Raw genomic sequence first — 49,093 nt, 5'->3', positions numbered from 1 at the left:
TCGTAGGCATTCTGGATTTCCTGGCTGCGCTCCTTGGCCAATTCGACCATGGAATCCGGCAGGCCCTTGGCGATCAGCTTGTCCGGGTGATGCTCGCTCATCAGCTTGCGATAGGCGCGCTTGACCTCGGCATCGCTCGCCGTACGCGTCACGCCCAGCGCCTGGTAGGCATTCTCCAGTGCCGCGGCGGTGGTCGGCGCACCCGGCCCGCGCTGGTAATGCCCCGCCAGCAGGGCCTCCAGACGGGCAAAGTCAACATCCGACACGCCCAGGGCGTGGGCGATGCGCAGCAAGGCCTCGCGCTCGGCCGGGGCGATCTGACCGTCGGCGAACGCCGCCTGGATCTGTATCTCCAGGAACACGCGCAGCAGCGTCGGCTGTCTGCCGCAGACGCGCACGAACCGCCGGATGCTCTCGTCCGGGTCGAAGTCGCGTGCCTTGCCGCGACTGAACGCCTCGATCGCCTTCTTCCGGCGCGCCTTGGTCAGGCGCATCTGCGTCATGATCTGTTCGGTGGCGCGGATCTCCGCCTTCGTCACCTGCCCGTCGGCCTTGCAGACATACCCCAACACGGTGAAGGTCGTGTCGAAGAAGGTCTGCTGCACCTGGAGCAACTGCCCGCCGACCCGTTTCAGCCGACCGAAAAAACGATCCACGAAGTGCCCGAGCAACAACCCGACCCCCGCCCCGATCCAGCCGAAGATCCAGTAGCCGACCCCGGCTCCCAGCCCTTTTCCTATCCAGGACATGCAAGTATCCGTCAATGAACCCGGGGTGCAGTTTGCCAAATTCCACCGCCGGCGGGGGCATGTCAGCGACCCGGTCGCGTCAACCGCATCGCGAACAGCCAGCCGAACACCACCAGGAGCCACACGGCGAACCAGGCATTCAGCCCGCCGACGACCAGCCCCATGCCCAGGGTTCCGGCGGCGAGCACGTAGTACCCGAGCGGATTGAGCGCCCGCCGGATCAGGTCGCCCTCTCTCCCGACCAGCCCCACCGTCGCCGAGGCGGCAACGACGTTATGGACGCAGACCATGTTCCCGGCCGCGCCACCCACCACCTGCAGTGCAACCACCCACGCCGCACCGTCGGCACCGAGTCCGATCGACTCGGCCGACGCAAACTGGAACAAGGAGAACATCATGTTGCTGATGGTGGCCGAGCCGGCCATGAACGAGCCAGTGGCACCGATCAGCGGAGCGAACACCGGCCAGAACGGGCCGGCCAGCCACGAAACGCCCTCGGCCAGGACCAGCGGCATGCTCGGATGGGGTGAAGCCTGCCCCGAGTGAATGAACACCTGCACCATGGGAACGGCAAAGGCCAGCGCCAGGCTCGCGGAGAACAGCACCCGTCCGGACTGCCTCCATGCCCGAAGATACGCGCCGGGCCGGCGGTGCATGCGGTGGAGGAAGAAAGTCAGCAGAGATACCAGAAGCAACACGAAACCCGGCAGGTAGAACGGCTGTGCCGAGGTATCGACCTCCGTGCCGAAGATCCCCGACCACTGCAGGGTGAGGGCCGGGGATTGCAACCAGTCACGCAAGGGCGTGACCGACCGGCTGAGCACCAGCAGGAGGACCACCAGGACGTAGGGAAGCCAGGCCAGCCAGAGCGACATCCGCCGCCCCGTCGGGACGGATTGAAGCTCGTCCTGAATCGAACTGATCCAGCTCGGCTCCCACCGCTCACGCGGCTCGAACTCGAATACCTGCCGGGGCACGAAAAGGCCGCGCCGCGCGGCCGTCACCACCACCAACAGCCCGACCATCCCACCCACCAGTGACGGGAATTCGGGCCCCAGCCAGACCGCGACGGCAAGGTGCGGGAGTGTGAAGGCCAGCCCGGCAAACAGCGCGAATCGCCACGCGGCCAATCCCTCGCGGAACGAGCGCGCGGCACCGAAGTAGCGGGTCAGCACTGCCACCATGATCAGCGGCATCATCACGCCAACCAGCGTGTTGATCACCGCGGCATACAGCGTGACCTGATCGAGGAAATCGGGGAACAGGGGCGATTCGAGCACCGCCTCCACCGACGGATGCCCGGCGAGCCCCGCGTTCACCCCGACGAGGACCGGCGTACCCACCGCCCCGAATGACACGGGCGTGGACTGGACGATCAGCGCCGCGAGCACCGCGGCCATGGCGGGGAAGCCAATCGCCACCAGCAAGGGGGCCGCGATCGCAGCCGGGGTACCAAATCCGGCGGCCCCCTCCAGGAGGCCACCGAACAACCAAGCCACGATGATCGCCTGAACACGTCGATCGGGCGAAATGGTCGTGAATCCCGCACGGATCGACTCGATCGCGCCCGACTCGCGCAAGGTATAGAGCAACAGGATGGCACCGAAGACGATGGTCAGGATATTCAATGCCGTCACTACGCCATGCACGCTGGCTGCGGCAGCGACGACCGGTTCCGTGCCCCAGACGACAAGCGAAAGAATCACCGTCACCAACCACGCCACCGGCATCGCCTGCCAGGCCGGCCAGCGACGCACCACGAGGAGCCCGAAGATCGTCACCAGCGGCAACAGGGCCAATACGAACAACGCACCCAACGGCATCCTGGCGTTCCCTCCCGGTCATCCCTCTCATCCCGACGGTGTCTTCGCCCAGAGGGTGTGGTGTATAGCAGCCCGGCGACGCTCTCCGCCAGCGGTCGGCGACCAATGCGACACCCGCAAGACCCACTGGGCGAGCCTGGCAAGGTACACTTCGCCCACGCCCACCCACGTCCTGGCCATGCGGCCCGCGACGACATGTCGCATTCAGCAGGGAGAAGCCACCATGGGAACCGAAACCTGGATCGTGATCGCGCTGGTCGTGATCGCCATCGTCTACGTGATCTACGTCTACAACAAGTTGACGTCCTTCCAGACGCAGTACGAGAACGGCTTCGCGCAGATCGAAACCCAACTCAAGCGTCGCCACGACCTGATCCCCAACCTGGTCAACACCGCCAAGGGTTACCTGGACCACGAGGCCTCGGTCCTCAAGGAGGTCACCGAGGCGCGCGCCGCGGCAGAAAAGGCGGTCGACGCCGCGCACGACCGCCCGGGCAACCCGGAGACCATGGACCTGCTCTCGCGCGCCGAATCGGCTCTCACCAGCGGACTGGGTCGGCTCAACGCCACCTTCGAGGCCTACCCGGACCTCAAGGCGGACGCCAACATGCGCCAGCTCGCCGAGGAACTGGCCACCACCGAGAACCGGGTCGCCTACGCCCGCCAGGCCTACAACGACCTCGTCCAGAAGTACAACGAGTACCGCCGCTCCTTCCCGCCGGTGGTCGTCGGCAAGTTCGTCGGCCACGGCGAGGACGCCCAGCTGCTCGAGTTCGAGGACAGCGAGGCCATCCAGAAAGCGCCTGACGTCAGCTTCTGAGCCGATCGGTCATGGATTTTCGCGAACAGCAGGATCTGGCGCGACGCCAGACGCGGGTGCTGGTGGTCCTCTACGTGCTGCTTCTGATCGCCGCCGCGGCCGCCGTGGGCGGACTGATCTGGCTCGCGTTGACGCTCGGTGAGCAGGCCCAGGCGAACCAGGGGGTCGGCACGTCCACGATGCCGGCCGAGGCCACCTGGCAGTCCTTCGCCTGGGCGGCGGGTCTGACCGGCGGCGGCATTCTCCTGGTCACCCTGTTCCGCTGGTTCACCCGCTCGGACGGCGCCAAGGTCGCCCAGTCGCTGGGTGGGCGCGAGCTGACCGGCGCGGGAGAGACCAACCTCACCCCGGCCGAACGCCAGTACCTCAACATCGTCGACGAGATGGCGATCGCCTCGGCCCTGCCCCGACCGCGGGTGTTCGTGCTCGACCGGGAGGCCGGCATCAACGCCTTTGCCGCCGGCACCAGGCCGGAGAACGCCGCGGTGGCCGTGACCCAGGGGGCACTGGACAACCTCAGCCGCGACGAGCTGGCCGGCGTGGTGGCCCACGAGTTCGGCCACATCGCCAACAGCGACATCAAGCTGTCGGTGCGCGTGGCGGCGATGGTGTTCGGCTTTACCTTCCTGTTCTTCGTCGCCCGCTGGTGGTTCCACGTCGGCGTGGGGCCGGGCCGGAAGGACGCTCGCCTGCGCATCGCCATGCTGGTCGGTGCGGCGGCCATCGCCCTGGTGGGTCTGCTGACCGTGTTCTTCGGCCGCATCCTGCAGGCGGCGGTCAGCCGCCAGCGCGAGTTCCTCGCCGATGCCTCCGCCGTGCAGTTCACCCGCTACCCCGACGGCCTGAAGAGCGCCTTCGAGAAGCTCAAGGACGGCGCCTCCTCGCGGGTGGAATCAGACGCCGCCGCGGAGATGAACCACGCCTTCCTGTTCCGAGCCGGCGGCGCCCGCCTGTTCGACACCCACCCGCCGCTAGAGGAACGCATCCGCCGGCTGGAAGGCCAGCCATCACCGCAGGAGCGGCCTTAGCCGCGAAACGCAGGGGCGGCAACACCTGTCGACCGTGTCTCCAGGCGATTCTGCGGGGTACAGCCGCCAAGCGATCGGAGAGTGGAATGCGGCGAACTCGTCAGACAAACCCGGCCGTCAGTCGCCAGGATCGTCGAGACGGCAACGAGTCACCCGCGCACCAACACCGCCCCGTCGGGCACATCCCGCTCGATATCGCTACAGTTGTCCGGCTCGGGCTGGTCGTCGGGCTCGCGATCCGGGTACCAGAGGCGGCATTCGCCGGCTGGCGGCATTTCACTGGCCGGCACGGTCACCGGGTCGAGTGAAGTGTCCCCGCCCGGGTGAATGATCACCATGCGCTGGTCGCCCTCCGGGGACGTGGTGGCACAACCGCCCAGAACGAGCAGGCCGGAAGCGACCGTGGGCAGCAAAAGCCTGCGTATTTTCCCGACTGGATTCATCGTGTCGTCTCCCGGTTTTCGGCGCGGGCGAAATACTCGCGCGTGATCGCGAACACGGTACCGGACAAGGCAATCAGCGCAATCAGGTTCGGGATGGCCATCAGGGCGTTGAGGATGTCGGCCACCAGCCAGATCAGTTCGAGGTTGGCGATCGCGCCGATGAACAGCGCGCCCACCCAGACGTAGCGATACGGCTTGATCACCTTCACGCCGAACAGATATTCGGCGCTGCGCTCGCCGTAATAGCTCCAGGCCACGATGGTACTGAAGGCGAACAGCACCATCCCGGCGGTGACCACCCAGTTGCCGCCGCCGAGGCTCTCGGCAAAGGCCGCCGAGGTCAGCGCCGCGCCGCTCTCGCCGGTGGTCCAGACGCCGGAGAGCACGATCACCAGCGCGGTCATGGTGCAGATGATGATGGTGTCGATGAAGGTGCCGAGCATGGCGATGGTGCCCTGGCGGACCGGGTCGTTGGTCTGGGCCGCGGCGTGGGCGATCGGCGCGGAACCGAGACCGGCCTCGTTGGAGAAGATGCCGCGGGCCACGCCGAAGCGGATGGCTGCCCAGACCGCCGCCCCGGCGAAGCCGCCGGTGGCCGCTGTGCCGGTGAAGGCGTCACTGACGATCTGCGCGAGTGCCGCCGGCACGTCCGCGATGTTCAGCAGGATGATCACCAGCGCGAAACCGACGTAGAGGATCGCCATCGACGGCACCAGGTATTCGGCCAGATGCGCGATGCGGCGGATGCCGCCGATGATCACCACGAACACAAGAGCGGCCAGCACCAGCCCGGTGGCCCAGTGGGGGATGGCGAGGTTGGAGTCGAGCACGTCGGCCACGGAATTGGCCTGCACGGTGTTGCCGATGCCGAAGGCGGCGATCATGGCGAACAGGGCGAAGGCCGCACCCAGCCACTTCCACTTCGCGCCCATGCCGTTCTTGATGTAGTACATCGGCCCGCCCACAAAGCGACCGCGTTCGTCGACCTCGCGGTAGCGCACCGCCAGGACGGCCTCCGAGTACTTGGTCGCCATGCCCACCAGCGCGGTCAGCCACATCCAGAAGATCGCGCCGGGCCCGCCCAGGGCGATCGCCGTGGCCACCCCGGCGATGTTGCCGGTGCCGATGGTTGCCGAGAGCGCCGTGGCCAGCGCCTGGAAGGGCGTGATGTCACCGCGATCGTCCTTGCCCACGTGTCGCCCACGGAACAGCTGGCGAAAGCCGTAACCGATCCGCCGGATCGGCATGCCGCGCAGCCCGGCGGTCAGGTACATCCCGGTGCCGAGCAACAGGGCCAGCATCACCGGCCCCCAGACGAATCCACTGATGCTGCCAAGAAACTCGGTCACTGCGTCCATCGTGTCTGCTCACTCCCTTTGGTGATTCGCGTAGGTGGTTCGCGCGCAACAGTTGCAAACACTAACCGGTTTTCCCGCCGACATGCCAGCGCGGCAGGCGTCGATCCGCGGGTTTCCCGGTCACGGTCGCGTGCTAGTCTCGGTGTCATCGTCACACGGACTCGAGAGACACTCATGGCCGACGCGCCTACCCGGCTGGATGCCGACCAGCTATATCGCCCCTGCCACCCGGGCTCGTTGCCGTTCGAGACCACCGCCGAGCTCGAACCACCATCCGCCCCGCCGGGACAGGAACGGGCGCTGGAGGCGCTTTCGTTCGGCACCGAGATCGGTGACGGAGGCTTCAATCTCTACGCACTGGGCGCGACCGGCAGCGGCAAGTACGCGGTGGTGCGCGACTTCCTCGAAGGGCGCGCCCGACGCGACGCGCCGCCGCCCAGCTGGGCCTACGTCTACAACTTCGACGACCCGGACAAGCCACGCCTGCTGAAACTGCCCGCCCGAGCCGGCCGCGACCTGCAGGCGGATCTGGAGCACCTGGTCGACGAGTTCCGTACCGCCATCCCGGCGGTCTTCGAGAGCGACGAGTACCACAACCGCATCCAGGAACTGCGCGAGACCTACAAGCGCCGCCAGCACGAGGCGATCGCCGCGATCAGCAAGGAGGCCGAGGAGCGCCACGTGGCGATGGTGAGTACGCCCAACGGCTTCACCCTCGGCCCGTACCGCGACGGCAAGATCCTCGACCCGGAGGCATTCGGCAAGTTGCCCGAGGAAGAGCAGAAGGCCTGGCAGGCAGCCATCGACGAGCTCGAGGCCAAGCTCAAGCAGGTGCTCCAGCAGATCCCGAAATGGCAGAAGGAGGCGGGCGAACGACTGCAGGCGCTCAACGAGGAGATGATGCGCGTGGCCGTGGGCCAGCAGCTGCAGGCGCTCGAGGATCGCTGGGCGCACCTGCTCGACGTGACCCGGTTTCTCGGCGCCATCCGCGACGACCTCATCTCGCACGTCAATGACCTCGAGGACGACAGCAGCACGGTCCCCGAGGAAATCCTCAACCAGTACCAGATCAACCTGATCGTCGACAACGCCGAGCTTCACGGCGCGCCGGTGATCTACGAGGACCTGCCGACGCACGCACGCCTGATCGGGCGCATCGAGCACTACTTCCGGGAAGGTGCCCTGCTCACCGACTTCCGCCTGATCCGCGCCGGTGCCCTGCACCGGGCCAACGGCGGCTACCTGATCCTGCATGCCCGCCAGATCCTGATGCAGCCTTTCGCCTGGGAAACCCTCAAGCGGGCGATCTACGGCAAGCAGGTGCGCATCGAATCACTCGAACAGCTCTACGCGGTGTTCACCACGATCACGCTCGAACCCGACCCGATCCCGCTGGACGTCAAGGTGGTCCTGATCGGCGACCGCCTGCTCTACTACCTGCTGGCCGAGTACGACCCCGACTTCGCCAAGCTGTTCAAGGTGCAGGCGGACTTCGAGGACACGCTGCCACGCCAGGCGGAAAACGAACTCGACTACGCCCGCACGCTGGCCGCGATCGCCCGGCGTGACCGCCTGCGGCCACTGGACCGAGGCGCGGTCGCCCGCAGCATCGAGCACGCCAGCCGCCTGGCCGACGATCGCGACAAGCTCGCCGCCGGGACCCGTCCGTTGGCCGACCTGCTCGCCGAGGCCAACTACCTTGCCGGCGCCAGTCATGCCGAGCATATCGGCGCCCACCACGTCGAGGCGGCCATCCGCGCCCAGGAACGACGCGCCGAGCGACTGCGCGAACGGGCGGTCGAGGCGATCCTGCGCGGCACCCTGAACGTACCGACGCAGGGCGAACGCATCGGCGCGATCAACGGCCTGGCGGTAAGCGAGCTGGGTGGCTTTCGCTTCGGCCTGCCCACGCGCATCACGGCCACCGCCCGGCCGGGGCGCGGCCAGGTGGTCGACATCGAGCGCGAGGCAAAGCTCGGCGGGAACATCCACGCCAAGGCGGTGATGATCCTTTCGCGCTATCTTGGCAGCCGCTACGCCCCCGACGGTGAGCTTTCCCTGTCGGCCAGCCTCGCCTTCGAACAGATGTACGGTTCGGTCGATGGCGATTCGGCGTCGGTGGCCGAGGTGGCCGCGCTGGTCTCGGCGATCGCCCGGGCACCCATCCGCCAGTCGCTGGCCGTGACCGGCTCGATCAACCAGCTCGGCGAGGTGCAGGCCATCGGCGGCGTCAACGAGAAGATCGAGGGCTTCTTTCGCATCTGCCGCGACCGGGGCCTGGACGGCTCGCACGGGGTGATCATCCCGGCGAGCAACCGGCCGCACCTGATGCTCGACCAGGCGGTGCGCAGCGCGGTCGGCGCCGGCCGATTCGCCATCCACGCGGTCGACCGGGTCGATCAGGCGCTTGCCCTGCTCACCGGGCTCGAGTCCGGCGAGGCCGATGCCAATGGCGCGTTCCCCGCCGACAGCCTGAATCGTCGGGTGACCGACCGCCTGGCGCGCTTCGCCCGTGCCACCCGGCATGACCGTGATCACGAACACCGGGATCCCGACGGGGCCGGTCCGGGATGACCGCGCCGCATGTCCTGGTGCTGATCGACGCCTCGCCGGCCAGTCGCATGGCCTTGGCCAGCGCGGCCCGGCTGGCCCGGCAGCAGCACGGCGAACTGATCGCGCTGTTCGTCGAGGACCAGGACCTGCACGCCTCCGCCGGCCACCCCTTCACCCGCGAGATCAGCAGGCTGTCGGGTGAATCGCGCCCCTTCGACCGCGAAACGCTGCTCACGCGTCTCGCCCAGCAACGTCACCAGATCGAGGCGATGCTGAGCGAACTCGACCGCGACACCCCGCTGCGCTGGCACCTGGAGGTCGTCGCCGGCCCCGTGTTCGAAAGCGTCCGTGCCGCGGCCGAGACGGCCGACTGGGTCGTGCTGGGCAAGGCGGGCTGGTCGGCCGGCCACGGGGCCCGACTGGGCTCGGTGGCCCGTCGGCTGCTCGAAAGCGGCGGCAATCGTCTGTTCCTGTGGCAGGCCATTGACCACGAATCCCATCGGTGGCGCGGATCGGAACAGCGCCTGTCCCGGCTACGCGGGCCGTCACGGCCCACCGCTCCGCCATCCGCCGACCAACAGGCCGCGGTCGTTGGCCTGCTGCTCTCGCAGCGGACCGCGGAAGCCGTCGTCCAGACGGCCGAGATCATCGCCACAGTGACCGATCGCCCCTGCCACCTGTTCCTGCTCACCGGCATCGACCCGGCCACCCTGCCCTCGCTGACCGCCTGGCGGCAGGCGGGCGATCCGCCGCTGATCGTCGAATTGATCGAGGCCGCTCCCGAGCGGCACGACTCATCCGTCGATCCGGCCCTGTTCCGCAATCTGCAACAGACCGCGGCCTCGGTGGTGGTGCTGTCCGATGACGCCGGCGCCGTGCTCGGCCGTCCTCTGACCGACCTGATCGCCGACATCCCCGCGCCCGTGATCCGGGTCCCGTCGCCACCGGCATGATCGGGCACTGACCCGACGGGCATCGTGGTAGGATTCCGGGTCGTCGAGATACCTTTTCCGACCACTCGACGCGTTGTCCCCACCCTTGGAGCTCCCATGACGTCCAACCCCTCTCTCGCCCGCTTCCTGGTCCTGCTCGCCGTCAGTGCGTTGCTCGCCGTGATGCTCAGCTCGCCGGCCGAGGCCAAGCGCCTCGGCGGCGGCAAGAGCTTCGGCTTTCAGGGGCAGAAAAGCTCCCAGACCACCAGCCAGCGGCAGGCCAACACCGACCAGAAAGCGGCCACCCGCAGCACCGGTGCCGGCCTGGGTGGCATGCTCGCCGGGCTGGCCGCCGGGGGCCTGCTGGCATGGATGTTCATGGGCGGGGCCTTCGAGGGACTCCAGCCAATGGACTTCCTCGTCATCCTGCTGCTGGCCGTCGGCGCGTTCTTCCTGATCCGTCACCTGCGTGGCGGGGCCGGCGGGATGGCGCGTGGCCGGCCGGCCTATGCCGGGACGAATGACACTGCCCCCTCGGCGGGCGAACCGTTTGGCCAGGCCCGGCAGGGCCGCGAGGAAGACGCGCGGCCGAGTATCGGTAGCCAGACCCCCCGCCCGGGCTCGCTAATGGACGAGTTCGGTTTCGGTGGCGGACAGGCAGGCCAGCCGGCCTACCAGCCGCCGAGCTGGTTCGACGAGACGCGTTTCCTCGGTGCCGCGCGTACGCACTTCACCAACCTGCAGCTCGCCTGGGACGGCAACCGCATGGAAGAGATCCGCGAGTTCGTCACCCCCGAGCTGTTCCGTGAACTGGTTCGCGAGCGGGCGGCAATTGGTGATGCCGAGAACGTCACCGAGGTGCTCGAGCTGGACGCCACGCTCGAGGAGCTTGGCGAGGACGGTCGCGATCTGGTCGCCGCCGTGCGTTTCACCGGCCTTGTACGCGAGGCACGCGACACCACGGCCACGCCGCTGGACGAGACCTGGCTGGTCATCCGCAACCTCGACGACGAGAACGCCAACTGGCTGATCGCGGGGATTCGCCAGAACGGCTGACCGAACGCAACGGTCGAGACAGGCGATCGAAAAAACGAACCCCGCGGATCTCCTGATCCGCGGGGTTCTTTCTTGTCGGTGCGGCGAGCTCCGCTCAGGTAAAGAACGATTCCTTGGCCAGCGCCCTCATGACATCGGTGACGTTAGCCTCGTCGTTCCTGACAACGGCGACCATGCTGTTTACACCGCAGACAGTGCGCTGCTCGCCGTGGACGATCCAGCCGTTGGCCGGCGTCCACCCGGGATCGTTGATGAACAGGGCCAACAGGTCGGCGTGCGCGTGGGTCAGCCGCTTGAAGTCCAGGGCCAGTCGGGTCATCCGTCGGGCCTCCTCTCCCTCGAGCGCACCGTGAACCTGCCACGGCTCACCGGTCTCCTCGCGGAAGTGAGCCACCGTCTCGACACCATCGAGGTTCAGCAATTCCTTAAGCATGGCATCATCCTCACTCTCCCAAGGCCTTGAAGGCGGCGTCGTAGTCGGCATGCTTGTTCTCCAGCACGACCGCCTGTCGGTCACGCGCCACGGCGGACCAGTCGAGTCCCACGAACGTGAAGCCGTTGACGGGGTAGAAACCGGTCAGGTCGCTCATGCCTTCCCAACCACGCGCCTGCATGGCGGCGATGGCCATGTTGGCGATGCACAGGTGACCGAGGAGGTCGAGCGTATCCTGATCGATGGCGGTTTCCTTCGAGATCACGGAGTCCACCAACTGGCCATCGTCGCCAAATCGGAAGGCCGCGATTGCGCCGGGCATCGAACTGAGGGTGTTGAGATCAGCCATGGTCTTTCCTCCAGGTTTCGGCAGGCCTGCACGCCGCAGGTCTCACATCAGGATGAGGTCGTCGGACGCGTCGGCAAGCCGTTCTCGCATCAACCCGAGAATCTGTGTCAGCGAGGCACGGTCGTTGTCGTAAATGCAGTAGACATGGGACATGACGCAGACGCTGCGCCCTTCCCCGTGAACCACCCAGCCCTTGGCACGCTCGAATCCGCAGCGTCCGGCTCCGGGTTGGCACACCTTGGAGAAGAGCGCGAGCATGTCCCCCTCCATTCTCACAGCGGCCATGTTCGACCTTGCCAGGGCGGTGACCAGACGGGTTTCATCGCTTGAGAGGTCGCCCTTGTGGGCGTAGTACTGGTCACCCCGGTAAGCAAAATCCCCTGCCGCCAGAACGCCCGGGAGTTCCATCAGATCCGTTACAAGACTCATGATCCCTGCTCCCCGAATTGGATACCTTTCACTTCTTTATTTAGCAGCGAGTATCCATCGGCGCGATAGCGTTTTCATTCCTTGCATAACGCCTATTTATTGACCCGGACGCGCGTCACAGGAGATTCCGCGGTATCCGTCGATTCCAGTTTCGGGAGAATATCCGCACGTCACCTTCCCAGGCATCCAGTTCGGCCCGAAGCAGGAACTCGGTCGGCGTGGATGTCAGGTGCGTGTATGTCCGAACGGTGACCCGCCAGTCGCCCCGCCGGAACTCCTTCCGGGTCGCCGTCTCCCCGGAGACCGATCCGAAGTCGGCCCCCTGGCTTCGATACCACTCGTTGATCACCGAGCGAATGGTCAGGCCGAGGTCCTCGACCAACCAGCGGCCATCGTCCTTGATGACCTCCAGTTCGGAGCTGTCCGCCGCGAGATCCCGGTGCACCAGCCAGTTGTGATGTTCCGGCTCGATCATTGTCCTGTGCATGGCCGGCGCGCCCTCGGGCATGCCGAAGTCGCACAGGCGCTCGTCGTCGAGCGTGTCCTGCCGACTGGGGAGGAAGAGCGTGCTCTCCACCGGCTCCACGGCAATCTCGACGGGCTCCGGCGGCGGCCAGGCCAGCGGCCAGTACGAGGTGCTGATGGCCAGACGGATGCGATGGCCGGCGGGAAACGATTGCGCCACGTGGTTCATGCGAACCCGCACGACATATCGTTTCCCAGGCTCCAGCGCCTCAGGTACCTCGTCGCTGTTCCGGTGCGTCAGGTTCAGCAGCCCGTAGGCAACTCGCGTGGCGCTGCCGTCCGGCAGCACATCCTCCAGACGCACGCAGACCTGGGCGACGGGCCGATCCGCCGACAGCGCCAGCTCCACCTCGGGGGCACCGAGGATGTTCAGCGGTTCGGACAGAGGATCGGAGGTGTACAGCAGCGCACCGCCATCCTCTTCACGCTGGTCATGGGGCAGGTCGGGTGCGGCGGCGTAGGAACACCACTTCCCGGCGAACAGGCCGAGCGTCAGAGGCGACTGCATGCGGTCGATCGTCGGCTCGATCCCTGCCGGGTTCTCCCCGGGCATCAGGAGGCGATGCCGGGCCATCCGGAGCGGAAGGTCGCGGACGTTGGAAGAGGGCCATTCCTTTTCCACCACCCAGCGCCCCGGGCGGAGCTTGTACTGGGTGGAAGGCGGCACGCTGTCCTGCATCCAGGCGCGGAGCATGGGCTCCCGATCGACCCCGTTGTCCCGTCCCTTGAGCCAGTGGTCGAACCAGCGGACCATCTCCTGGAGAAAGCCGATCGCCGGTCCGGGTTCGCCCATGTGCGGGTACTTGTGTCCCCAGGGACCGACCAGACCCTGCCGGGGGACGTCGAGATGCTCGAGCAGGCGGAAAACGGCATTGGTATAGCCGTCGGTCCAGCCGCTGACCGCCAGGACCGGGCAGCGGATCGCCGCGTAATCCTCGCAGACGGAGGCCCGTTTCCAGAAGTCGTCGCGGCGCTGGTGCCGCAACCATATATCCAGCCAGACCCCGCTCTCGGACAGGCGATCCAGCCACATGTCCCGCCAGCACTCCCCCACGATCGCCGGGTCCGGCGGCAGACTGGTGTGTCCGAACATGGTGGTCGATTCGGAGAGATTGTCCGCCAGCAGGCAACCGCCCATGTAGTGCATGTTGTCGGCGTAGAGATCATCGGTGGCACAGGCGGCCATGATGGCCTTAAGGGCCGGCGGCTGGCGCGCGGCGATCTGCAGGGCATTGAAGCCGCCCCATGAGATGCCGAACATTCCCACATTGCCATCGCACCAGGTCTGTGCCGCCGCCCAGGCGATGGCCACCACGCCGTCGTCCTGCTCCTGGTCGAGATACTGATCGCGCAGCACGCCGTCCGAATCCCCGCTGCCCCGCAGGTCCACTCGCAGGCAGGCATAACCGTGACCGGCAAGATAGGGATGGTTGATCTCGTCTCGGTCGCGCGTGATGTCGCGCTTGCGGTAGGGAATGTACTCGATCAGCGCCGGTACCGGGGCGTCCTCTGCCTCCGCGGGCAGCCAGAGGCGGGCCGCCAGGCGCCCACCGTCCGGAAGGGGGATCCAGACGTTTTCGATGTGGCGGACCGGACAAGGCAACTGATCGGGGTCGACATGGTGCAATGCGGTCTGCGTGGTCACTTCTTCTCTTCCTCGCCATCCGGATGAGATCGATCGGACGTGATCGGCTCGAAGCCAAACGGCAGCAGCCGTTTGGCCTCCTCGAACTTGGCGTTCAGGTCGGAGACGTCGTCGCCACCGATGATGAGCTCGGCCAGTACCCAGCTGTAGGCATCCTGGTCGACCGTCTCGTCGAGCCGAGTGCCCTTTTCGACCTTGATCGAGACCCGCGTGTCTGGCTGAGATTTCCGCAGACGTTCGAGATCCGCCTTGCCCGGCGAGGACACGCAGACGGCGTCACCGGGATCGAAGCGGCGATAGAGAAACTTGGCGGCCATGTCGTAGGGCCCGCCGCCGTGCTCGAATGCCGGCTTGTCGCCGAGAGCCACGTGAATGGCCACCTCGTGATTCGACATCCCGTCGACCATCGCCATCATGCCGCTGTGGGACTGGGAGATACGCGGGTTGAACTCGATCAGGTGAAGCTCGTCGGTGTCCTGGTTCCAGAAGAACTCCACGTTGAAGCAGCCGTTGTCGTAGCCGATGGCTCGGACGAATCGTTCGACGGCTTCTCCCGCCCGTTCCTGCACCCGGAGCGGATGGATGGACGGGTAGCGATAGTCCTTGAAGCTCTTGTGATTCGGGGCGCGAACCATGTCGATCACGCCATGGATGGAGAAATTGCCGTTGCGTATGGATCCCTCCGGCGCCAGTTCCACGCCTTGCAGCATCGCCTCGGCGAGCATGTGATTGCCCCCGACACCACCCAGCCCCGACGTGTCGACGCGATCGAGCACGCGGTTGAACGGCTCGCCGAAGCGGCGGATCTCCCGGCGCGCGATCTCGATCGCCCGGTCGAAATCCTGTTCATTGTTGATGCGAAAGCCGAGAGTCGAGGAATAGCCGCAGACGGGCTTGAGCCAGAAGGGAAAATCGATGTCGACATCGGAGAACGGATCGTCGGAGAAGGGATCCACCGCGCAGAATGGTGGGGTATGCTCGGGCAGGCTGCGCTGCTGTTCCAGGCGCCCCCAGTACTTGTGTGCGCAGCGAAGCACGGCCTCCAATGAGGGCGACGGCAGCTCGAAGGTCTTGCACAGGATCGAGGCGACCGCCGTGACCGGAAAGTCCCAATGACCGATGATCGCATCGACGGGACCATCGAATGCTCGCAGGGCCGCCTCTGCCTTCTCGATCATGCGGTCGACGTCACGCTCGACCCGGACTTCCTCGCGTTCGAGCAGCCCGTGGAAGCGAAATCGATCCCGGTCCGGAATGGTCTCCAGGTCACGACGGTGCTCGTCGTCCAGGCCGATGACAAAGACATTACGACGGCGCGCGGTATTCCCTTTCATGAAAACGACCCCGCCATGCCCCACCCGGAAAAGACCTGCATAGCCGAACCCTCGCTTCAGGTAGCTCTCGATCGAGCTTAGATCCGGGATGGCGAGGGTTCAAACCCGACACGGCCAGCGTCGTTCGACGACGGGGGCATGAACTCCCTCCCCGGAATCCTCATCGCCCCGCCAGGCACTCGACCAACCGCTGCGCATCCCCGGGGGCCTGGGCCTCGGCGTCGTTGTCGAAGTAGCAATGCACGTCCCGGCCTTCGCTCTCCCGGGACCGGATCATCCGCGCCCATTCCTGCAAGGAATCGTCGTCGTAGCTGCCCTGGTAGGGGCCGTCCGGGCCGTGCAGGCGCAGGTAGACGAAATCCGCAGTGGTCCACCGGGGCCCGGTCTGCCCATCGAGATCGAATTCGCAGCAGGCCGCCCCATGGGCCGCCAGCAGGTCGTGGATGGCCGGCGTCCACCAACTCGGATCGCGAAACTCGAAGGCATAGCGATAGCCTCTGGGCAATGACTCCAGAAAGGTGCCCAGCCGATCGACGTTTACCCGCCACCGTGGCGGCAACTGGAACAGGATGGGCCCGAGTCGGTCACCGAGGCGGTCGATGCGCTCGAAGAACCTGACGGTGCTCGATGCCGGGTCCTTGAGCTTTTTCAGGTGGGTGATGTAGCGGCTCGCCTTGACCGCAAAGCGAAATCCTGGCGGCACCGAGTCGCGCCATGATTCGACCGTCTCGATACGGGGCAGACGGTAGAAGGTCGCGTTGATCTCCACGGTAGAGAACCGTCGCGCGTAGAACGACAACCACTCGGCCGCGGGAAGCCCGGACGGGTAGAAGCGCTCCCGCCAGTGTCGGTAGTTCCACCCTGAGGTACCGATGTGCCACGTCATGCCTTGACTCCCGTCGACGACGCGCTGACCAACGCGTTACGCCATCAAGCCTAGACGCCCGCCTTGGCACCTACCTTGAATGCTCATCCCCAGATCCCCAGTGATCGATTCAGGCGGGTCGCTTCCATTGCGGCCAGGCGCCCGATCTCGAGTCAGTGATCGCACGAGGGAGGTGGCATGACACGCATTCATCAGCGCCACACACGGCACATCTCGGACCTGAGACGCTACTGGAAGGTCATGACGCTATCGGAGCGGTTCGAGCAGATCATTGCCGCCATACTCGGGGTAATCGTGGCAGTGGTTATCCTGCTGGCGCTCGGGGAGTTGCTGCGGCTGGTGATCGAGACGCTGGTGCTGCAGCATCAGAACGTGCTCGACCACAGCGTGTTCCAGAAGCTGTTCGGCGCCATCCTGACCTTGCTGATCGCGATGGAATTCCAGCATTCCATCATCAAGGTAATCGAGCGGCGCGAACATATTATCCAGACCAAGATCGTCGTGTTGATCGGCCTGCTCGCACTTGCCCGCAAGTTCATTATTCTCGACACCTCGAGCACCACGCCGATGATGCTGCTGGCACTGTCGTTCGGGGTGCTGGCGCTGGGAGCGGTCTACTGGCTGATCGAGCAACGCGATGTGATCCGGATCGACAAGGAAGGCACGCCGCCGGTAACCGCATCGACCGAAGGGCCCCACCAGGGCAAGACATCTCACCCTCGAGGCGGGGAAGAGGCGTCGCCATGAGGGAAGAAAGCCGTAACCAAGAACGGGGGCTAGCTGGCGAGCGCCTCTCCGGCCCCTTGAGCGATCACCCGGTCACGACCGGCCGACTTGGCGGCATACAGGCGTGAATCCGCCAGTTTCATCAACGGCTCGGCACTGGTCAGCCGATCGTCGGCGGTGCAGGCGACCCCGAGGCTGGCCGTGACCGAGACGGTGTGCCCCGCGATCTCGACCCGGCTCTGCGCCAGCGCGAAGCGGATACGCTCGGCGACCTCCTGGCCATCCTCGATGTCCGAGCCTGGCAGGATGGCGATGAATTCCTCGCCACCGTATCGCATGACCACATCACCCTTGCGCAGCATGTCGCGAATGACGGCCGCCGCGCGAACAAGCACCTTGTCGCCGGCCAGGTGACCGTAGGTATCGTTGAGCCGCTTGAAGTGATCCAGGTCGACGATGATCAGCGACAGCGGCGTCATGTTGCGCTGAATGCGGGCAAGCTCTTCCTCGAGCCGCTTCATGCCGAAGCGACGGTTGTAAAGACCGGTAAGCGGGTCCAGTGCCGCGACCCGCTGGAGATCGTCGTGCAACAGGGCGTTGTTCAGGGCAAGCCCCAGCCCCTGGATCATCAGCGGCAGCAGGCGCGTGGTCTTGTCGCTGAACGGCGAAGCGGCGGCCAGCACCACCCAGCCGAGCAACAGGCCGTGGTGCTTGATCGGCAACAGCAGCACGTCGCTGGGCGTAAAGTGCGAGAGCACCGCATCGACCTTCACCTCGTCCGGCAGATCGTAGCGGCGCACCTCGGCCTGCTCGTGGGCGGCCTGCAACGCCGGGCTCTTGAGGATCGCCTCGGCATCGATCAGTCCCGAGGAGGCCGGGATGGTCCACTCGCCCTGCTTCTCCAGGATGATGGCACCACCGTCGGCCTCGGAATGCTCGATCAGCAGCGACAAGGCCTGCTCGCTGAGATCGTGCAGGTCGAGCTGACTCGAGAGCGTGTTATTGAAGTTCTGGATGCGCTCCTCGACGCGGTGGGCCGCGTGGAGTGCCTGCAGGAGGGCGTTGTAGCTATCGGCCACGTCGCCGAGCTCGTCCTCGGCCTGCTCCTGGAGTTGGCAGACGGACGGGTCGCATTCCGACCAGTCACCCGAGTAGGTAGCCTGATCCATCGCCGATCGCACCTGGCGCATGCGGCCGGTCAGGCGGCGCAACCGGGGTCGGACGATGCGGCTGGCGAGCGCGAAGTTGAGCCCGCCCACGATCAGGCCCGCGGCCAACGTCGTCCCGACAAAGGTCGGCGACAGGGCCAATTCGGCCGACACTCCCAGCTCGACGGCCACCAACGGGAAAATTGCGCCGGTTAGAACCCCAAAGGCCACCATGCCCCAGGCCAGCGCGCGAAAGACATGCTTGGATCGATAGAAACTCATCCCTGTTCCCTGTTTTTGTCGTTCCTTTGACGGCGGACATTAGCATGCCGTGATGGATAAATAACCCCTTGTTTCGCGCGGGAACAAGTCGCTCCGAGGCGGTGAGGCACGCCCTCTTCGGGCCCAACGATCGACCGAGTGGTCTACGCTTCCCGGCATGCCGCACCAACCGCCGGTCGACGGGAAGCCGAGGTCGACCGGCTCCACACCCGCAATCGAGGTATTCGCATGAGCAAGGTTCTCGTTCTCTATTACTCCATGTACGGACACATCGAGACAATGGCGCAGGCCGTCGCCAACGGTGCCTGCGAGGTCGACGGCACCGACGTCACCATCAAGCGCGTGCCGGAACTGATGGACGAGGAGACGGCGAAGAAGGCCGGCGCCAAGCTGGACCAGTTCGCACCATTGGCCGACCCCAAGGAACTGGGCGACTACGACGCGGTGATCATCGGCACGCCCACCCGCTTCGGCAACATGGCCGCCCAGATGCGCAACTTCCTCGACCAGACGGGCAGCCTCTGGATGGAGGGCAAGCTGATCGGCAAGGTCGGCAGCGTGTTCACCTCCACTGGCACCGGCGCGGGCAACGAGACCACGATCACCTCCACCTGGAACACCCTCGCCCACCTGGGAATGGTGATCGTCGGCACGCCTTACGGCACTCCCGAGCTGTTCGACATCTCCGAGCCGCGTGGCGGCGGCCCCTATGGTGCGGGCTGTCTCGCTGGTGCGGACAACAGTCGCCAGCCCAGCGAGAAGGAGCTCGCCATCGCCCGTTATCAGGGCCGGCATGTCGCGGAGATCACGGCGAAACTTTCTGGCTGATTCGTCACCGTTCCGTCCGATATGCGGACAAACGGCCTGAGGTGAAAGCTTCAGAGTCTTACCGCTTTCCGACGACATCCGGGCGACGCTATCGCAGTACGAGCCCGATGACAGGTGCATCCGTTGCGGGTGCACCTTTCTTTTTGATGACGGATCATCGACAACACCTCCCAGCTCACCTGCCGCTGGGAGAAGTGCGCGACTGTTCAATCCGACTCGCGCTCGACCCCGCAACAGGGCGTGGCCGTGTCCACTTCCTTCAACACGGCTCCGGTGACGGGATTGGGTCGGTAGGTGGTGCAGCCCTTCAGCCCGAGTTCGAAGGCGCGCTGGTAGATGGCCGCGAAGTCGGTGAACGGCATCGATTCGGGCACGTTGATGGTCTTGGAGATCGCGCTGTCCACAAACGGTTGCAGGGCGGCCTGCATCGCCAGATGCGCCTCGGGCGGCAGAGCCTCGGCCTCGACGAAGGCATCCGGTGGCGGTCCGTGGCGGTGGAGCTCGCGCCACCGGCGCCAGGCGTGATCCTCGAGGCGAAACGATTCGGAATGCCCCTGACCGGTGACCACGCTGCGGTACAACTCGCGACGGAAGATCGGCTCGATGCCGGAAGAGACGTTGCCGGCCAGCAGGCTGATGGTGCCCGTCGGGGCGATCGCCGTCAGGTGACTGTTGCGGATACCGTCGCGCGCGATCCCGGCACGGATGTCGCCGGGCAGGGCCCGCACGAACGGTCGGTCAAGAAAGCGGGCGGCCTCGAAGAACGGAAACGGTCGCTTCTCGCGTGCCAGATCGATCGAGGCGCGGTAGGCGGCATGCGTGATCGCCTGCATCATCTCCCCGGCCTGCTCGCGTGCCTCGGGGCTGTCGTAGTGCAGACCCAGCATCACCAGGGTGTCGGCCAGCCCGGTGATGCCCAGGCCGATCCGCCGACTGCCCCGTGCCTGCTCGGCCTGGGCGGACAGCGGGAACGACGAGGCGTCGATCACGTTGTCGAGAAAGCGCACCGCCAGCCGGACGGTCGCTTCCAGACCGTCATGGTCCACCGTCGCCCGCGACGTGAAGGGATTGCTCACGAAACGCGTCAGGTTGATCGAACCGAGGTCACAGGCACCAAAGGGCGGCAGCGGGATTTCCCCGCAGGGATTGGTGGCGGTGATGCGCTCGCGGTCGGCGAGGTTGTTCCACTGGTTGATGCGATCGACGAACAGCACGCCCGGCTCGGCGTGGTCGTAGGTGGCCCGCATGATGTGTTCCCAGAGCTCGCGGGCGCGGACCCGTCGGACCACCCGGCAGATCACGGGCTCCTCGAAACCGGGCCATTCCCGGCGCACCGTCTCCCCCGCTGGGCCGCTCATGGCCAACTCGGGGAAGACCAGCGCCCAGTCGGCGTCGGCGTGGACGGCGGCCATGAAGGCATCGGACACCAGTACCGAGCAGTTGAAATGCGTGAGCTCGCCGGAGCGATGCTTGGCGTCGACGAAGGCCTCGATGTCGGGGTGGTCGACACGCAGGGTCGCCATCATCGCCCCACGACGGGCCCCGGTGGACAGGATCGTCGCGCACATGCTGTCCCAGATGCGCATGAACGACACCGGCCCCGAGGCGATCGTGCCGGCATGACGGGCCGCCGTGCCGGCCGGGCGCAGGGTGGAGAAGTCGTAGCCCACGCCCCCACCTTGCTGCATGGTGATCGCGCCTTCCTTGAGCGCCTCGAAGATCCCGTCCAGGGAATCCTCGATCGTGCCCATGACAAAGCAGTTGAACAAGGTCACCTGACGGTCGGTGCCGGCCCCGGCGAGGATGCGCCCACCCGGCAGAAAGGAGAAGCCGGTCAGCAGCTCGACAAAGCGTCGTTCCCAGACGGCGGGCTCGGCCTCGACCGTCGCCAGCGCGCGGGCGACCCGCCACCAGGTCGCCTCGATGCCCGGCTCCTCGCCATAGCGGTACCGTCGGGCCCAGACGTCCCGGGCAATGGGTGTATCGAGGAAGTCGGATGCCATGCGATGCCTCGAGCGCACTCAGGTCCTGACCAGCCAGCGGCTAAACCACTCGGCTGCCAGCCGGGCGGCCTGGAACAAGGTGCCCGGCTCTTCGAACAGGTGGGTGGCGCCGGGAACGATGGCAAGCTCGGTGCTCGCCTGCATGCGCTCCCTCGCCCAGCGATTGAGCTCGATCACCTGCGTGTCCGCCCCGCCGACGATCAGCAGCGTGGGGGCCGACACCCGCGGCAAGGCCTCGCCGGCCAGATCCGGGCGCCCGCCCCGCGAGACCACCGCTCGAATCGTCTCGGGCAGCTGGGCGGCCGCCCTCAACGCCGCCGCGGCCCCGGTACTGGCCCCGAAATAACCCTGCGGCAAATCGGCCAGCTCGGGTTGTCCGGTCACCCAGTCGGAGGCCTGCACCAGGCGCTCGGCCAACCGTTCGATGTCGAAGCGATTCTCGTAGACCTCGTCCTCCGTCTCGCTCAGCAGGTCGAACAGCAGGGTTGCCAGCCCCGCCTCCTGTAGTTGCCGCGCGACGAAACGGTTGCGCGAACTCAATCGACTGCTGCCACTGCCATGGGCGAAGACGACCAGCCCCCGCGGCTCGACCGGCAGCCCGAGGATGCCCTCGTGGATCGCGCCGCCCAGGCGCATCTCGACGTTCCGTTCCGCGTCAGTGCCCATGGCCAGCCTCCCCGCCCGCGGCCTCCTCGAGCATGCGGATGACCTCCTGATCGGCCACCTGCGGAAAATGGTCGTAGTAGGCACCCACGGCGCCAAGGTACTGATCGGTGATCTCGAGGGCGACCAGCTCGTCGGCCTCCCTTTCCAGTGTCGCCGCGGTCGAGGCCGGCACCACCGGGATGGCGACGATCACCTCGGCGGGATCGCGGGCATCGGCATCGCGAATCGCCGCGCGCATCGTCAGGCCGGTGGCGATGCCGTCGTCGACGATGATGGCGAGCTTGCCGGCCACGGAGGGGGCATCGGCACGCCCGTACAACGCCCGTCGCCGGGAGGCCTCGATCCGTTCGCGCGATTCCGCGTCCGCTAGCCAGCCCGGATCGACGGCGGCCTCCTCGCGGGGGTTACAGACACGCTCGCCCTGTTCGGGCACCGCGCAGATGGCGTATTCCGGCTGCATCGGATGGCCGATCTTGCGCGGGATCAGCACGTCCAGCGGCATGTCGAGGTGACGCGCCACCTCCACGCCGAGCGGCACCCCGCCACGAGGCAGCGCGTAGACCACGCCGGGCCGCCCCCGGAATCGCTCCAGTTCCCGGGCCAACAAGCGCCCGGCCTCGCCTCGATCGACAAACCGCATGACTCCCTCCCTGGGCGACACGACCCTGACACGATAGGTTCGAAGGACACCGATCCGGCCGATCCCGGAACGTTGCGTCGCACTTTCAGGAACTATAGTCACTCGTCTGCGATTTTCCGTGACGCAACAGGAACAATCGCCTTCCAGACAGCCGGTTGCGGGCCGAAGCAGGATAACCGACCGCACCTGGCTTTCGCGGTAAAAGCGGCGAGCATGGCGACCGGAACCACGGGACAGAACGTCGATGCTCGGACGAGGCGGTCCGACAGCGTGCGAGGCGATCAAGCGAAAATCGCGCCCCGGTCGGCGAATGAAAACGGGACTGCCCGAGGAGTGGATCCCGATCCGGCGGCGCCTGCGCGAGCTCCTCGACCGGGACGGGTTGCGCTTTCCGATTCCAGAGAAACAAAGAGGCCGCCCTTCGTCACCGGGCGGCCTCCCGCTGTTCTGATCGACAAGGCGATGGTTACAGCATTCGTTTGAGCACGTCGTCCCGCCGGATGAAATGATGATAGAACGCGATTGCGATGTGCCCGGCGATCAATGCGGTCAGTATCCAGGCCAACGGCGAATGCAGGCTGCCGACGGCCTTGGCCCAGGCGACCTCGTCCCCCTCGGCGAGCAGTTCGAAACCGAACGCCGTCAGCCCATGCCCGCCACCCAGCATCACGAAGATGCCGGTAATCGGCATGAGCAGCATGCCCAGATAGAGCAGGCCATGACCGGCCTTGACCAGCTTGACCGTCCTCGGATCCTGCGCCGGGCGATGCCGGCGCTGCCCGATCGCCCAAAGCAGGCTCAGCACGATCAGGACCAGCAGCAGGGTCCCGATCGATACGTGCCAGGAGACGAGGGTCTCGCCGACCCAGTGCTCGCCGTCGTCGATGCGGTCGAAGAACTTGAGCAACTGCCAGCCGGTCAGGACCGCTATCACCCAGTGAAAGGCCTTGCTGACGCTACCGTAGCGTTCCGGTGAATCGTTGAGCATGACAATCTTCCCTGACGAGTCTGTCTGGTTCTGGTTAGCATGCCAATCAATCGAGCTCGAATTGTCTCGACTGCTGGCGATCGATCAGGCGTCCGTTGTCGATCCTGCCGTTCCCCGAGGCATCAGCCCGACCACGCCACCGGGAAAAGCGTCCCAGCGTGCCTAGAAACCGTGGCCGAGCAGGCCCAGGATGCCCAGGACGATCAGGTATATGGCCACGATGTAGTTGAGCAGCTTGGGCACGATCAGGATCGCGATGCCCGCGACCAGGGAGAGAAGCGGGACGATTTCGATGTGGAAGGTCATGTAGGCTCCTTGTGGCAACGCCCGGATGGCGCGGTTGGCTTAAGATTGATCCTGCCGCCCCCGAACGCGCTTGTCCACCGCACCAGCAGGAAAAGCTCGAACTCGCTGCCTTCGGTCACTTGCCCATCACAGGGCGCCCTCCTCGCGCAGGACCTCGGCGAGTCGCTCGGCCATCACCCGGTAGCCCTCGGCGTTCAGGTGGACCGCATCGGACTTGTATCCCGGCCGGCGCAACAGCCCGGCGACGAGATCGTCGACCAGAAGCACGCCGTGTTCCTCGGCCAGCTCCTCGTAGAGGGGCGCGGATTGCGAGAACAGCGATTTTTCCGGCACGCCGACGAGCACGACCGCCACGTCGTTGGTCTGCGCCTGCTCGATCATTTGATCCAGATTACGCTTGGCCTCGGCCAGGTCCTGGTTGCGCAACACGTCGTTGCCCCCCATCAGGAGGATGATCAGGTCCGGCGCATGCGCCTCGAGGGCCTCGGGCAGCCGCTCGAGGCCCTCGGCGGTGCTCTCGCCGGCCACCCCGGCATTGACCACCTTCCGCCCCGTCAACTGGGCCAGTTGCGCCGGATAGGCCGCCCCGGCGGGCGCGCCGACCCCCTCGGTGAGGCTGTCACCAAAGGCCAGGATGGTCGCGTCAGGTGCCAGCGACTCGAGGGCCGGGTCGCCGCAGCCCGCCAGGCCCAACCCGAGTGCCGCCAGGATGGCAAGGGAGAGGAAATCCCGCACCCGGCGCAGACATCGTCCCGAGGCCGCCATCAGTCGCCTGCCGGCCGCCTGGCCCGATACGGCACCCGGCGGCCGATGGGCGCGGTGCGGTACGCCCAGACGCCGCCGGCGCGCGGTGCGGCCCGCGGCCCCTCCCACTCGGTGCGGACCATCGCCCAAAGACCCGGGCCGGTGCGTTCGCTCAGATCGGCCAGCATCGTGCGGCAGCCGTGAGGACTGCTCATGGGTCGAGGCCCTTCGCTCCAGATCGGTATTCATGCACCTGTATATTCGAACGTATCGCTCAAGCATACGCATGGCGCACCACACGCTGCCCCTTCCCGCGTACAACCGTATGGCAACCATAAGGGATCGCAATTCCTCCGGATACTTGCTGATGGTAGACTCGCCGCCACTCGACCTTTCCTGATACTTGATATGGCTCGCGCCAAGGTCCCCGCTCGATGATCGAACTCCGGACGTACGTCTTTATCGACTCGCTCCAGCCCCAGGTGGCGGAGTACATGGCGACGGCGTCCCAGGGTTTTCTGCCGATCCCGGGCGATGCCTGCCTGTGGGTCGAGGTCTCGCCGGGCATGGCCGTCCACCGGCTGACCGACATCGCGCTCAAGGCCTCCAGCGTGCGACTGGCCCAGCAGGTGGTCGAGCGGGCGTTCGGCTCGATGGTCATCCATCACCGCGTACAGAGCGACGTCGTCCAGGCCGGCAACACCATCCTGGAATATCTCGGTCGCGAACAGACCGAACGCCAGCCCTGCGAGATCGCCTGGCAGGAGATCATCCGCGGCATGACGCCAGACCACACGGTGCTGATCAATCGCCAGAACCGCCGCGGCAACATGATCCTCCCCGACCAGAGCATGTTCATCCTCGAGGTCGAGCCGGCCGGTTACGTCGTCTACGCCGCCAACCAGGCGGAGAAGGCGGCCAACATCTCGCTGATCGACGTGCGCGCGGTCGGCAAGTACGGCCGCCTGACGATCGCCGGCACCGAGGGCAACGTCGACGAGGCCGCCCGCGCGGCCATTGCTGCCGTGAAGAACCCCGCGTTCACCTAGACCTATGCATCGCAACGACCTGCTCGAGCAACTCGCCCGCTACGAGACGCGCCACCTCGACGAGGCCGCCTTCGTCCAGCGCGCACGGCAGTTCGTCGCCACACACCCCGACACCTTCTACCGCCACCACCTGCCCGCCCACGTCTCGGCCTCCACCTGGGTGGTCAACCCGTCGCGCACCGCGGTGCTCTTGATGCACCACCGGAAGCTCGATTGCTGGCTGCAGCCCGGCGGGCACGCCGACGGCGATACGGACATGCGCGCGGTGGCCCTCAAGGAATGCGTCGAGGAGACCGGCGTTTCGCCCGAACACGTCCGGCTGGTCAGTGACGAGATCTTCGACGTCGACATCCACTCCACCCAGGAACCGCACCCGGATGCCCAGCCGCATCACCACATCGACGTGCGCTACCTGGTGGAGATCGACGACAACGTGCCGGTACCCGGCAACGAGGAGTCCTTCGAGCTGCGCTGGGTGCCGGTCTCGATGGTCTCGCGGCTGAACAACAGCCGCTCGACGCTGCGCATGGTCGACAAGACCCGCAAGATGCGCTGAACCGAAGGGAGAACCACACCGGTCGGCGCGAAAAAGCCCGAATCCTCTGGATTCGGGCTTCGTCAGTTCAGGGCCGCGCGAACGGCCCGGACCCCTGCTCGGGATCAGCTTGCCTTGGCAAGGGAGCGGGCGTGGTCCACCGCGTCATCGAACACCGTGGTCTCGTAGAGGGTCTCCATGTCACCCGGCACGGTCATGCGGCCGTTGGTCGACCCCTTGCGCGGTCGGCGCGCGGGTCGTTGCACCAGGTACATGCCGTCGGTGGCCTGTTCGACCAGGATGTTGCCGTTGCGGTAGAAACCGCGTTCCGCGTCCATCTTTTCTGCCATGAGCATCACACCTTTGTCGTGATCGGGCCGTGCCGCAGGAAGGCAGCCGGCCGCCGTGAGTGACAGCCCCGGAAAGCCGGAGCGCCCACCGGACCACTTTAGGCCAGTCGTCATCGATATGTCATGGAAAAATATCGAAGCGCCCCAGCACCCGATTCCAACGACGATCCGCCCGGACGAACCACGGCCAGATGCGGGTCGGCAGACCGCGCCATGGTTTCGAAATGATCGAACCGGGCGACCGAGCCACGAAAGGAGCGTTGCCACCATTATCGGCATGACAGCGGGGCCGCAAATCCCTACAATGACGCCCTTTCCGGGTCATTCAGCACCACGGGCGACGCCTTGCCCGAGCCCACCGATTCGAGACGGAGACCGACCAGTGACCAGCAGCCAACGCCCGCGCATCAGCGGTACCCGCTTTCTCAGCGCCGACGATGCGCCGAACTCGCGCCTGAGCCTCGGCTCGTCCCACCGCGACGCGTACCGCTCGGTCACGGGCACCGGCGGCCAGTCCGACGCGATCGACGTTCCCGCCAACGAGAGCTGCGTGATCTGCGCGCCGGCCACCCGCCGGCTGGCCGAAGACCTGTTCAACGAATGGAACGATGCCCTGCAGACCGGCGACGCCGCCCAGGTCACCGCCCTGTACGCCGAGGACGGCGTGCTGCTGCCGACCGTCTCCAACGTGCCGCGTACCAATCACGCCGAGATCCAGGATTACTTCGAGCACTTCCTGGAAAAGCACCCCGTGGGCACCATCAACACCCGCAACGTCAAGCTCGGCTGCAACAAGCTGACCGACGCCGGCACCTACACCTTCCGCGTCACCGACGGCGACCAGATCCGTGACGTGCCGGCCCGCTACACCTTCGTCTGGGAAAATCGCGACGGCCGCTGGCTGATCGTGCATCACCACTCCTCGATGATGCCGACCGACTGATCCCGTCCATGATCGAACGAAGAACGCCCGCCACGAAGGCGGGCGTTTTGCGTCATGGCACTGTCCGGACGGTGCAGAACGTCACGCGGTGCCCGTCCGCGCGATGAACCGGCCGGTCCACTGCGCGGCACGGCCATGCGAAGATATCGGCCCGTCACCTCGACCCGAGCCCCTTCTCGCAACGGACACGGCATGAATCCAGACCAACGCAAGACCGCCATGCGGATTGCCCTGACGAGCATGGTTCTCGCCATTGTCGCGGGCAGCGCCGCATGGTTCGCCCCACCGGAGCACGCCCCGTGGATCGCCGCGCTGGCCGCGCTCGCCTGCGGTTCGATGTGCTACCCGATCGCGCTGCGCCTGAACCGGGAAATAAGCCGCACGTCGCGCGAGCTGCTCTCATCAAACATCGCCCTGCTCGAGGCCATGGGCAAGGCGGTGGCCAAGCGCGACTCCGATTCAGGTGACCACAACTACCGCGTCACCCATATCGCCATGGCCATCGGCGAACGCCACGGCCTGGACAGGCACGCCATGCGCGCCCTCGCCTCCGGGGCACTGCTCCACGACGTCGGCAAGATCGGCGTCCCGGATCGCATCCTGCTCAAGCCCGGCCGGCTCGATGACCGCGAGATGGCCCTGATGCGCTCGCACGTCCCGCAGGGCGAAGACATCGTCGCCGGCATCCCGTCGCTCGAAGAGGCCCGCGCGGTGATCGCCTGCCACCACGAGAAATGGGACGGCAGCGGCTACCCGCGTGGACTCGCCGGCGACGATATCCCCCTCAGTGCCCGCATCTTCGCCGTCGCCGACGTCTTCGACACGCTGTGCTCGCCGCGTCCCTACAAGGATGCCATGTCGTTCGAGACCGCCTGGGGCATCATTCGCGACGATGCCGGCAGCCACTTCGATCCCGGGGTGGTCGCGGCCTTCCAGCCCATTGCCCGGCGCCTGTACGAGGTGCACTTCAATGGCAATGGTCGACGCTCGCGCGAGTTGCTCGAACGCCAGATCCGCAGGTATTTCTTCTAGGCCTGCTCGGTGCCGAACGCGGCCGTCAGGAGCACGTGAATCGCCGGCAGGTCAGCGAGTCGAGCCGCAGGGATCTCCATCGGTTCCCGAATCACGGGGCAATCTCCTTGACGGACCACCTTCTGGCTCAGTCGTAATGCACCGCGAGCCAGACCGTGTCCTCATCCGGATCGGTCCAGGCCACGCGGTGCCGGGTGTGGGCAGGGATAGTCAAATGATCGCCCGGACCCAGGGTGACATCCTCGCCATGCTCGAATGCCACCACGCCCTTGCCCTTGAGCACCACCACCCACTCGTACCGCGGCTGGTCGTACCAGCCGGAGGCAGGGGAAGTGTGCCCGTGCGAGACGATCCGTTCGATCGTCACGTGCTCGGCTCTGAGCAGAGTGTCGAAACACTCTTCCCGGAGGGTTTCGGGAAGGCTCTTGAGCACGTTGGCCGTCACACCGGCCCCTCTGTCACGCACATCATGCCGTGGCTTTCAGCGTGGAGCAGGCCTGACGCACGGCTTCACTCCGACTGGGCAGCCAGTCGGCGGGGCACACCTCGGCCGCCACGCCCAGCTTTTCGAGACGCGCCCGTGGCTGTTCCTGTACGCCCGAGAGCACCACTCGGGAACCGCGTCCGACCGCATCGTGGATGATGCGCTCGAGAACCAATGCCGTACTCACCCCCAGGTGGGGAACACCGGTCAGGTCGATGACCAGTGCCCGGGTATCGTCCAGCCGGTTCTGCTGACGAGTCAGCGTCTGGGCTGCACCGAAGATCAACGGCCCGCTGAGATCGAGTAACGCCACCCTGCTCCCCGCCTCGCTGAGAAGCCGTTTCTCGTCGGCCTCCAGGCCCTCGTAGTCACTCTCGCCCGGTTCCTCCGACTTGCCGAGCACACGGACGTGCTCGGATTGCAGATCCGACAGACGACGGATGGTGAGGATGTTGGCAACGAACAGGCCGATCCCGACGGCGGTGATCAGGTCCACGAACACGGTCATGCCGATAACGCCGTACATGATCAGCGCGCCGCGGATCGACAGCCGGTGCGCGCGCCGCAAAAAGCCCCAGTCGATGATGTCGATGCCCACCTTGATGGCGATGCCGGCGAGGATCGCCTTGGGGATGTTCTCCACCAGTCCGCTGGCGCCGAAGACCACCACGCCCAGCACCCCGGCACGCACCAGCCCCGACAGCGCCGTACGCGCCCCGGTCTGGATGTTCACCACCGTGCCCATGGTCGCGCCGGCACCCGGCAGGCCACCGAACATGCCCGAGGCGAGGTTGCCCAGCCCCTGGCCTACCAGTTCCTTGTCGGAGTCGTGCTCCTTGCGCGTCAGGCTGTCGGCGATCACGGAGGTCAGCAACGCGTCGATCGAACCCAGCATGGCCAGCACCAGGGCGTTGATCACCATGGTCATCCATTCATCGGCGGAGAACGTGGGGACCTGTATCGACGGCAGTCCGGAGGGGATCTCGCCGATGGCGCGGTACTCGCCGCTGCCGATGAACCACACGGCCAGCAGCGTGCCCACCACCAGCGCCAGCAGTTGCGGCGGCATGAAGCGCTGCCAGGCCTTCGGCATCAGGAAGAGGATGCCCAGCGCGACCATGCCGAGAAGCAGCTCGCCCGCCTGCACCTGCGAGAACAGATCCGGCAACGCCTCCAGCGAGCCCAGCACCCCGCCCCCCGGCGAGGCATGCCCGAGCAGTCCCGGCAACTGGATGATGATCAGGATCAGCCCGATCCCGGACATGAAGCCCGAGATCACCGTGTAGGGCATCAGCGTGACGTAGCGCCCGAGCTTGAGGATGCCGAAGAGCACCTGGAAGATACCGGCGAGCATGACCGTGGTGAAGGCCATCGCCATGGCGTTCTCCGCGACCATCCCCGTTTCCGGGTCGGGGACCATCAGCGCCACGATCACCGCCGTGAAGACCACCGTCATCGGCCCGGTGGGCTCGGAGATCAGCGTGGGCGTGCCACCGAACAGCGCGGCGAACAGCCCCACCAGCACGGCACCGTACAGGCCCGCCTCGGCGCCCGCCCCCGATGCCACACCGAAGGCCAGTGCCATCGGCAGGGCCACGACCGCCGCGGTAACCCCGCCGAAGACGTCGCCCTTGAGATTGCCGAAACCTATCTGATTGAAAATCCGCATCAGTCCGTCCACCCGGGCCCGTTTACGCAAAAGTCGCGAGAATACCAAGCACCGGCATATTCACGAATCGGATTTATCTCGGCAAGTGATAGACCACAGTCTATGCCGATTCAGGCTCAACGCCGTCGCGCCCTCGGCGAAACCGACGAACAACGGCAGATCAACCAATCGGTGCCAGGCACTCGGCCCGACCTGAACCATTTCAATGGACCATTCCACCCTTTAAATCAACGTTGAGGCGGTCAACCGGCAACGAGGACACCCGCGCGCACGACCGGACCGGCCGACCACCAAGCCCAATGGATGCCCGACCTTCTCCCTTCGCGGGGCCGGCAAGGCAGCGCACTCACGCGGGCATACCGCCGGTTCCACGTCAGCGCTCAGGCCAGCCCCGACGAGGGCCGCCAAACCGGCCTTCGAAGGTCCGCCGGGCCCGGCTTTCGACGTCGTGGACGACGGCCTGGCCCACGCTCCGCTCGGTTGACCACGAATGCGGTCTCGGCCGACACTGGCCTCCCCCGCTCATCGCGACGACAATCGAGGACGAACGTGTTCCGCTACTTCGGTTTCGGCTCGAACCTGGACATCACGTCCCTGCGCGCCAAGGGCGTACACCCGACTCGGTCCAGGTCAGCGACGCTGCCCGGCTGGCGATTGACCTTCAACGTCCGTCACTTCTTCGACCACGAGGGCGGGGTGGGAAACATCGTGCCGAGCGACGATCCGGACGCACGCGTGCTCGGCGTACTGCACGACTGCCCGGACGAGGCGCTGCCCGCACTCGACGAGGCCGAGGCCTGCGGCGTGGGCTACGACCGCATCGAAGTCGTGGTGCAGACGCCCGACGGGCCGGCGACGGCCTTCGCCTATACCGGTCGCCCCGCCTTTCTCGACGATGACTGCCTGCCGAGCCGGCGCTACCTCAACATACTGATCCGCGGCGCGCGGCGCGCCCGGCTGGACCCGGACTACGTCGCGGCACTGGAACGCCAACCGGTATTGGCCGTCGAGCACGCCCCGCCCTTCGAGCCCCCGTCGGGCACGTACCCGAACTTCGACGCCGAGTCGCTGGCCCGGCACCCAAGCTGCACCGCCCTGTGGGGCGCGGTATTCGACATGAGCGGCGCCCGGCCGACGCACGACTTTCTGAAGGGCCTATTCGGCGGACGCGACATGACGCTGTTCCACCTGCGGCGCATGGACACCAGCGACGGGACGGAAACACTCGACGACCTTCGCGAGGATCGGCTCGACCCCGCCCAGCGCCAGTACCTGAACGACTACCTGCACCAGTACGCCCGTGAATACCGTTACGTGGGGCATTTCGACTACCATTGAGCCCGCCTACCCGGTTCATGGAAGCAGCCACGACAAGGACGACGACAATGAGCGCATTCCCCTCGGCCCTGCCCCACGGCCCTCTCGAGGAAATCTTCCCGAACGTCTTCTTCGTCACCGGGGCGATGGAGACCCGGCTGATGGACGCCGACTGGTGTTTCAGCCGCAACATGACGGTGGTCCGCGACGGCGAGCGGCTGATCGTGATCAACAGCGTGCGCCTCGACGAGGCGGGCCTGGCGGCGCTCGACCGCCTCGGCCGGGTCACCGACGTGGTGCGCCTCGGCGCCCTGCACGGTCGCGACGACCCCTTCTACGTCGAGCACTACCAGGCCCGCTACTGGGCGATGCCCGGCATGACCCACGAGTCCGGCCTGCCCGCCGACGAGACGCTCTCGCCCGACGACGAGCTGCCAATCCGCGACGCCCAACTGTTCCGGTTTCACACCACGACCATTCCCGAGGGCATCCTGCGCATCGACCGGGACGGCGGCATTCTCGTCGCCTGCGACGCCCTGCAGAACTGGGTCGAGCCGGACGCGTTCTTCTCCGCCGACTCGATCGAGCGCATGCAGGCGATGGGTTTCTTCACGCCGGCCAACATTGGACCGCTGTGGATGCAGAACGCCGAGCCAGGTCGCGAGGACTTCGACCGGCTGCTGACACTCGACTTCCGCCACGCGCTGTGCGGGCACGGCGCCCCGCTGCGGGACACCGCCCGCGAGGACTACACCGCCACCGTCGATCGACTCTTCTCCTGATCTCATGGCGGCCCCGGAAGCCACCCACGCCGGACCGACACTGCGCGGCTACCGAACCGGCCCGCTGCTGCGGCGGGGGCCGGATCGTCTGATCTACCGTGGTTGGCGGGAGAGCTCGGGACGGGCCGTGGCCATCGAGACGCTCGCTGCCGACTACCCCGGCCAACGTGAAGCGGCCGAGATCCGCCGCGACGGCCGTATCGCCCGCGCGCTGGGCGACATCGACGGCATCCTGCGCGTGGATACGATCCTGCCGCACGGCAGCGGTAACGTCGCCCTGATCACCGAGCCGGTGGTCGACACGCTCGCCGACCGGCTCGAGGAAAGCGGGGCTGGCCTGCCACTGGCCGAGGTGCTCGACCTGGGCATCCGGCTGGCCGAACTGCTCGACGCGATCCACGCCCGCCATGTCGTGCACAAGGCGCTCAGCCCGGCCCGGCTGCGGATCGATCGCGAGGATGGCTCGCTGCGCCTGTCCGGTTTCCGCATCGCATCGGAACTCGACCGCGAACGCCAGACGGCCACCCAGGCAGGCATCGAGGCGCCCCTGCCCTACCTGTCCCCCGAGCAGACCGGGCGCATGAACCGCGAGCTCGACTACCGCAGCGACTACTACTCGCTGGGAATCACGCTGTTCGAACTGCTCACCGGCCGCCTGCCGTTCGAGGCCGAGGGTGTCCTCGAATGGGTGCATCAGCACATCAGCCGCCCGCCGCCGTCGCCCGCGATGATCGACCCCGCCATTCCCCCGCCGGTCGCGGCCATCGTCCTCAAACTGCTGGCGAAGGACCCCGAGGATCGCTACCAGAGCGGTCGCGGGCTGGCACGGGATCTCGCGCACTGCGCCGAGGCCGTCGCCGCCGGCCGGGCGCCGGAACCGTTCGTACCCGGCGAAGCCGACCGGGCGACGCACTTTCTGCTGCCCCAGGCCCTCTACGGACGCGAGCGCGAACGGGGTGAACTGACCGACCTGTTCGAATCGGCCGCCGCCGGTGCCGTGGAGGTCTGCCTGGTGCACGGACACTCCGGTGTCGGCAAGTCGGCACTGGTCAACGAGCTCGACCGCTCGCTCGTGCGCGAACGAGGCTTCTTCGCCCGTGGCAAGTTCGACCAGTTTCACCAGGGCAGCTACGGGGCACTGACCGACGCCCTGCGCGACCTGGTCCAGCAACTGCTGGCCGAACCGGCAGATCGCTTGGATCGGTGGCGCGAGCGCCTCGCCCGCGCCCTCGGTCCCAACGGACGGCTGGTCCTCGAACTGGTACCCGAACTCGAGCTGATCGTCGGCCCCCAGCCGCCCGTGGCCGACCTGCCGCCGGCCGAGGCACACAACCGCCGCCGGATCGTGCTCGCCGCCTTCCTGCGCGTGTTCGCGGGTGCCGGGCATCCGCTGGTGCTGTTCCTCGACGACCTGCAATGGAGCGACGGCCCCACCCGGGACCTGTTCCTGCAACTGGCCACCGGCCGGGACATGGATCACCTGCTGCTGATCGGCGCCTGGCGGTCCAACGAGGTGCCACCGGGGCATCCGCTCGCCGTCACCGTCGAGTCCCTGAAGGCCGCACGGCCGTTCCACGACCTGCCGGTCGAGCCGCTGGACCGGCCCGCCATCCGCGAGCTGGTGGCCGACACCCTCGATAGCGACACCGAACGGGTCCGGCCACTCGCCGACCTGCTCCACGACAAGGCACAGGGCAACCCGTTCTTCACCAACGAGCTGCTGCGGACCCTGCACGAGGAAGGCGTGATCCGCCGCGAGGACGACGGCTGGCACTGGAATCTCGACGCGGCCATATGGGCTGGACTGAGCAGCGACATCGTCGCCTTCATGGCCGAGAACCTGCGCAAGCTGCCGGGCGAGACGCAACGGGTACTGCAACTGGCCGCCTGCATCGGCAACCGCTTCGACCTCGACACCCTGGCGGTGATCTTCGGCCGCTCGGCCGAGGCCACCGCCGATGCACTACGCCCGGCCCTGCGCCAGCACAGCATCGTGCCCCTGAACGCCGACTACCGGCTCGTCGGCGGTACCGAAACCGCGACGGATGCGGCCGACTGGAACCCCAGCTATCGTTTCGTCCACGACCGGGTCCAGCAAGCCGCCTACACGCTTTCCCAGGCGCGGCGCATGCAGGCGGTGCACCTTTCCATCGGCCGCCTGATGCGTGACCACGCCGGAAGCGAGCCCGAGGGCGAGCGGCTGATGGAGATCGTCCGTCATCTCGATGCCGGCCATTCCCTGATCGACGACCCGGACGAACGCCTCGAACTGGCGCACCTGAACCTGCGCGCGGGAAGCCACGCCCGTTCCACCAGTGCCTACGAGATGGCGCGGGAACTGCTCGAGACCGGCTTCGAGCTCCTGCCGGAGCCGGCCTGGGAGACCGAACCGCAACTGGCGTTCGCCCTCGGCCGCGAGATCCAGCAGTGTGCCTATCTGACGGGGCGACAGGACGAAGCCGACCGCTGGGCCGAGGCATTGCAGCGACACGCCCGCGACGAGCTCGAAAAGGTCGAGCTGCTCGCCACGCGTACCCGCCAGTACGCCACGCTCGGGCGCATGGACGACTCGATCCGCACCGCCCTCGAGGGCCTGGTCCGGCTGGGCCTCGACGTCGACCCGGACCCGGACGACGCCGCGGTCGCCGCCGAGCGCCGGCGCATCGCCCGCAATCTCGGCGACCGGCGTATCGCCGAGCTGGTGGACGCCGCGCCGGTGGAGAATCGCGGCACGCTGCTCGCCATGCGCCTGCTGATGGAGGTCTTCCCGGCGGCATTTCTCTCCGGCAGCGGCAACCTCTTCCCCTATCTCGTGGAAAAGGCCGTCAACCTGTCGCTGGAACACGGCAACTCGCCGGAGTCCGCCTTCAGTTTTGCCGCCTACGGCATGCTGCTCTGCGGCGAGCTTGACGACCCGGCGACGGGACTGGAATACGGTCGCCTGGGGCTGGCGATCAACGAGCGCTTCGACGACCTGGCGCTGCGCGCGCGGGTGATCTACGTCTACGCGATGTTCGTCCATCACTGGAGCCACCACTGGTCGACGCTTACCCCCTGGTTCCGCCGCGGCGTGGAAGCCGGCTACCAGTCCGGCGATCTTCTCTACCTGGCCTACAGCGCGCAGGACTGCGTGATCTGGGATCCAACGCTGGAATTGCCCGAGGCGACCCGTCGGCACGAGGAGAACCTCGAGATCGTCCGCGAATGCAACTACCAGGATTCGCTCGACTCCGCCACGCTGTTCCGCCAGATGCAGTACGCCTTCCAGGGGCATACCGACGGCCCGCTCTCCCTGAGCGACGCGACATTCGACGAACGCGAATGCCTCGACGGGATGCGCGAGCGAGGCTTCATGACGGGCGTGGCCAACTATCGCATCTACAAGGCGGAAGTCGCCTTCCTCCACGACGACCCCGACGCCGCGCTGGAGCAACTGGCCGACCGACGCCAGCTGATCCGCTCGGCCATGTCGCTGCCGCAGCTCGTGCGCTTCCATGTCCTCGACTTCCTCGCCCGCGTGACCAGCGAGCCGGCACGGGCGAAGACCGGCGAGTGGCGCACGCTGATCGAGGAAGACCTCGGGCGGATATGCCGCTGGGCGGACAACTGCGAGGCCAACTTCCGTCATCTGCAATACCTGATGGAAGCCGAACGGTTCTTTCTCGACGGCCAGCCGGTCGAGGCCATGGAACGCATGGACGCCGCCATCGACATGGCCAGTCGTCATCAATTCCTGCGTGACGAGGCCATGGCCTGCGAACGGGCGGCACGGCAACTCGTCCATCACGGGCACGACCGGGCGGCCGAGGGCTACCTGCGCGCCGCTCACCGCCTGTTTTCCCGCTGGGGCGCCCGACGCAAGATCGACCTGCTGGAAGACCGCCACCCCTTCCTTCGCGAGATCGGTGGTCGAGACGGCACCGACATCGTCGACGGACAGGACCTGGACCTGGCCTCGATCATGAAGGCCTCACGTGCCATCGCCGGCGAAATGCAGACCGATCGCCTGCTGCGCACCACCCTGGGCATCCTGCTGGAGAACGCCGGCGGTCAATGGGCCGCCCTGGTCCGCCAGCAGTCCGATGGACTGACCGTGGAGGCCGCCGGCGGCGATGTGCCCGACGCACCAAGTCACCTGCCTGCCTCCGCCCGCATCCTCGATCGCGAACGACGCCCGCTCCCGCTGCCCGTCACCCTGCTCGGCCACGTGCTGGGCGCCGGCAAGACCGTGGTGCTCGACGACGCCGGCCGTCAGGGCGAATTCACCCGCGACCCCTGCATCCTTGCGCTCAAGCCCCGCTCGGTACTGTGCGTACCCGTGCGCCTGGAGCGCTTCTCCGGCGCACTGTACATGGAGAACAACCTCGCCTCCGCGGCCTTCACCGCCGCCCGGGCCGAGGTGGTCCGGCTGCTCGCTGCCCAGGCGGCCGTCTCGCTGGAGAACGCCCGGCTCTACGAGCAGGTGCAGGAATACTCGCGCACGCTCGAGGCCCGGGTCGCCGAGCGCACCGACCGCCTCGAACAGCTCAATCGCCAGTTGCAGGAGCTCGCCGAACGCGACGGACTGACCGGGCTGGCCAACCGTCGCCGGGGTGATATCTATCTGACAGAGACCTGGAATCGCCTGTGCCGGGAAGGCCGCCCGCTGTCGCTGATCATGTTCGACGTCGACCACTTCAAGGCCTACAACGACAATTACGGTCACCCCATGGGCGACCAGTGCCTGACCACGATCGCCGACGCCATCCGCGAGACGCTCAAACGCCCGGCGGACCTGGCGGTACGTTACGGCGGCGAGGAATTCATGATCATCCTGCCCGACACCGACGCCGGCGGGGCGGGTGTCATCGGCGAACGCCTGCGCGCGGCCGTCGAGGCCCTTGGCCTGCCCCACGCCCACTCGTCCACCGCCCCGGTGGTCACCATCAGCGTCGGCACCGCCTCGCGCCTGCCCGGACACGACACCACGCCGCAGTCCCTGCTCGACCAGGCCGACGACGCGCTCTACCGTGCCAAGAACGGCGGCCGGAACCGGGTCATGGCCACTTGACCCCGAGGAACGTTCTACCCGAAGGCAGGGGGGCGGTAGGGCATGGATCGCTGCGGGCCGGGGGCGGGACCAGCCCCTTGGCTTTCGGTGCATACTCTCGACGGTAAAAGGAGGCATCCGGGTCGGCGCCCGCCCCGTCGACTCACCGACTCCGCGCATGGTCCGACCATCGCCAGAAGCCAGCCCCGACCCGACCCGACCCGTGAAATCAGCGTGTTCGAACAAGTTCCTCTGTGGTTCCATTTGTTTGAAGGCGTAACAGCGCGTGGTAATGTCATTCCCTCCGCTGAACAGGCTGCTTGATCGATGGACCAGACAAACTTCCGACACAGCATTCGGGCACGTGCCACCGAGTTCGTTCTCCCGCCCATCGACGACGGGCTCGTGCTGGGCCGGACCTCGCCGATCGGCCATGTCGCGGTGGGCAAGGCACTCAGTCTCCTGACGATGACACCGTTCGAACACCTCGAGGTGGATGACGAGGTAATCGCCGATATCCTCGTGCGTTCCGCCATACTCAGGAAGATTTCGCCGGATCACCTGCGCGAGTTCGTGCTCCGCAACATTCGTCCGATCATGGGATCCGACGAGATCGTGCAGCTGAATCTGGAGGTCGAGGTCTATCTCGAAGGAAAGGGGTGATGGACGACCACGAAATCACGCTGCGAGATTGCCTCTGCAAACGGACGGTTTCCGTAGGGGCTTTTCAACGCTTTAAGGAGCTTGCCGAGAGTCGCCGTTTCCAGATCTTCGTGGTCATGGACGGAGACCGGTTTCTCGGTCTGGTCAGTGACCGCGAGGCGGCGCTCTTCCCCAATCGGATCTTCGCTGACCTGCTGACGCGCCGACCGCCGGCCCCCTTGCATGAAGGCGATCCGATCCTGTCCGCCCTCGAACGGCTGGAGGCCGAAGAGCGGGAGTTCCTGCAGCTGGTGGACGAGAACGACGAGTACGTCGGCGTCGTTTCCCGCTTCGCCATTATCTCCGCGCTGGTCGTCCAAGAGCGACGGCTTCGATCCCACCTGGAGACCCTGCTCGTCCAATACCGCCACGAGCTGGATCATCACCGCATCGCCGCCTCGGTATTCGAGTCGACCAGCGAGGGGATCATGGTCACGGATGCCGAGCAACGCATCATCACCGTCAATCGTGCTTTCACGGAAACCACCGGCTGGAAAACGGAGGAAGTGGTAGGAAAGACACCCGGCATACTGCACTCCGGCCGCCACGACCAGGAGTTCTACAGCACGATGTGGGAACGACTCGATCAGACGGGCAACTGGGAAGGAGAAGTCTGGAATCGGCGCAAGAACGGCGAGGTCTACCCGGAGTTCCTGCACATCAACGCTGTCCGCGACGAGGCCGGAAACGTCAGACACTATGTCGGCGTGTTCTCGGACACCACGCATTTCCGCGAGATGCGCGACCGCCTGCAACACCTCGTCTACTACGACGCGCTGACCGGGCTGCCCAACCGCAAGCTCTTCTTCGATCACCTGGAACATGCCATCGCCGATGCCCGGGCCAGGGGCAGCGGCGTCGGACTGGTCTTTATCGATCTGGACGGCTTCAAGGAGGTCAACGACACCCTCGGCCACGTGATCGGCGACCGACTGCTGCAACAAGTGGCACGCACCCTCAGCGCGTCGGTGGACGAGGGCGGCAGTGTCGCAAGGCTCGGCGGCGACGAGTTCAGCGTGTTTTTCCAGACCGACGATGACGAGGATGCGATGGTGGCCCAGGCCGAACGGCTGGCCGACGTGCTCAACCGGCATTTCGAGATCGACGACCATCGCCTGTTCGTCTCCGCCAGCCTCGGCATCAGCCGCTACCCTGCCGATGGAGAGGAGGCCCAGTCACTGCTCATGGCCGCGGACAATGCCATGTTCAAGGCCAAGGGCGACGGCAAGGGAAACTATCGCTTCTACTCCGCCTCCAGTCACACCCAGTTCATGCAGCGCGTCAGGATGACGGGCGAGTTGCGCCAGGCCCTCGAACGCGAGGAAATGGAAATCGCCTGGCAGCCCCAGGTGAATCTGGCCAGCGGTCGAATCGTCGGTGCCGAGGCACTGGCCCGCTGGCGCGACACGCAGGGGCAACCCGTACCGCCCGATGTCTTCATCCCGCTCGCCGAGCAGTCGGGGCTGATCCGCGAGCTCGGCGCCCAGGTACTCCGGCTGGCCACGCGCGAGATCGCGCCCATCCTGGCGGAGTTCCCGCAACTGGCCGGTGGCTTCCGGTTTGCGGTGAACCTGTCCCCGGCCCAGATCACCGCCCGTACGCACTGGCAGGACTGGTCCGACCGGACACTCGACACGATCCTCGAGGCCCTCGAGTCCGCCGGCCTGTCGACCTGCCAGATCGAGATCGAACTCACCGAAAGCGCGCTCGCCGATCGCAGTGGGATCGAAAAGGCCATTGGGCGAATCGGCGAGGCCGGGATTTCGCTCGCCATCGACGACTTCGGCACCGGCTGCTCCAACCTGGCGACCATCAAGAAATTGCCGGTCACGAAGCTCAAGATCGATCGCAGCCTGGTGACCGACATCGTGGATGACCCCGCCGACCGGGAGATAGCCGCGGCCTTGGTCGGCATGGCCAGGGGGCTGAAACTGGACGTCCTTGCCGAAGGCGTCGAGAACCGCGAACAGGCCGACCTGCTGCTCGGGCTCGGCTGCGATATCGCGCAGGGCTACCTGTACAGCCCTCCGCTTTCGAAAACCAATTTCCGCACCTATGTCCGGGACAACCTGGCACACGCCGGGCATTGACGCACACTCGTTCCACGCGCCCCAAGAGAAGGCGGCCCCGGATGCCGGGGAATGCGGCCAGGCGCACAGATGGACAACACGTCAACCGCGAGTGCCACGCCACCGCGAGACTGGCCAGCGAAGCGATACAAGCCGGTACTCCATCCTCGTTGACCTCAGCCCGCACTCGCAGGACAAACCGAATCCCGCTCAGACATAACGCATCGCCAGTTCGCGCAGGCTCTTTGCCCGACTCTTGCGAACATGTTCGAGGATCGCGGCGTATCCGGCGGCAACCTGTTTGTCACGGGGCAGCGCCTGTTCGACGGCCAGCACGCGTTCGTAAACCGCCGCCCAAGCGGCCACGGCTTCCCGCTTGGGCATGATGCGCACCGAACTGTAGGCATCGATCTCGCCTCGCGGGTTGCGATGGGGGGCGACCCGGGCGAAGACCCAGTAGCTGTCGCCGTTCTTGCATCGATTCAGGACGAACCCGAAGAACTCCTCGCCACTCTGAATGGTCTGCCACATGGCGTAGAAGACACCACGCGGCATGCCGGGGTGACGAACGATGCTATGCGGCGCACCAACCAGCTCATCCCGACTGTAACCACTGATTCGGGCGAAAGTGGGATTCGCGAACGTGATCACGCCCCGCGCATCGGTGCGTGACTGAATGGTGTCGTGGGGCTCGAGAACGAGTTCGTGGCCGGTGACCGTTCTGTCGATCATGCAGTTCCCTTTGCGGTGGGCACGGTTGTCCAACCCATTACGGGTCCAACTGTATCAAGGAGAAACGCCAGCGCAATCATCCACGCCGGCGCCGGCGATCTGCCGAGGCGGAAGGAAGATCGTTTCCCGGTCCCGCGCGCGAGCCGACAACAGCACTACTCCGGCTGGTCGGGCTCGAATGCCGGCTTGTGGAAGGCGATGGCGGCCTCCACTTCCTCGATGCCGCAGACCTTCGGCTCGGTCAGCTCGCCGCCGGCGAGCGCGTGAAGCGTCGCGTGGACGCCGCGGGCCAGGGACTCGGTGTTGTAGCCGCCCTCCAGGATCATGGCCAGCCGGCCGTCGCAGTGCTTGTCGGCGATGTCCTGGACGATCCGCGTCATCGCCGCGAAGCCGTCGTAGGTGACATTGAGCGCCAGGTCGAACCAGTGGGCGTCGAAGCCGGCGGACACCAGGACGAGGTCCGGCTTGAAGTAGTCGGCGGCCGGCACGAGGATCTCGCGCATGGCCTTGAGGTAGGCCACGTCCCCCGCCCCGCCGGGCATCGGCACGTTGACGGTGGCGCCCTCGCCCCGCCCGGCACCGATGTCGGTCAACGCGCCGCTGCCCGGGTAGAACGGGGCGGCGCGGTGGATATCGAAGAACAGTGTATCCGGGTCTGACCAGAAGATGTCCTGGGTGCCGTTGCCGTGGTGGGCGTCCCAGTCGAGGATCAGTACCCGCTTGCAGCCCAGCGCCGCGTGCGCATGGGCCGCGGCGACCGCGACATTGTTGAACAGGCAGAACCCCCGCGCCCGCACCGGCTCGGCGTGATGGCCGGGCGGCCGGACCACCGCGAAGGCGCTGCCGGTGCGCCCCTCGACCACCGCCTCCACCGCGGCGATCGCCGTCCCCGCCGCCACTTCGGCCGCCTCGACGCTGCCGGGCGCGACCGCCGTGGTGTCCACGTCAAGCCAGGTGCTCTGGTCGCGCAGGGAAAAGAGGTGATCGAGGAACGACGTGGTGTGCACCCGCCCCAGCTCCTCGCGCGTCGCCGCCCGGCCCGGCTCGATCCGCACGCCGGATATCGGTTCCCGCGCCAGCAGATCCATGATCGCGCTGATCCGCCCGGGGTGCTCGGGATACTTCCACTGCACCGTCAACCCGGACAGGATCGCGCGAATCCGCTTGTCCAGGCGCCCGGGCAGGAAATCCACGTTGGCATCCGGGTAATGCGCCAGCACCCGCTCGTCGTAGAAGACCGTGACGTCCCGCTGCTGATCCAAGATCGACCCCCATCGAGCCCGTGTCGCGACAAGCCCCGATTGGCCTGCGCGTGCTCCACGACCAGCATAGCCCCATGGAGGTCCTTCGTATTCTTTGTCGGAGTCCCTCGGACCGACTCGCAACGGAATCCTCGGGCTCGGATACTCGTCGTGTCTAGGACGCAAGGGGTTGTGGGTCGGGTCTGCGGCACGTCAAGCGAATGACGAAAGGGCATACCAAGGCGGCAACCATCCGCCGCCGTCCGGCATTCAGGAGGTGGCGACATCGGCCGGCGCAAGGGCCTGCGACCGGTTCCGTCCGTATCGTTTGGCCAGGTAGAGCGCCTCGTCGGCACGTTTGACCAGGGTTTCCAGACGATCGCCTGAACCGAGGACAGTCACGCCGAAACTGGCGGTGACATGCTGCCCGTGGGGGAACGAATGGACCTCGATCGCCGAGCGTAATCGCTCCGCGCTCTCCTGTGCCGCCTCGAGGTCCGTTTCCGGCAGCAGCACCATGAACTCTTCGCCGCCCCAGCGTCCGTGGTGGTCGACCTGCCGAATACGCTCACCGACCAGTCGGGCCGTGGTCGTCAACACCTCGTCGCCCACATCGTGACCGAAGGTATCGTTGACCCGCTTGAAATGGTCGAGGTCATACATGATCAACGCCAGCGGACGGCCGAAACGCCGGGCACGCTCGATCTCAGCGGCCAATTGTCGGCTGAACTGACCCCGGTTGGCGATGCCGGTCAGTGCATCGGTGGTGGCCAGTCGCTCGATCTCCTCGCGGTCGCGCTTGCGCTCCGTGATGTCCCGGCAATTGCAGAAGATCAGCTTCTCGCCCTTGTATTCGGCGGCGTTGGTGGTGATCTCGACATCGATATCCCCGCCATCCTTCCGCCTGTGCCGGGTCTCGAAGAAATCACCGCCGGTCCTCACGGACCGGAGCATCTCGGCGAGTTCGCCCGGCTCGAAATTGCTGTCCCAGTCCCGGACAGACAGCCGTTCGACCTCGGGGACCGTGTAGCCAAGGGAACCTCTGCACGAATGCCATACCGCTCTGCGTGCCTTGAGCCGGGCAGATGCAAGGCGTTCGTCCGCCGCGGAAGGGTGATTCCCTTTCCAAGGACGACAACGCGCCAGATGCCCGGCTCAAGGTGCGCCCTGCGGGGCTTGGCGAGTCGCCCGTGCTCTGTGTTGCGATGTCTTGACGTGGCCACCGGCACGCCGGCGACATCGCGCCTTGATCACGAACGACTCGCAAAGCCAGAGTGGCATGGCATTCGTGCAGAGGTTCCCATGCATTTCGGCGAAGCGCTGGTTGGCGCAGTAGACGCTGCCATCTTCACGCAGGATGACGATCCCGTCCCGGTTTCGCTCGAAGAAGATATGCCACAAGGCCGCTTCGTCATCATGGCCGATCACGGACTCCGGCGGCGGACCACGCCCGTCACAGGCCGCCCCGCACGGGTCGTCCCCTGCGCCATCATCCGTCGATTTACGTGAATTCATCGATGCCCTCCTCCTGCAACACTTCCTGGCGAGAGCCTTTGGGAAGGGTTCCGGTGCGACTCCAACCGTCGGAACGTCTCTCGACTTCCTCTTGGCGCACGGAGCGTGTGCAACGTTGGACCAGGGCGGTCTGAGGGCTCAATTCAGCTCTGGGCTCCTGGAAGCCCCCGGTTCCCGCCTATTCCAGGGCCACCTGGTTTCGACCCTCTCTCTTGGCACGGTACAGGGCTTTATCGGCACGGTCCTGCAGGGTTTCGAGGTCATCTTCGGCACGCGCCACGGTGACTCCCAGGCTGGCGGTCACGCCACGCCCAACACCAAAATCGCATTCCTCTATCGCCGTGCGGATGCGCTCGGCCACTTCCAGTGTTCCACTCCGATTCGTCTCGGGCAGCAGCAACATGAACTCCTCGCCGCCCCAGCGACCCACCACATCGGCATCGCGCGAGTTTGCCAAGAGCAACCGGGATGTGCTCCGCAGCACCTCGTCGCCTCCGAGATGGCCCAGCGAATCGTTCAACTCCTTGAATCGATCAAGGTCCACCATGATCACCCCCAGGGGCTGCTCGTAACGCTGTGCGGTGGCGAGCAACTGGATTCCGAGACGCTCGAATTCACGCCGGTTCTTCAACCCCGTCAGATAATCGACGTGCGCCTCATTCTGCTCTGTCACATCCTGGATAACCTGGTAGAAGCCGACGATGTCCCCGTCGATTCCAAAATGAGGCTGGTAACTCCCCCGCATCATCCGCTCCTCGCCCTGCCCCGAAATCAGCATCACCTCGAAGCCAACGGCCGTTCCGCCCAATACGGATTCGATGTACGGCTGGAGTCGGTGGTAATTCGGGGGAGGCAGAACGTCCGAAAGATGCTTTCCACGTAGCGAATCGGGCGCAAGCCCGTGAAACGACTCGTACGCAGCATTCACCTCCTGAAAATGCAGATCCTTGTCCACGTAGGCCACCAGGGCCGGCAAACTGTCGAGCAAGGTGGCACGTCGGCGTTCCTCGCTGGCGTATTCGGTCGCCCGGCGCAGATTGGCCGCCAGCACACCGGAGGCGAGCTCGAGTAGTTGAACATCCTCGTCGGCAAAGCGATCGGTCTCGTTGGCATATACCTTGAGAACGCCAAATATCCGATTCTCGTGCAGAAGCGGAACGATGATCCCGGACTTGAAACCCACCTTCTCGGCCGCTTCCCGATTGATATACCTATCCTCGGTCACATCCCGGATGTGAAGCGACTCGCGGTTGCGGTAAACACGACCCGACGCCGAGAGGTCAATGGGAATCCGGGTGCCGACGTGGTCCCGAGCCGACCCGGATGCGGCCCGGTACACCATCTCGGCGTCTTCCACTTCTTCCACCACCGCCGCGTCAGCCCCGGAAGCCTCCATGGCGACATCGGCAATCCGCTGGCGCACGTAGTCAAGGTTCAGACTCCCCGTGGCGGCCTCGCGCTGGATTCGGGTCAGGCCATCAAGCTGCCGTTGTCGAACCGTATCCACGATTCGCTCGCTGGAATCCCATTCCATGGCGAGATAGCAACTCGCGTCCTTGCCGCTGACCTCGAAGTCGATTGCGGACACGGAAACGGCCATGCGAAACGAAGAGCCATCCCGACGCTGGTTGATCACCTCCGCCTTGGCGAACCCGACCCGGCTCAAGGCGTCCCGCATTTCGCGAATCACCTCGCCTGACTTTTCCCCACCCGAGACTTCAGCCGCCAGGCGCCCGACCACCTCGGATGCGGAATAGCCTGTCAGGCGTTCCCAGGCAGGGTTGGCGTAAATAATGGTAGGACCGGGGTAGTCCAGGAGAGAGTCCGTTAGCAGAACCGCTTCCTGAAGCTGATCCATCACCCGCTGGAGTGATTGGAGACTATCTTCACAAGTCGGCACCGTTTCCCTGAAACCGCTCACTGAACTTGACCTGCCTGTAGATTCGAGTTTGCGGGAGTCTACCGACCATCAGACGAGTGGACCAGCGCGTAAACAACCTCATGGCTTTACACAGCCAGGAGCCCGAGAAGGACAGGTTTCCCGGCAAGAAGCCACAAAGCAAAAACCCGTGGCTGCCCAGCATGCCACGGGTTCTTCTATTTCTTGTCCTCAGGGCCCGGTGCGGCGAGCCAATCGGCTGGCGCACCTACTTCGCGAAGCGGTCGTGGGTAAAGACATAGTCCTTGCCGGGTGCGTCCGCATGGCAGGCGATACAGCCCTTGTCCGCCCCCTTGGCGACGCGACCTGCCAGCGGCATATCCTTGGGATTCTTTTCCAACTCGCCGTTCGGCTGAAACTTGGCCCAATACCAGTCGTCGTGGTCGGGATCGTAACCCTCCTCGCGCTGGAACATGACGGTGACCGAATCGAGGTTCTTCTCACGCTCGTTGAGCACCCCCGCCTTGAGGGCATCCAGATCCCCTTCGCCGGCGTAGTTCTTCTTCACCATCACCACGCCCGCGTGGTCATCGATAGTGATCATCGTCTCCAGGTATTCCAGCGCCTGGCCGTGTGGATGGTTGCCCTTGTAGGGATAGCTGCGAATCGAATCCGGGCCGACGAGCTTGTGGCTCTCCAGCCGCTCCCAAAGCACCTTGGCGTACTCGACATTCATCGGCCCGCCGAAGGGCGGCTTGGTCTCGAGGCGGCTGTCGTCAGTGACCGTTGCCTCGCCGGCCACAACGCCTCCCCCGGCCATGCTGGCCATCACCACTCCGAGCGCCAAAGCTGGCACCCGGGCGGACCTCGCTACACGGTTTGTCTGTCTCATGGCCTTCCTCCTGACCACCAATTGCGGTGGTTGTCGATTTTCCCGATCGCGCTGCCGCTGACTGGCATCGCGCGCCGCCATGGCCTCATGGCGGCGTTTTGGGCCAATTTGCAACAGACTGAAAACCGGCCCGCGAAACAAGCTTAGACGAGAAAACAACGACTTGATGGGGGACAGGTGGGCACATGGTGGATGACACGCCTACGGCCGATGTGATCACGCTCCGTTGACTATTGGGTGCGAATCATTATCATTCGCCACTTTGATGTCTCTTCAGGAGCCTTGTCCCATGCCTCGAGCCGACACGTTCATGAGCACGCTCTACCGGGAGAACCAATACTGGTTGCGGGGCTGGCTGTATTCCCGCGTCGGCTGCTCCGAGGTGGCCGCCGACCTCGTGCAGGACACGTTTCTCCGGCTTCTGAAGACCGACAATCAGCCGCCTGCGGACGAGTCGCGCCGCTACCTGACCCGGGTCGCCAAGGGTCTGCTGATCGATCACTACCGGCGCCAGCGGGTCGAAGAGGCCTACCTCGAAACGCTCAGCCTGATGCCGCAGGCGCATGCGCCCGACCCGGAGACACGCCAGACCGTCATCGAAACCCTCCTGGAAATCGATGCGCTCCTCGACGGCCTGCCGAGCAAAGTGCGTACGGCGCTGCTCCTCCGTCAACTCGAGGGGCTCAGCTACGCGGCGATCGCCGAGGAACTCTCGGTCTCCATTTCCTCGGTCGAAAAATACGTCGCGCGCGGGCTGGCGACTTGCTGCCTTGCCCTGGAGCGGGGCTAGTCATGGGCAGCCGCTTCCGACACGGGGTCAATCCGCACGAATGCAGTCTCGACGACATCGAAACGGCCGCCGGCTGGATGGCGCGCCTGCTCGCCGACGACGCCACCGATCAGGACCGATCCGAGTGCCGGCGATGGCGTGAAGCGGACCCGCGCCATGAGAGGGCCTGGCAAAAAATGACCGAGGTTTCCGGCAAGTTCGCCTCGGTCCCGGCGAACACCGACGGTGCCCGGGTCCTCATGAGGGCTCGCCAGACGTCGGCCTCCCGTCGTCGGTTCCTGAACCTGTCGCTGCTGATGGCGGTCGGCGCAACCGCCGGCTGGCTAGGCGCCACTCACACCGGTGTCGGCCACGGAATGTTGGCTGAATATCGCACGGGCGTGGGCGAGAGCGAGACCGTCACGCTCGAGGACGGCACCCGGCTGACACTGAACACCGACACCGCCGTGGACGTGAGTTTCTCTCCGACCGAACGGCGCATTCGGCTCCACCACGGGGAGATACGGCTCGATACAGGTCAGGAAACGCCTCGGCGTCGGTTCATCGTACAGACCCGCTTCGGGGAACTCGTGGCGCTGGGGACGACGTTCGTGGTGCGTGAGCACACCAGCCATGTCCGTCTGGCGGTGACTGCAGGCGCCGTGGAAATCCACCCGCCACTGGGAGCGCCTCGACGGGTGGACGCCGGTCAGCAGGCCCAGTTCGATGCCGACCGGGCCGAATCGCCCGTCCGCCTCGACCCGGCGAGCGTCAGCTGGGAGACCGGCAAACTGGTGGCCGAGGGGATGACCGTGGCGGAGTTCACCGAGGAGATCGGCCGCTACCGACCCGGGTTCACCCTGCACGACGCGGCCATCGGTGATCTCACCATCAGCGGCGTCTTTTCCCTCCAGGATACCGACCGTGCCCTGCGAGCCCTTGCAGACAGCCTGCCGGTAAGGCTCGAGTACCGCACCGCCTATTGGGTGAAGGTGAAATCATCCGGCTGATACAGGCTGCGGGAAATTTTTTGAAAAAAGTTTACGGGTTTCCCGATCTCGTTCGGAAGAGTGGATAGAAGTCACCAACTCAAACCTGCGAGGCTATCCATGCATTCCGTCTATTCGACTGTTTTCCGATCCGGGAAGCGCCACACCGCCCTCTCGCCGCTGGCCCTGAGCATTGCCATCGCCCTCGGTGTCGGCACACCCATGACCGTCGTGGCACAAAGCGGACAGAGCGGCAGTACCGGCCAGGCGAGCGAACAGCGGCAATACGACATCGATGCCGGCCCGCTGGGCAAGGTGCTCAACCGCTTCGCGCTCGATGCCGGCATAGAGCTTTCCTTCGCCCCCGAACTCACCGCAGGCAAGGACAGCTCGGGCCTGCAGGGCCAACATTCCGTCGACG

General features: G+C 65.9%; 45 protein-coding genes. 19 read left to right on the top strand and 26 right to left on the bottom strand.

Annotation, left to right across the window (positions count from 1 at the left end):
• Together djlA and ACLFRM_RS02195 are read right to left on the bottom strand one after the other, a co-directional pair.
• On the bottom strand, window positions 1-749 hold a 749-nt coding region (gene djlA, locus ACLFRM_RS02200; protein WP_410754042.1), incomplete at its 3' end, for a co-chaperone DjlA.
• A 62-nt stretch (window positions 750-811) separates the two neighbouring features.
• Window positions 812-2,548 carry an L-lactate permease gene (locus ACLFRM_RS02195; RefSeq protein ID WP_410754040.1) on the bottom strand — a complete coding sequence of 579 codons (1,737 nt, stop codon included), beginning with the start codon at window positions 2,546-2,548 and terminating at the stop codon, window positions 812-814.
• A gap of 247 nt (window positions 2,549-2,795) precedes the next feature.
• On the opposite strand from ACLFRM_RS02195, the gene ACLFRM_RS02190 reads away from it, so the two are divergent.
• On the top strand, window positions 2,796-3,392 hold the full coding sequence (locus ACLFRM_RS02190; RefSeq protein ID WP_410754038.1) for a LemA family protein: 597 nt from the start codon (window positions 2,796-2,798) through the stop codon (window positions 3,390-3,392).
• An 11-nt stretch (window positions 3,393-3,403) separates the two neighbouring features.
• On the top strand, window positions 3,404-4,420 hold the full coding sequence (locus ACLFRM_RS02185; RefSeq protein ID WP_410754036.1) for a M48 family metallopeptidase: 1,017 nt from the start codon (window positions 3,404-3,406) through the stop codon (window positions 4,418-4,420).
• Window positions 4,421-4,569: 149 nt separating this feature from the next.
• Here the strand turns inward: ACLFRM_RS02185 and ACLFRM_RS02180 are convergent, their stop codons facing one another.
• Both ACLFRM_RS02180 and ACLFRM_RS02175 read right to left on the bottom strand, forming a co-directional pair.
• The gene (locus ACLFRM_RS02180; RefSeq protein WP_410754034.1) at window positions 4,570-4,863 is read right to left on the bottom strand and encodes a hypothetical protein; all 294 of its coding nucleotides are present in this window, start codon (window positions 4,861-4,863) and stop codon (window positions 4,570-4,572) included.
• The gene (locus ACLFRM_RS02175; RefSeq protein WP_410754032.1) at window positions 4,860-6,221 is read right to left on the bottom strand and encodes an alanine/glycine:cation symporter family protein; all 1,362 of its coding nucleotides are present in this window, start codon (window positions 6,219-6,221) and stop codon (window positions 4,860-4,862) included. Before ACLFRM_RS02175 ends, ACLFRM_RS02180 begins: the two co-directional genes overlap by 4 nt.
• A gap of 174 nt (window positions 6,222-6,395) precedes the next feature.
• Here ACLFRM_RS02175 and ACLFRM_RS02170 point away from each other — a divergent pair, with 174 nt between their 5' ends.
• The 3 genes from ACLFRM_RS02170 (at window position 6,396) to ACLFRM_RS02160 (ending at window position 10,762) form a co-directional block, all read left to right on the top strand.
• Complete coding sequence (locus ACLFRM_RS02170) at window positions 6,396-8,795, top strand: Lon protease family protein (RefSeq protein WP_410754031.1); 2,400 nt, start codon at window positions 6,396-6,398, stop codon at window positions 8,793-8,795.
• Window positions 8,792-9,727, top strand: a complete 936-nt coding sequence (locus tag ACLFRM_RS02165; RefSeq protein ID WP_410754029.1) for a universal stress protein — start codon at window positions 8,792-8,794, stop codon at window positions 9,725-9,727. Before ACLFRM_RS02170 ends, ACLFRM_RS02165 begins: the two co-directional genes overlap by 4 nt.
• A 96-nt stretch (window positions 9,728-9,823) precedes the next feature.
• Window positions 9,824-10,762: a Tim44 domain-containing protein gene (locus ACLFRM_RS02160; RefSeq protein ID WP_410754027.1), complete on the top strand. Its 939-nt coding sequence runs from the start codon at window positions 9,824-9,826 to the stop codon at window positions 10,760-10,762.
• Between the two features lie 94 nt (window positions 10,763-10,856).
• Here the strand turns inward: ACLFRM_RS02160 and ACLFRM_RS02155 are convergent, their stop codons facing one another.
• From ACLFRM_RS02155 to ACLFRM_RS02130, 6 genes are all read right to left on the bottom strand, one after another.
• The gene (locus ACLFRM_RS02155; RefSeq protein WP_410754026.1) at window positions 10,857-11,195 is read right to left on the bottom strand and encodes a DUF2173 family protein; all 339 of its coding nucleotides are present in this window, start codon (window positions 11,193-11,195) and stop codon (window positions 10,857-10,859) included.
• Window positions 11,196-11,205: 10 nt separating this feature from the next.
• A complete protein-coding gene (locus ACLFRM_RS02150) occupies window positions 11,206-11,544 on the bottom strand; it encodes a DUF2173 family protein (protein WP_410754024.1) in 339 nt (112 codons plus the stop codon).
• Between the two features lie 42 nt (window positions 11,545-11,586).
• The gene (locus ACLFRM_RS02145) at window positions 11,587-11,973 is read right to left on the bottom strand and encodes a DUF2173 family protein (protein ID WP_410754023.1); all 387 of its coding nucleotides are present in this window, start codon (window positions 11,971-11,973) and stop codon (window positions 11,587-11,589) included.
• A gap of 115 nt (window positions 11,974-12,088) precedes the next feature.
• Window positions 12,089-14,101: a CocE/NonD family hydrolase gene (locus ACLFRM_RS02140; protein ID WP_410754045.1), complete on the bottom strand. Its 2,013-nt coding sequence runs from the start codon at window positions 14,099-14,101 to the stop codon at window positions 12,089-12,091.
• 38 nt (window positions 14,102-14,139) lie between these two features.
• Window positions 14,140-15,477 carry an acetyl-CoA carboxylase biotin carboxylase subunit family protein gene (locus ACLFRM_RS02135; RefSeq protein ID WP_410754022.1) on the bottom strand — a complete coding sequence of 446 codons (1,338 nt, stop codon included), beginning with the start codon at window positions 15,475-15,477 and terminating at the stop codon, window positions 14,140-14,142.
• Between the two features lie 160 nt (window positions 15,478-15,637).
• The gene (locus ACLFRM_RS02130) at window positions 15,638-16,363 is read right to left on the bottom strand and encodes a DUF72 domain-containing protein (protein WP_410754021.1); all 726 of its coding nucleotides are present in this window, start codon (window positions 16,361-16,363) and stop codon (window positions 15,638-15,640) included.
• Window positions 16,364-16,540: 177 nt separating this feature from the next.
• Between ACLFRM_RS02130 and ACLFRM_RS02125 the strand changes: the two genes are divergently transcribed.
• A complete protein-coding gene (locus ACLFRM_RS02125) occupies window positions 16,541-17,110 on the top strand; it encodes a phosphate-starvation-inducible PsiE family protein (protein ID WP_410754020.1) in 570 nt (189 codons plus the stop codon).
• A 29-nt stretch (window positions 17,111-17,139) separates the two neighbouring features.
• Here ACLFRM_RS02125 and ACLFRM_RS02120 read toward each other — a convergent pair whose 3' ends face one another.
• A complete protein-coding gene (locus tag ACLFRM_RS02120; protein WP_410754019.1) occupies window positions 17,140-18,519 on the bottom strand; it encodes a diguanylate cyclase in 1,380 nt (459 codons plus the stop codon).
• Between the two features lie 228 nt (window positions 18,520-18,747).
• Here ACLFRM_RS02120 and wrbA point away from each other — a divergent pair, with 228 nt between their 5' ends.
• On the top strand, window positions 18,748-19,347 hold the full coding sequence (gene wrbA, locus ACLFRM_RS02115; RefSeq protein ID WP_410754018.1) for an NAD(P)H:quinone oxidoreductase: 600 nt from the start codon (window positions 18,748-18,750) through the stop codon (window positions 19,345-19,347).
• Between the two features lie 206 nt (window positions 19,348-19,553).
• On the opposite strand, the gene ACLFRM_RS02110 is transcribed toward wrbA, so the two are convergent.
• The 6 genes from ACLFRM_RS02110 to ACLFRM_RS02085 all read right to left on the bottom strand — a co-directional run bounded on the left by ACLFRM_RS02110 (window position 19,554) and on the right by ACLFRM_RS02085 (window position 24,715).
• On the bottom strand, window positions 19,554-21,350 hold the full coding sequence (locus ACLFRM_RS02110) for an adenosylcobalamin-dependent ribonucleoside-diphosphate reductase (protein WP_410754017.1): 1,797 nt from the start codon (window positions 21,348-21,350) through the stop codon (window positions 19,554-19,556).
• A gap of 18 nt (window positions 21,351-21,368) precedes the next feature.
• A complete protein-coding gene (locus ACLFRM_RS02105) occupies window positions 21,369-22,016 on the bottom strand; it encodes a dienelactone hydrolase family protein (RefSeq protein ID WP_410754015.1) in 648 nt (215 codons plus the stop codon).
• Entirely contained in the window at window positions 22,006-22,656 is a 651-nt protein-coding gene (locus tag ACLFRM_RS02100) for a phosphoribosyltransferase (RefSeq protein WP_410754013.1), read from the bottom strand. Before ACLFRM_RS02100 ends, ACLFRM_RS02105 begins: the two co-directional genes overlap by 11 nt.
• A 466-nt stretch (window positions 22,657-23,122) precedes the next feature.
• Window positions 23,123-23,644: a cytochrome b gene (locus ACLFRM_RS02095; RefSeq protein ID WP_410754012.1), complete on the bottom strand. Its 522-nt coding sequence runs from the start codon at window positions 23,642-23,644 to the stop codon at window positions 23,123-23,125.
• 162 nt (window positions 23,645-23,806) lie between these two features.
• A complete protein-coding gene (locus tag ACLFRM_RS02090) occupies window positions 23,807-23,950 on the bottom strand; it encodes a DUF3096 domain-containing protein (protein WP_410754010.1) in 144 nt (47 codons plus the stop codon).
• A gap of 126 nt (window positions 23,951-24,076) precedes the next feature.
• Window positions 24,077-24,715, bottom strand: a complete 639-nt coding sequence (locus ACLFRM_RS02085) for a GDSL-type esterase/lipase family protein (protein ID WP_410754008.1) — start codon at window positions 24,713-24,715, stop codon at window positions 24,077-24,079.
• Between the two features lie 413 nt (window positions 24,716-25,128).
• On the opposite strand from ACLFRM_RS02085, the gene ACLFRM_RS02080 reads away from it, so the two are divergent.
• Both ACLFRM_RS02080 and ACLFRM_RS02075 read left to right on the top strand, forming a co-directional pair.
• Entirely contained in the window at window positions 25,129-25,743 is a 615-nt protein-coding gene (locus tag ACLFRM_RS02080; protein WP_410754006.1) for a BMC domain-containing protein, read from the top strand.
• Between the two features lie 4 nt (window positions 25,744-25,747).
• Window positions 25,748-26,299, top strand: a complete 552-nt coding sequence (locus ACLFRM_RS02075) for an NUDIX hydrolase (RefSeq protein WP_410754004.1) — start codon at window positions 25,748-25,750, stop codon at window positions 26,297-26,299.
• 104 nt (window positions 26,300-26,403) lie between these two features.
• Here ACLFRM_RS02075 and ACLFRM_RS02070 read toward each other — a convergent pair whose 3' ends face one another.
• A complete protein-coding gene (locus ACLFRM_RS02070; protein ID WP_396581803.1) occupies window positions 26,404-26,628 on the bottom strand; it encodes a hypothetical protein in 225 nt (74 codons plus the stop codon).
• A gap of 382 nt (window positions 26,629-27,010) precedes the next feature.
• On the opposite strand from ACLFRM_RS02070, the gene ACLFRM_RS02065 reads away from it, so the two are divergent.
• A complete protein-coding gene (locus tag ACLFRM_RS02065) occupies window positions 27,011-27,571 on the top strand; it encodes an SgcJ/EcaC family oxidoreductase (protein ID WP_410754002.1) in 561 nt (186 codons plus the stop codon).
• 192 nt (window positions 27,572-27,763) lie between these two features.
• Window positions 27,764-28,603 carry an HD-GYP domain-containing protein gene (locus ACLFRM_RS02060; protein WP_410754000.1) on the top strand — a complete coding sequence of 280 codons (840 nt, stop codon included), beginning with the start codon at window positions 27,764-27,766 and terminating at the stop codon, window positions 28,601-28,603.
• A 127-nt stretch (window positions 28,604-28,730) separates the two neighbouring features.
• On the opposite strand, the gene ACLFRM_RS02055 is transcribed toward ACLFRM_RS02060, so the two are convergent.
• Together ACLFRM_RS02055 and ACLFRM_RS02050 are read right to left on the bottom strand one after the other, a co-directional pair.
• On the bottom strand, window positions 28,731-28,970 hold the full coding sequence (locus tag ACLFRM_RS02055; protein WP_410753998.1) for a cupin domain-containing protein: 240 nt from the start codon (window positions 28,968-28,970) through the stop codon (window positions 28,731-28,733).
• Between the two features lie 100 nt (window positions 28,971-29,070).
• Entirely contained in the window at window positions 29,071-30,756 is a 1,686-nt protein-coding gene (locus ACLFRM_RS02050) for a SulP family inorganic anion transporter (RefSeq protein WP_410753996.1), read from the bottom strand.
• A 549-nt stretch (window positions 30,757-31,305) separates the two neighbouring features.
• On the opposite strand from ACLFRM_RS02050, the gene ACLFRM_RS02045 reads away from it, so the two are divergent.
• The 5 genes from ACLFRM_RS02045 to ACLFRM_RS02025 all read left to right on the top strand — a co-directional run bounded on the left by ACLFRM_RS02045 (window position 31,306) and on the right by ACLFRM_RS02025 (window position 40,676).
• On the top strand, window positions 31,306-32,094 hold the full coding sequence (locus tag ACLFRM_RS02045) for a gamma-glutamylcyclotransferase family protein (protein ID WP_410753994.1): 789 nt from the start codon (window positions 31,306-31,308) through the stop codon (window positions 32,092-32,094).
• 47 nt (window positions 32,095-32,141) lie between these two features.
• Complete coding sequence (locus ACLFRM_RS02040) at window positions 32,142-32,855, top strand: hypothetical protein (protein ID WP_410753993.1); 714 nt, start codon at window positions 32,142-32,144, stop codon at window positions 32,853-32,855.
• Between the two features lie 4 nt (window positions 32,856-32,859).
• Window positions 32,860-37,905, top strand: coding sequence for a diguanylate cyclase domain-containing protein (locus tag ACLFRM_RS02035; protein WP_410753991.1), 5,046 nt, complete (start codon window positions 32,860-32,862; stop codon window positions 37,903-37,905).
• A gap of 306 nt (window positions 37,906-38,211) precedes the next feature.
• Window positions 38,212-38,547, top strand: a complete 336-nt coding sequence (locus ACLFRM_RS02030) for a hypothetical protein (protein WP_410753989.1) — start codon at window positions 38,212-38,214, stop codon at window positions 38,545-38,547.
• A complete protein-coding gene (locus ACLFRM_RS02025) occupies window positions 38,547-40,676 on the top strand; it encodes a putative bifunctional diguanylate cyclase/phosphodiesterase (RefSeq protein ID WP_410753988.1) in 2,130 nt (709 codons plus the stop codon). Before ACLFRM_RS02030 ends, ACLFRM_RS02025 begins: the two co-directional genes overlap by 1 nt.
• 189 nt (window positions 40,677-40,865) lie before the next feature.
• Here ACLFRM_RS02025 and ACLFRM_RS02020 read toward each other — a convergent pair whose 3' ends face one another.
• The 6 genes from ACLFRM_RS02020 to ACLFRM_RS01995 form a co-directional block, all read right to left on the bottom strand.
• On the bottom strand, window positions 40,866-41,420 hold the full coding sequence (locus ACLFRM_RS02020; protein WP_410753986.1) for a PAS domain-containing protein: 555 nt from the start codon (window positions 41,418-41,420) through the stop codon (window positions 40,866-40,868).
• A gap of 122 nt (window positions 41,421-41,542) precedes the next feature.
• Entirely contained in the window at window positions 41,543-42,649 is a 1,107-nt protein-coding gene (locus ACLFRM_RS02015; RefSeq protein ID WP_410753984.1) for a histone deacetylase, read from the bottom strand.
• Window positions 42,650-42,898: 249 nt separating this feature from the next.
• Window positions 42,899-43,774, bottom strand: coding sequence for a diguanylate cyclase (locus ACLFRM_RS02010; RefSeq protein ID WP_410754043.1), 876 nt, complete (start codon window positions 43,772-43,774; stop codon window positions 42,899-42,901).
• 9 nt (window positions 43,775-43,783) lie between these two features.
• Complete coding sequence (locus tag ACLFRM_RS02005; protein ID WP_410753982.1) at window positions 43,784-44,143, bottom strand: hypothetical protein; 360 nt, start codon at window positions 44,141-44,143, stop codon at window positions 43,784-43,786.
• 178 nt (window positions 44,144-44,321) lie between these two features.
• Window positions 44,322-46,001: a diguanylate cyclase gene (locus tag ACLFRM_RS02000; protein WP_410753980.1), complete on the bottom strand. Its 1,680-nt coding sequence runs from the start codon at window positions 45,999-46,001 to the stop codon at window positions 44,322-44,324.
• A gap of 289 nt (window positions 46,002-46,290) precedes the next feature.
• Window positions 46,291-46,914 carry a cytochrome P460 family protein gene (locus tag ACLFRM_RS01995; RefSeq protein WP_410753978.1) on the bottom strand — a complete coding sequence of 208 codons (624 nt, stop codon included), beginning with the start codon at window positions 46,912-46,914 and terminating at the stop codon, window positions 46,291-46,293.
• A gap of 310 nt (window positions 46,915-47,224) precedes the next feature.
• Between ACLFRM_RS01995 and ACLFRM_RS01990 the strand changes: the two genes are divergently transcribed.
• The 3 genes from ACLFRM_RS01990 to ACLFRM_RS01980 all read left to right on the top strand — a co-directional run.
• Window positions 47,225-47,704, top strand: coding sequence for a sigma-70 family RNA polymerase sigma factor (locus tag ACLFRM_RS01990; protein WP_410753977.1), 480 nt, complete (start codon window positions 47,225-47,227; stop codon window positions 47,702-47,704).
• Between the two features lie 2 nt (window positions 47,705-47,706).
• Window positions 47,707-48,693, top strand: coding sequence for a FecR domain-containing protein (locus ACLFRM_RS01985; protein WP_410753976.1), 987 nt, complete (start codon window positions 47,707-47,709; stop codon window positions 48,691-48,693).
• 99 nt (window positions 48,694-48,792) lie between these two features.
• Window positions 48,793-49,093: hypothetical protein (locus ACLFRM_RS01980; RefSeq protein ID WP_410753975.1), on the top strand; the 301-nt coding region annotated here is incomplete at its 3' end.

This window comes from Guyparkeria sp. (genome assembly GCF_046540515.1).
GTDB lineage: Bacteria > Pseudomonadota > Gammaproteobacteria > Halothiobacillales > Halothiobacillaceae > Guyparkeria.
The sequence above is the reverse complement of the archived record's forward strand: the minus strand, read 5'-3'. Positions and strand labels throughout refer to the sequence as shown.

Coding starts and splice junctions, on each gene's coding strand:
- ACLFRM_RS02190 (WP_410754038.1), top strand. CDS start 2,796: ATGGGAACCGAAACCTGGATCGTGATCGCGCTGGTCGTGATCGCCATC.
- ACLFRM_RS02185 (WP_410754036.1), top strand. CDS start 3,404: ATGGATTTTCGCGAACAGCAGGATCTGGCGCGACGCCAGACGCGGGTG.
- ACLFRM_RS02180 (WP_410754034.1), bottom strand. CDS start 4,863: ATGAATCCAGTCGGGAAAATACGCAGGCTTTTGCTGCCCACGGTCGCT.
- ACLFRM_RS02175 (WP_410754032.1), bottom strand. CDS start 6,221: ATGGACGCAGTGACCGAGTTTCTTGGCAGCATCAGTGGATTCGTCTGG.
- ACLFRM_RS02170 (WP_410754031.1), top strand. CDS start 6,396: ATGGCCGACGCGCCTACCCGGCTGGATGCCGACCAGCTATATCGCCCC.
- ACLFRM_RS02165 (WP_410754029.1), top strand. CDS start 8,792: ATGACCGCGCCGCATGTCCTGGTGCTGATCGACGCCTCGCCGGCCAGT.
- ACLFRM_RS02160 (WP_410754027.1), top strand. CDS start 9,824: ATGACGTCCAACCCCTCTCTCGCCCGCTTCCTGGTCCTGCTCGCCGTC.
- ACLFRM_RS02155 (WP_410754026.1), bottom strand. CDS start 11,195: ATGCTTAAGGAATTGCTGAACCTCGATGGTGTCGAGACGGTGGCTCAC.
- ACLFRM_RS02150 (WP_410754024.1), bottom strand. CDS start 11,544: ATGGCTGATCTCAACACCCTCAGTTCGATGCCCGGCGCAATCGCGGCC.
- ACLFRM_RS02145 (WP_410754023.1), bottom strand. CDS start 11,973: ATGAGTCTTGTAACGGATCTGATGGAACTCCCGGGCGTTCTGGCGGCA.
- ACLFRM_RS02135 (WP_410754022.1), bottom strand. CDS start 15,477: ATGAAAGGGAATACCGCGCGCCGTCGTAATGTCTTTGTCATCGGCCTG.
- ACLFRM_RS02130 (WP_410754021.1), bottom strand. CDS start 16,363: ATGACGTGGCACATCGGTACCTCAGGGTGGAACTACCGACACTGGCGG.
- ACLFRM_RS02125 (WP_410754020.1), top strand. CDS start 16,541: ATGACACGCATTCATCAGCGCCACACACGGCACATCTCGGACCTGAGA.
- ACLFRM_RS02120 (WP_410754019.1), bottom strand. CDS start 18,519: ATGAGTTTCTATCGATCCAAGCATGTCTTTCGCGCGCTGGCCTGGGGC.
- wrbA (WP_410754018.1), top strand. CDS start 18,748: ATGAGCAAGGTTCTCGTTCTCTATTACTCCATGTACGGACACATCGAG.
- ACLFRM_RS02110 (WP_410754017.1), bottom strand. CDS start 21,350: ATGGCATCCGACTTCCTCGATACACCCATTGCCCGGGACGTCTGGGCC.
- ACLFRM_RS02105 (WP_410754015.1), bottom strand. CDS start 22,016: ATGGGCACTGACGCGGAACGGAACGTCGAGATGCGCCTGGGCGGCGCG.
- ACLFRM_RS02100 (WP_410754013.1), bottom strand. CDS start 22,656: ATGCGGTTTGTCGATCGAGGCGAGGCCGGGCGCTTGTTGGCCCGGGAA.
- ACLFRM_RS02095 (WP_410754012.1), bottom strand. CDS start 23,644: ATGCTCAACGATTCACCGGAACGCTACGGTAGCGTCAGCAAGGCCTTT.
- ACLFRM_RS02090 (WP_410754010.1), bottom strand. CDS start 23,950: ATGACCTTCCACATCGAAATCGTCCCGCTTCTCTCCCTGGTCGCGGGC.
- ACLFRM_RS02085 (WP_410754008.1), bottom strand. CDS start 24,715: ATGGCGGCCTCGGGACGATGTCTGCGCCGGGTGCGGGATTTCCTCTCC.
- ACLFRM_RS02080 (WP_410754006.1), top strand. CDS start 25,129: ATGATCGAACTCCGGACGTACGTCTTTATCGACTCGCTCCAGCCCCAG.
- ACLFRM_RS02075 (WP_410754004.1), top strand. CDS start 25,748: ATGCATCGCAACGACCTGCTCGAGCAACTCGCCCGCTACGAGACGCGC.
- ACLFRM_RS02070 (WP_396581803.1), bottom strand. CDS start 26,628: ATGGCAGAAAAGATGGACGCGGAACGCGGTTTCTACCGCAACGGCAAC.
- ACLFRM_RS02060 (WP_410754000.1), top strand. CDS start 27,764: ATGAATCCAGACCAACGCAAGACCGCCATGCGGATTGCCCTGACGAGC.
- ACLFRM_RS02050 (WP_410753996.1), bottom strand. CDS start 30,756: ATGCGGATTTTCAATCAGATAGGTTTCGGCAATCTCAAGGGCGACGTC.
- ACLFRM_RS02040 (WP_410753993.1), top strand. CDS start 32,142: ATGAGCGCATTCCCCTCGGCCCTGCCCCACGGCCCTCTCGAGGAAATC.
- ACLFRM_RS02035 (WP_410753991.1), top strand. CDS start 32,860: ATGGCGGCCCCGGAAGCCACCCACGCCGGACCGACACTGCGCGGCTAC.
- ACLFRM_RS02030 (WP_410753989.1), top strand. CDS start 38,212: ATGGACCAGACAAACTTCCGACACAGCATTCGGGCACGTGCCACCGAG.
- ACLFRM_RS02025 (WP_410753988.1), top strand. CDS start 38,547: ATGGACGACCACGAAATCACGCTGCGAGATTGCCTCTGCAAACGGACG.
- ACLFRM_RS02005 (WP_410753982.1), bottom strand. CDS start 44,143: ATGAATTCACGTAAATCGACGGATGATGGCGCAGGGGACGACCCGTGC.
- ACLFRM_RS02000 (WP_410753980.1), bottom strand. CDS start 46,001: ATGGATCAGCTTCAGGAAGCGGTTCTGCTAACGGACTCTCTCCTGGAC.
- ACLFRM_RS01995 (WP_410753978.1), bottom strand. CDS start 46,914: ATGAGACAGACAAACCGTGTAGCGAGGTCCGCCCGGGTGCCAGCTTTG.
- ACLFRM_RS01990 (WP_410753977.1), top strand. CDS start 47,225: ATGAGCACGCTCTACCGGGAGAACCAATACTGGTTGCGGGGCTGGCTG.
- ACLFRM_RS01985 (WP_410753976.1), top strand. CDS start 47,707: ATGGGCAGCCGCTTCCGACACGGGGTCAATCCGCACGAATGCAGTCTC.